Origin of the sequence: Halomonas sp. TP35 (assembly GCF_052375975.1) — a bacterium.
In the GTDB taxonomy this organism is placed as follows: Bacteria; Pseudomonadota; Gammaproteobacteria; order Pseudomonadales; family Halomonadaceae; genus Vreelandella; species Vreelandella citrativorans.
Map to the genome: position 1 here is coordinate 114,506 of NZ_JBQSUZ010000003.1, position 57,079 is coordinate 171,584.

Below are 57,079 nucleotides of genomic sequence, written 5' to 3' on the forward strand. Positions count from 1 at the left end.
GCGCCACCAGAGCGATCATGTCGTCCAGCGAGTCCGGTAGCAGGCGCTTGATCAACTCCTTCATGCCGCGGGACTCAAGCTGGAAAACGGCGGTAGTTTCAGCACGCTTGAGCATCTCAAACGTTTTGCCATCATCCAGCGGAATCGCATCAATGTTCAGCGGTTCCTGGCCATTCACACCGCGAACCTTATCGACCATCTCAAGCGCCCAGTCGATAATGGTCAGCGTACGCAGACCCAAAAAGTCGAACTTGACCAGCCCGGCGTCTTCGATATCGTTTTTATCGAACTGAACTACCAGCCCATTGCCGTTTTCATCGCATAACAAAGGCGAAAAATCGGTCAGCTTGGTAGGAGCAATCACCACGCCGCCCGCGTGCTTGCCGGTACCGCGCGTCGTGCCCTCAAGCTTGAGGGCCATTTCCCAGATCTCTTCAGCTTCTTCGTCGTTAGCAATGAACTCTTTAAGCGCGGGCTCCTGCTCGATCGCCTTGCCAAGCGTCATGCCCACTTCAAACGGGATCAGCTTGGAGAGCTTGTCACCCAGTGAGTACGGTCGGCCCTGAGCACGTGCCACGTCGCGCACCACAGCTTTGGCCGCCATGGTGCCGAAGGTAACAATCTGCGATACCGCGTCGCGCCCGTAGCGCTCGGCCACGTACTCAATCACCTTGTCGCGTTTTTCCATGCAGAAATCGACGTCAAAGTCGGGCATGGAGACACGTTCAGGGTTCAAAAAGCGCTCGAAAAGGAGGTCGTAGCCGATGGGGTCAAGATCGGTAATCTTTTGCGCGTAGGCGACCAAGGAGCCCGCACCGGAACCCCGTCCCGGCCCGACCGGCACGTTGTTGTCCTTGGCCCACTGAATGAAGTCCATTACGATCAGAAAGTAGCCAGGGAAGCCCATCTGAATAATAACGTTAAGTTCAAACTCAAGCCGGTCGCGGTAACGCTGGTCAATTTCCTTGTATTCGTCACTTTCGCGCGGGTAGCGCTCGACAGGAAACAGGAAGTTCAGACGATCCGTCAGGCCGTCGTGGGAGACCTTGCGGAAAAACTCATCCTGGGTCATTCCCTCGGGGATTTCGAACTCAGGCAAAAATATCTCACCCAGGCGTACATCCACGCTGCAGCGCTCAGCAATCATCACGCTGTTTTCCAGCGCCTCGGGGATATCCGAGAACAGTGCGGCCATCTCGTCCGGGCTTTTTAAATACTGCTCTTCGGTGTAGCGGCGTTCACGGCGGGGGTCATCCAGCGCCTTGCCTTCACCAATGGCGACGCGCGTTTCATGCGCCCAGAAATCCTCCCGCTCAAGAAAGCGTACGTCATTGGTAGCCACCACTGGCGTGCCGGTATCGATGGCAAGCTTGACGCTGGCATGCACGCACGCCTCTTCAAGCGGACGCCCGGTACGAATCAGCTCCAGATAGAAACGATCCGGAAAGGCAACCTGCCACTCTTCAAGCAGCTGACGCGCTTCACGCTCATGATCGGAGAGCAGATGGCGGCCAATCTCGCCCTCCCGCGCCCCGGAAAGCGCAATCAGGCCTTCACTTTGTTCAAGCACCCAGCGCTTATCTAAAATGGCCCGCCCCTGACGCTGGCCGTGGGTCCAGCCCTTGGAGATCAGCTCGGTCAGGTTGCGATAGCCGACATCGTTCATCGCCAGCAGCGTTATACGGTAAGGATGTGACTCATCGTGGGGATTAAAGAGCCATAAGTCGCTGCCAATAATGGGCTTGAGTGCGGCCCCTTGAGCGGCTTTGTAAAACTTCACCAGGCCGAACAGATTTGTTTCGTCGGTTAGCGCCAATGCCGGCATGCCGCGATCAAAGGTAGTGCTGACCAACGACTTAAGTTTTACCAAGCCGTCGACCAGGGAGTATTCACTGTGCAAACGTAGATGAACAAACGGTACCGTCATGACACTCTCGGTAGAATCTCGGTAAAAAGAAATGAACTAACGTTAATTAACGCAGCGACAGCACTTAAATGAGTGCTAGTTGACGCTGGACGGGGGCGAAGCTTCGGCGGTGCTCCTCAAGCGGCCCGTGAGCGGATAGCGCCTCAAGATGCTCTTTCGTTGGGTAGCCTTTGTGGCGTGCAAAGCCGTACTCAGGATAGCGCATATCCAGCGCAACCATCTGGGCATCGCGCGCGACCTTGGCAAGAATCGACGCCGCAGCAATGGCGGGATGGCGCGCATCGCCTTTGACCACTGCTTGCCCCGGCAAACTATGTCCCGGCAAACGGTTACCGTCCACCAGCAAGTACTCAGCCGCAGGGGCTAAACCGTCAATCGCACGGCGCATTGCCAAGTGCGTGGCGTGGTAAATATTGAACTGATCGACTTCGGCAGCGCTTGCCTCAGCGACCACAAAGGCTAACGCCTGCTCGCGTATCAACACATCTAACGCTTCACGCTTACGGGCGGTGAGCTTTTTAGAGTCAGTCAGACCGTCAATGGGGCGTGCTGGGTCCAGAATCACCGCCGCGGCCACGACGCTACCGATTAACGGCCCACGCCCAACCTCGTCGACCCCCGCCAAGCGCTCGCCCACATAGGCGATCTCAAGCGGCGGAAAATCGCCTGGTTTAGCGGGCATTGTAGCGCTCCAGTGGCTGGCCTAATGCGATAGCCGTGATTGCCTCAGCGGCGCGTCGACTGGCGTTGCGCTGCAAGTCGGCGTGCATCGCCGCAAAGCGTGCCTCTAACGCCAATCGTGCTTCGTGATCGCTAAGCAACTCGTGAAGCTGGTCTGCGATAGCTTCAGGTGTCGCCGCGTCCTGAATAAGCTCAGGCACCACGCTTTGCTGCGCGATCAGATTGGGTAGCGATACCCACTGGGTTTTCACCATACGCTTGGCGAGCCAATGCGTGGCCGGCGCCATCTTGTACGCAACCAGCATCGCCCGGTGACACAGCATGGCTTCAAGCGCGGCGGTCCCTGACGCCAGGAGCACGGCATCACTGGCAACCATTGCCTCTCGCGCTTGGCCATTTAACAGCTGTACACGCTCGGCAAGCGTTGGATAGTGAGACAAGAGCGCCTGAATTTCGTCATGACGCAGCGCTGAGGCAGCCGGAATCAAAACCTTTAGCGTGGCATGGCGCTGGCACAGCAGCTCAGCGGCGGCTAAAAACGTATGACCCAGAAAACGTATTTCGTTGCTGCGCGAGCCTGGCAATAAAGCAAGCACCAGCGCATCTGCATCAAGACCTAGTGCCTGGCGCGTTGCGATGCGGTCATTTTCAAGCGGCAGCTCGTCAGCAAGCGGGTGGCCCACAAACACGACAGGAACGTTATGGCGCAGGTAAAAATCCGCTTCAAAGGGTAGCAGGGTGAGCATGCCATCAACGGATTTGGCAATGCCTTTCACGCGACCCTGTCGCCACGCCCAAACTGAAGGACTGACGTAGTGGGCCGTTTTGATTCCGGCATTACGCAGCTGCTTTTCCAAGCCGAGCGTAAAATCAGGCGCGTCAATACCCACCATGATATCCGGCTGCCAGGCGAGCGCTTCGTGACGTAGCGTGCGGCGCACACTTACCAACTCAGGCAGGTGTTTGATGACCTCAACCAGCCCCATCACAGAAAGCGTTTCCAACGGAAAGCGGCTTTGCATCCCTTCAGCGATCATGCGTGGCCCACCAATCCCACGAAACTCAACCTCTGGATGGCGCGCCTTAAGCGCACGCATCAGGCCTGCTCCAAGGATATCCCCCGAAAGCTCGCCAGCCACCAGATAAACGCGCTGCAAAGTCATAAGCGAATGGACATGGTTAGCGCGTAATGCCGCGGGTCGAACGCTCGATAGAGTCAGCGAACTCAGTCACTTCCTCAATATCAAAGCTCGCACGCATCTCTTCAAGCGCTTGCTCGACGGTAAGCCCCTGGCGATAGACCATCTTATAGGCAGCGCTCAGCGCATTAATCGCCTCACGGCTAAAGCCGCGGCGTTTTAAGCCGACGAGGTTCAGGCCTCGCGCTTCTGCCGGGTTGCCGTTAATCATGACGTAGGCAGGCGTGTCTTTAGTGATAATAGAGCCACCGCCCGCCATGGCATGTTCACCAAAGTGACAAAATTGGTGCACGGCAGATAGGCCACCCAGGATAGCGTAATCACCCAGCGTTACGTGCCCGGCGAGCGTTACCTGGTTGGCGAGGATACAGTCATTGCCGATGACACAGTCATGGCCCACGTGTACGTAGGCCATAAACAGATTGCGGGAACCAATCGTCGTTTCACCACGGTCTTGTACCGTACCGCGGTGAAGCGTCACGCCTTCACGGATAACGTTATCGTCTCCCATGACAAGACGAGTAGGTTCACCAGCGTACTTTTTGTCCTGACAATCCTCACCTACCGAGGCGAACTGAAAAATACGCGTGCGCTTCCCCAACACAGTGGGTCCTTTGACCACTACGTGCGGGCCGATTATGGAGCCTTCGCCGATCGTGACGTTAGCCCCAATAACACTAAAAGGGCCAACCTCAACGTCATCTGCGAGCGTTGCTGTTGGGTCAACCAGTGCAGTAGGATGTATCAAGCAACCTTCCTCTCAGCACAAATAATTTCTGCTTCACAGGCCAGCTCTCCGTCAACCGTGGCGCGACACGCAAATTTCCAAATGCCCCGCTTGCCACGAATTACATTAGCCTCCAGTTGAAGCTGGTCACCTGGCATAACCGGGCGCTTGAAACGCACATTGTCGCTACCCACCAGGTAGTACACGTAGCCATCCGCTGGCAGCTTGTTAACTGTTTTAAAGCCTAAAATACCGCAAACCTGGGCCAGTGCTTCGACTACCAGCACACCCGGCATAATAGGATGATGTGGGAAGTGGCCGTTGAAAAAAGGCTCGTTAATACTAACGTTTTTGAACGCAACGATGGATTCGCCCACAGTTAATGCTGTTACTCGATCCACCAATAAAAACGGATAGCGGTGGGGCAAGTATTCGCGAATTTCGTTAATATCCATAACCATCGTAACGACCTCAAAATGAAAAACGCCTGATAGGCATCAGGCAAATACCAGCACTTTGTCTGGTTAAAGGGCAAGGAATTATACCCTGCCGCCCTCTCGTCTCAAGCTACTTACTTAGTAAACAATATGGCTTTTAGGCGTCACGCGTCGTTTTTTCCAGCCGAGACAACCGCTTGGCTATATCATCCAACTGCTTAAACCGCACCGCATTTTTACGCCACTGCGAATTACTCATTGCCCCCGTACCTGACGAGTAGACGCCGGGAGTATGAATCGAGTTGGTCACAAGACTCATCCCGGTGACCTGAACACCATCACAAATCGTTAGGTGGCCTGATAATCCAACGCCCCCTCCCAACATGCAGTGCTTGCCTACTTTGGTGGACCCTGCAATACCGACACAGCCTGCCAAAGCACTATGGGCACCAATAGTGACGTTATGAGCGATTTGTACCTGACTATCGATTTTAACGTCATCGCCAATCAGGGTATCGCCTAGCGCACCACGGTCAATGCTGGAGCAACTGCCCACTTCGACATTATCACCCAGCACAACGCCACCTAACTGGGCAATTTTGTGCCAACCTTCACCGTCGTGGGCAAATCCAAAACCGTCTCCACCAATCACACAACCACTTTGTAAAATGACCCGTTTGCCAATAATCACGCCATGACACACGGTCACATTGGCATGCAGCCGAGTATTTTCGCCTATAACGCTATCAGCGCCGACGACACTACCAGCACCCACCACAACGTGGTCACCCAGTGTTACGCCCGCTTCTACTACGGCGTGGGCCTGGATCGAGACGCCTTCACCCAACGTTACGCTGTCGGCAACGACCGCGGTGGGATGAATTCCCGCCTTATCACGTGCAGGCAGTGGGTCAAATAACTGAGAGAGTTTGGCATACCCCAGATAGGGGTTTTCCATCTCAAGCTTTGGCACCGGGCAGCTCTTGCCATGCTCAGGGTGAAGCAGCACGGCTGCCGCCTGAGTGGTGGCCAAATCCTTGAGGTAAGCGCGATTTGTTAAAAAGGCCACTTGATCAGATGTGGCCTCTTTAAGTGTTGCTAAACCACGAATGGGTAGCGCGGCATCACCTTCAAAGGTGACCCCTAAATGGCGAGCAATGTCCGCAAGTGTAAGATGGTGAGATGCGTGCGTCATGGGAGCCCAATAAAGCAATAGTGCAGCACAGCTACACCGACAGTCATTAAAAATTAATTACATCGAATCAAATATTTGCGTAACTTCATCAGTCACATTAGGCAAATCAACCGAGGAATGAAGCACTCCTTGAGGCTCAACCAATACATCAATATTGTGACGGTTCAGCACTTGCTCCACCGCTTGCTCAAGCTTGAGTTCCGCACCTTCCAGAAACTGCTGTTCTGAACGCTGCTGAGCCTCCATAACATCACGACGTAACTGCTCAAAACGCGAACCTTTCTGCTGCAGCTCAGCGATCAGTGTTTCACGCTGCGACTGAGACATCGTTTCGCCTTCGCGCTGCAAGCGTTCTTGCAACTGCTGTAACTCATTTCCCAGGCTTTGGGCTTCACTCTGCTGACTGCCAATCTGGTTTTCCAGCTGATTTAGCGAGGTTTGAGCCGACTGGGTATTCATCAGCGCAGCTCGCCAATCCAGCACGGCAACCTCTGCAGCTTCTGCTGCATGAACCGGTAAAACAATCGCACCAAATAAGCACACGGCCGCTGTCAGTTTACGCATCGAGTCACTTCCTTATCATCAAGCGGGGGCGCTACCAAGGGCGCGCCCCTTTAGCAAAGTTAGAATGTTTGTCCCAGCGAGAACTGGAAGAACTGTGTGTCATCACCGCTTTTGTCTTTAAGCGGCTCCGCGATGCTAAAGGTCAGCGGGCCAACCGGTGTTAACCAGGAAAGGCCAACGCCCACACTATAGCGCAAATCGCCCAGGTCGACGCCAGAACTACACCGCTGACGATCCGCATCAGCTTCTAATACCTTGTAGCAGGAGCTCAAGAACGTATTACCGGCATCCAGGAACAGCGAAGGCTGCACAGAACGCTGGTTCTCTACAAAAGGCATGGGGAAGATAACTTCGGCACTACCTTCCACCAACACATTACCGCCCATTGTGCGATCACGCCCCCCTTCAACACCCGGCGTGGTAGCTTGCCCCAATGTATTGGATGTAAAGCCACGTACCGAACCTAAACCACCTGCGTAAAAATTCTCATAGAAGGGAAAAGGATCGTTTGAATCAAACGTATTGGCATAGCCAAGGTTACCGCTAAACTTAAGTGCCCAACTCTCGTCGTTATTGAGCGGGTATAGCTGCTGAGCCCGAGCGCGCAGCTTATAATACTCTGCATCGCTGCCCGGCACGCCGGTTTCAAGCGACAGGCGCTGATAGTTACCGGCTGTCGGCATCACGCCTCGGTTAAGGTTGTTACGCGTCCAGCTCGCCGTGAGTTTAAAGCTTTGAGCGCGCTCCCCCTCGTCATCCACATAGCGACGAATTTCTGACGCCGTATCGTTGTAGGTTTTGATTTTAAGCTCTTCAATGCTCGCCCCGAAGTTGAGGCGAGACAGCTCACTTACCGGATAGCCGAAGTTAATACCCGCACCATACGCATCGGTCGAGTAGGTAGAGATATCCGAGTCGGCGTAGTCCGTTTCACGGTAAAATACGTTGTAGCCGCGAGAAATACCGTCAAGTGTCCAGTAAGGATCCGTGAAGGCAAAGTTAACGCTGGTGAATGTGTCGCTGCGCTGCGCGCCAATATTGACCCGGTTACCCGTGCCCAGGAAGTTGTTTTGTGCCAGTCCAACCCCATAGATTACCCCAGCACTTTGCGAAAAGCCCACGCTGGCAGACACCGAGCCTGAGGGCTGCTCCTCCACGCGATAGGTGACATCCAACTGATCAGGCTGACCTGGTACCGGCTGGGTATCCACTTCGACCTGGCTAAAGAAGCCAAGCCGTTCAAGGCGCTGGCGCGACTGAGTAATTGAGTCGGTCGACGCGGGAGCGCCTTCCATTTGAATCATTTCCCGACGAAGCACTTCATCCTGGGTGGTGGTATTACCATAAAACTCAATACGTCGAACATAAGTGCGCTGACCAGGTTCAACCGCGATGACCAGGTCAACCGTTTCACCGTTATCCGCCATTTCAGGAATACCCTGAATATCGGCGAATGCAAAACCTTCAGCGCCCAAACGCTGGCGTAGCGCTTCGGTAGATGCGTTCACCTGACCACGAGAGAAAATGTCTCCGCTATGGATCTCCATTAGTTGGCGTGCTTCGCTTTCGCTGATTTGCATATCACCAACAAAGCGGACATCACCTACTCGATACTGGTTACCCTCATCAACATTAAGCGTAACAAATATTTCGGACTTTTCAGGCCCAATGGAAACTTGCGTGGAGGTAACATCAAAATTTACATAGCCACGATCAAGATAGAAGGTGCGAAGGCGCTCGATATCGCCCGATAAAGCTTCACGAGAGTACTCATCGCTTGAAAACCAGCCAAAGAAGCGCCCCGGCTTGTCGTTCAGCTCAAAAACATTGCGCAGCGTTTCATCGTCAAAATCCTGATTACCGACAATATTGATTTGACGAATCTTGGCTACTTCGCCTTCATTAATATTGATATTGACCTGTACACGCCCTTCATCAACCTGTTCAACCTCGGTCGTAATTCGAGCACTGTAGCGTCCCTGGCTCTGGTAAACACCTTCAAGCTCACGCTGAATCTCTTCAAGGGTCGAGAGTTGCAGCACTTGGCCTTCCGACAACCCTGACTGGCGTAAGCCGTTACGCAGGTCCTCTTCTGAAATCTGCTTATTGCCAGCGAGGTTCAAGCGCGCGATGGTCGATCGTTCAACGACCTGAATAACCAATACATCGCCTTCGCGAGCTAGTGAAACATCTTCAAATAAACCAGTGGCAAACAAATCGCGTGCGGCTGACGCTAGCTGCTGCTCGCTAACCCGATCATTAGTACTGACAGGAAACGCATTAAAGACCGATGCAGCGGATACCCGCTGCAGTCCTTCCACTCGAATGTCCGAAACATCAAAGGATTGTGCCTGGGCGCCGCTAGCGCCTACCAGCAAGAGTGCTGCCATTCCAAGGGTCTTGATTTTCATGCTGTCAGTTCGCTCGCGTTGGTCTGCCTATCACGTTAGATAAGCACCATATACATTTGTGCAGGCAGATGACAAGGCATCCTGCGCGCTACACGCGTCATTACCAAAGGCGCATCAGATCAAAATACAGAGCCATCACCATCAGGCCGCCAACCATGGCAAGCCCAATGCGCAATCCAATGGCTTGGGTTTGTTCAGAGACCGGCCGCCCACGTACGATTTCCAAGAAATAGTAAAGCAAGTGTCCACCATCGAGCACCGGAATAGGCAATAAATTAAGCACGCCAAGGCTGATGGACAAATACGCTAAAAAGCCTACAAATGCTTCCATTCCAGCACGGGCCGAATCACCCGAAATTTGCGCAATCGTAATAGGACCGGAAAGATTGGAAGGTGAAATCAAACCTACCAACATTTTACGAATCGCATCAACGGTTAATAAAATCATATCGCCGGTACGCGATAGCGCTTGTCCAACCGCTTCGATAGGCCCATAACGAATTTCGCGCTGTAGCGACTCAGGCCACGTTACCGACTCAACGCCTGCACCAATGTACCCAACCTCACCGCCACTCTCCAGCAGATTGCTGCCCGGCGTTAGTGTTAGTGTGCCCTGCTCGCCATTTCGCTCATAGGCTACGCTAAGCGTTTCACCCGCACTACGTCGGATCATAGTGACAAACTGCATCCAATCTTCCACAGGCATGTCGTCAATCGCAATAATATGATCGCCTGCTTGTAACCCCGCGTTTGCGGCAGCTTCGCCATCTACCACCTGGCCTAATACTGCTGGAAATTCTGGCTGCCAAGGCGTCATACCCAAGGATTGCAGTGGCTGGGGCGGGTCTTGGCGGGTCAGGTAGTTATCGACCTCCAGCGCGTAAGCTCGTTCACTGCTACTGCCCTCAGGCAACACATTGATGGCTAGCGAGCCGCTAAAACCAATCATAGAGATAAGCTTTAGATTGACCTCCTCCCAGGAGCGTACGGCATCATTTTGAATAGCGATAATTTCGTCGCCGTGGGCAAGGCCTGCTTCAGCTGCCGGCGAATCAGGCAGCACATCGCCCACCATGGGAGCGACCACGGTCGTCCCGGATACAAAGAGCGCCCAGTAGGCAACAATAGCCAACAGGAAATTTGCCAAAGGTCCAGCGGCAACAATGGCGATACGCTGCCATACCGTTTTGCGATTAAAGGCCTGGTCAAGCTGATCTTCCGGTACCGGCGCTTCACGCTCGTCCAGCATTTTGACATAGCCGCCCAGCGGAATGGCCGCTATCGCGTACTCCGTCCCCTGGCGGTCCACAGTGGACCATAGCGGTTTGCCAAAGCCCACCGAAAAACGCAACACCTTGACGCCACAGCGACGTGCCACCCAAAAGTGGCCAAACTCGTGAAAGGTAATCAACAAACCCAGCACGACGATGATCGCTAAAATGTTTTGTAACAGGCCCACAATAAACTCCCTGGCACCCTGCACATCAGCCGATGCTTAAGTGACCTACTTGCTTCTCAATATTCGGTACGGCACTGCCTAGCCTGCTTGTAACATGACCCTTTGTGCTGCCTGCTGACGCGCCCAGTGGTCTGCAGCCAAGATATTTTCAATCGTATCGGCGTTGCCTGCATAAGGCTGCGACACGACCTCTTCAACCACGTTGGCTATTTCACCAAAGCTGAGCCTTTCCGCCAGGAACGCCTCAACGGCGACTTCATTGGCTGCATTGAGAATAGCCGGCGCTGCACCGCCCTTCTGCATGGCTTCACGGGCCAAGCGTAGGCAAGGAAAGCGCGCTTCATCTGGTGCTTCAAAATCCAGCTGCGCGATCTGAAAAAGATCCAGGGTTTCTACACCGGCCTCAACGCGCTCGGGCCATGCCAGCCCATAGGCAATGGGTATACGCATATCCGGGTTGCCCAGTTGGGCGATGACAGAGCCATCAATGTACGCCGCCATGGAGTGAATCACACTCTGCGGATGCACTACCACCTGAATTTGCTCGGGCGTTGCATCAAACAGCCAGCACGCTTCAATTAATTCAAGGCCTTTGTTCATCATGGTGGCGCTATCAACCGAAATCTTGCGCCCCATCGACCAGTTAGGATGGGCACAGGCCTGGTCGGGCGTCGCATTGGCAACCTTGTCCGCACTCCAGGTGCGAAAAGGCCCGCCAGATGCTGTTAGCAGCAGCTGTCGAACGCCGTGACGCTCAAGCCCGCCGCGATGTTTTACCGGCAGGCACTGATAGATGGCATTATGCTCAGAATCGATGGGCAACAGCGTGGCGCCAGAGCGCTCAACCGCCTGCATGAACAGGGCACCGCTCATCACCAGCGCTTCTTTATTAGCAAGTAGCACGCGCTTGCCCGCTTCTGCAGCAGCCAGCGCAGGCAGCAGCCCCGCTGCCCCAACGATGGCGGCCATAACGGCATCCACACACGCCTCACGGGCAACCTGGCAGAGTGCTTCACGACCCGCCAGCACGACGGTCGGTTGGTCAGCTTCATCAAGTGCTTGGCGAAGCCATTGCGCATCGTCACTATGATCGAGTACCGCGATACGGGGACGATGAACCAGGCACTGATTCAGAAGCACTTCCCTGGAGGTATGGGCCGTCAACGCATACACCCGATAACGCTCGGGATGACGGGCGATGACATCCAAGGTGCTCACCCCGATAGAGCCGGTTGAGCCCAGCACGGTAATCCACTGGCAGGACGATTGACTCATAAGACAGTCACCTGCCCTTGAAGAACGGGCAAATAGAGCAGCGCAAAGAGCGGAATCGCCGCCGTCAAGCTATCAATCCGGTCCAGCACGCCGCCATGGCCCGGTAGCAGCTGGCTTGAGTCCTTGATGTCTCGGTAGCGTTTGAGCATGCTTTCCAGCAGATCACCCAGCACTGAAATAAGCGTGACAATAACGGTGACTACCACCAAGCCAACAGCTACACCCGGGGTTAACGACTGCCAAAAGGCGAAGACAAGCGCCAGTAGCGTGGTGGCAACAAGCCCACCAATAACGCCTTCCCAGGACTTACCGGGGCTGACCCTTGGGGCGAGCTTGCGCTTACCAAAACGACGCCCGGCAAAATAGGCGCCGATATCCGCCGCCCACACCAGCAATAATACAAACAACAGCCATACGCCGCCGCTATCGCGCAGAATATTAAAGCCGACCCAGCAGGGCAGCAGCACCCATAGCCCCATCGCCAAGCGGCGTGGCGTTGACTGCCACTGCTGTCCTTTTTCCGGGTAATGGGTCACCCAGTAAAGATTAACCAGCCAGCCAAGGGCGGCGCACCATAAAGGCCATACTGCAAACGCGGCACCGGTGAGCCACATCAGTAGCATCACCACCGCAAGCCCGGCGACCAGCTGAACACGCTGACGCTGCCGGATAACGCCTGCCAGGTTCGTCCACTCCCAGGCCCCAAGTAACACCATCAAAGCGGTAAAAAGCGCAAACGCGCCACCTTGCAATCCAAACAGACCAACCAGCACCAAGGGCGCCAGCCAGGCTACGGTTATAATCCGCTGTCTAAGCACCTTGCGCCTCTATTTGTTCGTCGGTCATGCCAAAACGCCGACGCCGCTGACAAAAGTCGTACAGCGCACTGTCCAGCGCATCGGCACCGAAGTCGGGCCAGAGTAAGGGCGAGAAATGCAGTTCAGCATACGCTAACTGCCACAGCATAAAATTCGACAATCGCTGTTCGCCACTTGTTCGGATACACAGGTCAACAGGAGGCACGTGGTCTGCTTCCATTGCCCTGTCAAAGCAGGCTTCATCGATATCGGCAGGCTGTAACTCACCGGCGGATACCTGCTCAGCCAAATGTCGCGCTGCGCGTGCAATGTCCCACTGCCCGCCGTAATTGGCAGCGATCACTAGGTGCATGCCGGTATTACCTTCGGTCAGCGCTTCTGCACGCTGTATATACTTCTGAATGGCGTGAGAGAAGCCACGCCGTTCACCAATAATCGTTAGCCGAATATTGCGCTCATTAAGCTTTTTAACTTCGCGCTTGAGCGCCATCAAAAAGAGCTCCATCAACGCATTCACTTCAGCAGCCGGACGTTTCCAGTTCTCGCTTGAAAAGGCAAACAGGCTCAGCGTACTTACCTGGCGTTCGGCTGCGCGCTGAATTACCGCTCTGACGGCTTCGACGCCTGCACGATGACCACGTACGCCAGAGAGGCCGCGGGCCTTTGCCCAGCGGTTATTGCCGTCCATTATGATCGCGACATGCGACGGCAGTGCTTCGCCCAGGCACTTGGGTGGCGTGCTTGCGTCGTCCGGCTGTTCTTGAGGAAACTGCGGTGACGTCATGAGGTCTCGCACAAAAGCTCAGTCATAGTAAAGCCATAGGCCTAGCGGGCAGCCTGGCTACCCGCAGCTAAATAAAAGGCAGGTGCTTATACCTGCATCAAGTCCTGCTCTTTCGCGGCAAGCGCTTTATCGACTTCGGCAATATATTTGTCGGTCAGCTTTTGGATTTCATCTTCACCCTGACGCTGATCGTCTTCGGTAATCTCTTTATCCTTTAGCAAGGATTTGAAATCACCGTTGGCATCGCGACGCACGTTACGCACAGCCACGCGAGCATTTTCAGCTTCACTACGTGCCTGTTTGATATATCCCTTGCGTGTCTCTTCGGTCAACATGGGCATCGGTACACGGATCACATTACCCGCGCTTGAAGGGTTCAAGCCCAGATCAGAGGTCATGATAGCCTTTTCGATTTTCGGCACCATACCCTGCTCCCAGGGAGCCACCGCAAGCGTACGCGCATCTTCAACGTTAACCGATGCCACCTGGCTAAGCGGCACCTGGCTACCGTAATAATCGACGGTAACGGCATCCAGAATACTGGGGTGTGCACGCCCGGTACGGATTTTGTTGAAGTTACTGTTCAGCGCTTCAACGCTTTTTTTCATGCGAGATTCAGCATCTTTCTTAATATCATTAATCACGTTCTTACCCTCTATCTATTAGCGTGCCTTCCTTGCCCCCTACTACCAGGTTCAGCAGGGCACCAGGCTTATTCATATCAAATACCCGCACCGGCATATTATGGTCACGTACCAGGCAGATAGCGGTCAAATCCATAACGCCTAGCTTTTGGTCCAGAGCGTCATCGTAGGAGAGCTGATCATATTTTACGGCATCGGCATGTTTTAGGGGGTCCTTGTTATACACCCCGTCCACTTTGGTCGCTTTAATGACCACATCCACATCCACTTCAATACCGCGTAAGCAAGCGGCCGAGTCGGTTGTGAAAAATGGATTACCGGTTCCTGCCGAAAACAGTACCACGTCTCCTGACGTTAAATAACGGATGGCAGTGCGGCGGTCATAATGCTCTACCACACCACTCATGGGAATCGCCGACATTACCCGCGAACGAATATTTGAACGCTCCAGTGCATCGCGCATGGCCAACGCGTTCATGACCGTTGCCAGCATTCCCATGTGGTCGCCTGTGACCCGATCCATTCCGGCTTCGCTGAGCGCCGCACCTCGAAACAGGTTGCCGCCTCCAATCACAATCCCGACCTGCACACCAATACCCACCAGTTGGCCGATTTCCAGCGCCATACGGTCTAACACTTTAGGATCAATACCAAAATCGTGCTCTCCCATTAGCGCCTCGCCTGAAAGCTTCAGCAAAATACGCTTGTATTTTGACTTCGACTTTTCAAGTTTATGGGGCACAACAAGCGGGGTAGGCTCTTGAACATCTCGTGACATGGCATCTCTCCTGAAGCAGACTTGGACACAGGTGGGCGAAGCAACCCCCTATTTAGCAGGGGCCGGATACACGAAGGCGTGCGCTTACGCGCACGCCATCTTCTGACTAGAACGTCTGACCTTAACGACGGCCAGCCTGTTCCATAACTTCTTTAGCGAAGTCGACTTCTTCTTTCTCGATACCTTCACCCACTTCAAAGCGCGTGAAGCTAACCACTTCGCCACCGGCTGATTTAACAAACTCAGCAACGGATTGGTTCGGGTCTTTAACAAACGGCTGCTCGGTCAGGCTGTTCTCTGCCAGGTATTTCTTCAGACGGCCTTGAACCATTTTCTCAGCAATCTGCTCAGGCTTGCCTGCCATATCCGGCTGCGCCAGGATAATGGCTTTCTCTTGATCAAGCTCTGCTTGCGGCATATCAGCCGGGAGAGCAACAGACGGATTGATCGCAGCAACGTGCATCGCTACGTCTTTCGCTGCTTCAGCGGTGCCGCCCTTGAGCACGGTCAGAACGCCGATACGGCCGCCGTGAACGTATTCGCCCACTACGCCACCTTCAACCGCGTTAACAACAACGGCACGACGCACGCCGATGTTTTCACCGATTTTCTGCACCAGTTGCTCGCGAACAGACTCAAGTTCGCCCGCCATTACAGCAGCAACGTCTTCGCTTTTCGCAGCGAAAAATGCATCAACGATTTGGTTCGTGAAGCCGATGAAGTTGTCATCACGGGCAACGAAGTCAGTCTCGGAGTTGATTTCAACCATTACACCGTAGCTGCCGTCTTCAGCAACGCGGGTAACGACCGCGCCTTCAGCAGCGGTACGTCCGGCTTTCTTCGCGGCTTTTAGGCCCGAGCTTTTACGTAGGTTTTCAATCGCGACGTCGATATCACCGTCGGCTTCGGTGAGTGCTTTTTTACACTCCATCATGCCGAGACCGGTACGTTCGCGCAGTTCCTTGACCTGAGAGGCGCTGATAGCTGCCATGAGAATTCACCTCGGAAATGGTTCTATGAGAGTTAAACGCCCTACAGAGTGTAGCCATGATAAATGACTATCATATATCACTTTGAAGGTCGCTTGCCGGCGCATGATGGCCCGGCGTAATCGGCCCACCCGGATGTTCATCCAAAGCGGGAAAAAGGGGGCATAGGCCCCCTCTTCAACACGATGCGGCTTAACTGCCCGCCGCAACCGCTACTACCTTACTCAGCAGCGGCGTCAGTGTCGGCTGAAGCCGATTCTTCGGTCACTTCAACGAACTCGTCCGGACGACCTTCCTTCGCACGACCACACGCGTCAGCAATCGCTTTCACGTAGATCTGAATAGCGCGAATGGAGTCATCGTTACCCGGGATAACGTAATCAACGCCATCAGGGTTAGAGTTGGTATCAACCACGCCAATAACCGGGATACCCAGTTTGTTGGCTTCGTTGATCGCGATGCGCTCGTGGTCAACGTCGATAACGAACAGTGCGTCCGGCAGGCCGCCCATGTTCTTGATACCACCGATAGAACGCTCAAGCTTATCTTGCTCACGCGTTGCCATCAGGACTTCTTTCTTGGTCAGCTTGTCGAACGTGCCGTCTTCGCGCATGGTTTCAAGTTCGCGCAGACGCTTGATAGACTGACGAATAGTCTTGAAGTTAGTCAGCATACCGCCCAACCAGCGATGGTTGACGAACGGTTGATTAACGCGATTCGCTTCTTCTTTGATGATCTTGCTAGCGCTACGCTTGGTGCCAACAAACAAAATTTTGTTGTTGGATGCCGACATCTTCTCAACCACGTCAACGGCTTCGTTCAGCGCCGGAAGAGTGTGCTCAAGGTTGATGATGTGAATCTTGTTGCGTGCGCCGAAGATGAATTTGTTCATCTTCGGATTCCAGTACTTAGTCTGGTGACCGAAGTGAGCACCTGCTTTGAGCAGGTCACGCATATTAACGTGAGACATGGTAAAACTCCTGAAACTCGGGTTAGGCCTCCACGCACCCCATGGATCCGACCATTGACCACGTATAAAACGTTGTCAGCGGCACCCGGGACCATGTGTCGGTGCATGTGTGTTTTCAAGGCTTGCTATTAAGCAGCGTCTTCAAAGTGAACCCGCTGCGGGTTGTTCGCCTTGCCATGATCGCCTACTCACCATAAAGAAGCGAGCGAGCGATTGCAGGAAAGCGCGCGGCTTTATACCATAGATCATTACCAAGATGAAGTCACAGCCCGTGTTACGATCTTTATTTGTCACTTAATACTGTCGCTTTAACGCTGTCACTTACTACCTCAGCCTGAACCCATATCGAGAATTCATGAACGTTCCTATCAAGACACCTTCAGAAATCGAGAAAATGCGCGAAGCCGGGCGCCAAGCCGCCAGCGTGCTGGAAATGATTGCTCCTTACATACAAGAAGGCGTAAGCACCGGCGACATTGATAAGCGTTGTCACGACTATATTGTTAACGAATTGGGCTCGGTTCCCGCTCCGCTCAACTATCACGGTTATACCCACGCCACGTGCATCTCGCTCAACCATGTGGTGTGTCATGGCTTTCCGGATTTTAGTAAAAAACTCAAGAAAGGCGACATTCTGAACCTGGACATTACCGTCAAAACCCCCGACGGCTATCACGGTGACTCCAGCGCCATGTTTATTATCGGCGAAACCATACAGGGCGAGCGTTTGTGCCGGATTACCCAGGAGTGCTTGTATAAAAGCATTGCGCTGGTAAAACCCGGCGTACGCCTTTCAGAGCTTGCGCGAGTGATTCAAAAGCACGCCGAAGGCCATGGCTACTCGGTCGTTCGTGATTTCTGCGGCCACGGTATTGGGGCAGGCTTCCATGAAGACCCCCAGTTCCTGCATTACGATGGTTACGCGCCAGACGCCGATATCGCTCTGGAGGCCGGCATGTGCTTTACCATCGAACCTATGATCAACGTGGGTGGCTACAAAACCAAAGTTCTGCGCGATGGCTGGACCGCCGTTACCAAGGACAAGAGCCTCTCAGCGCAATGGGAGCATACCTTGCTGGTCACCGAGACCGGGGTTGAAGTACTGACCGCGCGTAGCGATGAAGACTTTAGTTTTTTAGATAACTAATGCTCCTCCACCACCACCGGTTCGAGCCGGATACGTCGCTTTACGACCTTGATGCTTTTCGTACAGAGCTATCCGGCTCGCGCTCACCCATAGCGCCGTTTAAAACGGCGCTTCGTGAGCTCCAGGCCAAGCTGGATGACCGGTTTCGTGCGGGCGCCGATATACGCGATCTGGTGCGAGGGCGTGCCTGGTATTTGGATCAACTGCTCGCCATTGCCTGGGCGCAGCACGCCTGGCCAGATGAAGGCATCGCACTGATTGCCGTTGGCGGCTATGGCCGAGGGGAGCTGCATCCCCATTCGGACATCGACCTTCAACTACTGCTTGAAGATGACGACGACACCGCTTACCGCGAACCGCTCACTGCCTTTATCACCTTTTTATGGGATATCGGCCTGGAAATCGGCCACAGCGTACGTTCATTAAACGACTGCGAACGTGAAGCCAAAGCGGACGTCACCGTCATCACCAACCTGCTTGAATCCCGACTGATTGCAGGCCCTGCATCACTGCGCGAAAAAATGCGCGAGCGCTTAAGCGCCGAGCACATTTGGCCGGCCGACCGTTTTTTTGAAGCCAAATGGCAAGAGCAGATTGCTCGCCACTACCGTTACAACAATTCCGAATACCACCTTGAGCCTAACCTGAAGAGCTCGCCTGGCGGCCTACGCGATATTCAGATGATTGGCTGGGTCGCTAAGCGCCACTTCGGTACGGAACAGTACACCGACATTGTCGCCAATGGCTTTATGAACGATGCCGAGCTGCGTATCTTAAGCCAGGGCCAAGCGTTTTTGTGGCAAGTGCGTTATGCGCTGCATATGTTGACCGACCGCGCCGAAGACCGCCTGCTGTTTGATCACCAGCGCACGATTGCTGAGCTGTTTGGCTTTAAAGATACGCCCGAGCGGTTAGCCGTTGAGCAGTTCATGAAGCGCTACTATCGCCACGTAACGGCGCTGGCCGGGCTTAACGACATGCTGCTTCAGCACTTCGACGAAGTGATTTTGCGCGGCAAAGAGGCGCTGGAAACCATCCAGCTCAACGAGCGCTTTGAAACCAAGGGCGGCTATATTCAAGCACGCTCGCGCACGCTGTTTCGCGAGCAGCCAGAGGCCATGCTGGAGCTATTTCTGCTCATGGCCAGGCACCCGGAAATCGAAGGCGTACGGGCGGACACCATTCGCTTGATTCGCGACCACCGCCATCAGATTGATGATCACTACCGCGATGACCCTCACCATCAGCGGCTGTTTATGGAAATACTGCGCGCCCCCGGCAACGTACCGCGCCAGCTCCGGCGTATGAACCGCTACGGCATATTGGGCAAGTACCTGCCCGAATTTGGCCGAGCCGTAGGATTGATGCAGCATGATCTGTTCCACATCTACACCGTGGATGCGCATACGCTGCGTCTGCTGAAGTTTTTACACGGCTTTCGCAAACCCGATGCCAAAGATGACTTCCCCGTGGCGGCTGCGCTCATCCACCAGCTTCCCAGGCTGGACATTTTGTGGATAGCGGGCCTGTTTCACGATATCGGCAAGGGTCGCGGGGGCGACCACTCTGAAATCGGCGCCAAAGACGTTACGCATTTTTGTCAGCACCACCATGTTTCAGCCCACGATACAAAGCTTGCCAGCTGGCTGGTCGAGCACCATTTGCTCATGTCGATGACCGCTCAGAAGCGCGACATTAGCGACCCTGACGTCATTCGCGACTTTGCACTGATCGTGCGTAACGAAATGCGCCTGGATTATCTTTACGTACTCACCGTGGCCGATATTAACGCCACCAACCCCACGCTTTGGAACGGTTGGCGGGCATCGCTTTTACGCCAGCTATATGCTGAAACCAAGCGCGCCTTACGCCGCGGGTTAAAAAATCCGCCGGACCGTGATGACTGGGTGCGGGAAACGCGCTCTGAAGCGCGTTCGCTACTTCAAATCATGGGGCTTGGGCGCACGCAGATTGATGCACTGTGGGAACCGCTTGGGGAGGACTATTTCCTCCAGTACGCGCCCAGCGAAATTGTCTGGCAAACCCAAGGCATCCTCGCGCATAACGCCTCTCCCTTGCCGCTGGTATTAATCAGCGCACCGACGCTTGATATGGCAGAGGGCGGCACTAAAGTGTTTATCCACACACGCTCGGTGGATGACCTGTTTGCCGCCACCGCCGCCGCCATGGAGCAGCTCGGGCTTTCCATTCATGATGCCCGCATTGCTACCTCGCGCAATAACTGGACGCTAAACACCTTTATTGTGCTGGATAGCCACGGTCAACCGATTCGCGACACGGCGCGTATCGAAGAGATGCGCCAACACTTAATCGAAGAGCTGGATGACCCAGACGACTACCCAGAAATTGTGACCCGCCATACGCCGCGTCAGTTAAAACACTTCAAGGTACCCACCGAAGTGCTGATTGAGCAGGACCCGGCTAACGAGCGCACACTCCTTGAGCTAACGGCCCCTGACCGACCTGGGCTGCTGGCCCGCGTAGGGCGTATTTTTATGGAGCAGGGTATCGCCCTTTCGGCGGCCAAAATCGCCACGCTGGGCGAGCGTGTTGAGGACGTTTTCTTTATCACCACGAAAGCAGGCGAACCCTTAACCGATCCGATACGCCAGCAAGAGCTGCGCGAGCGATTAATTGAGGTGCTAGGCGTGTAAACACTTAAAGACGCCGCGCCCCGTGGTTAAATTTGAGCCAACCCCGAGGCTTGCTTATAATCGGCGCTTAGCCTGCCGTTTAATACGCCTGCAGGGCATGCTCTCAATAGAACGCTCTCAACGGATACGCCATGAATTCTGATCTCGCCGCCCTACACCCTTATCCGTTTGAGAAACTGGCCGGCCTCAAAGCTGACCTTACGCCGCCTGCCCATTTGGCGCATATTCCCTTAACCATCGGCGAGCCGCAGCACGCGCCCTACCCAGCAGCGCTTGATGCGCTGGTGAAGCATCAGCTTGATATGGCACGTTATCCGGCCACCAACGGCCTGCCAAGCTTACGTGAGGCACTCGCTGAATGGGCGACCATGCGCTTTAAGCTTGCGGGTCTTGATGCCGAGCGCCAGGTACTGCCGGTTAATGGCACGCGTGAAGCCATTTTTGCGTTTGTACAGGCCGCACTGGACCGTACTCGGCCTGCCAAGGTGATAGTGCCCAACCCGTTTTACCAGATTTATGAAGGTGCGACGCTGTTGGCTGGCGGTCAACCGATGTATTTAAACTGCACGGCCGAGAATGGCTTTCGGCCAGATTTTGCCAGTGTCAGCCCCGACACCTGGCGTGATGTGCAAATCGTATTTATCTGCTCACCAGGCAACCCGACCGGCGCGGTTACGTCAATGGATGAGTTTAAACAACTGATTGCGCTGGCCGACGAGCACGATTTCATCATTGCTTCTGATGAGTGCTATTCCGAGCTTTACCTGAATGAAAACGCGCCACCGCCGGGGCTATTACAGGCTTGCGCTGAGCTTGGTCGTAACGATTACCGGCGCTGCGTCGTCTTCCACTCGCTCTCCAAGCGCTCCAATCTGCCGGGCTTGCGCTCTGGCTTTGTGGCGGGCGATGCGGACATTCTTACGCCGTTCAAGCGCTACCGTACCTATCATGGCTGCGCCATGTCGCTGCCGGTTCAATATGCCTCAATAGCAGCCTGGCAGGATGAAGCGCACGTACGCACCAATCGCGATGCGTACCGTGAAAAGTTCAGCGCCGTGGTAGAGGTACTGGCCCCGGTGATGGACTTCCCAACGCCAGAGGCAAGCTTTTACCTGTGGCCCGCTGTACCAGGTGGGGATGATATCGGTTTCACCCAGCGACTTTACACCGAGCAACACGTTAGCGTGCTGCCCGGCAGCTTGATGGGCCGTCCTGATGCTCAGGGCATTAATCCAGGCACGGGGCGGCTACGCCTAGCCCTGGTGGCGGAGCTTGCGCCCACTCTGGAAGCAGCGCAGCGTATCCGCCAGCTTATTGAGCGCGGTTAATTCACCTTTTACGGCACGAACAGCTCGAAAGGAGATACCATGTTTACACTCTATGTCATTGATACCTGTGATACGTGTCGTAAGGCGCGCAAAGCGCTGGAAGCGAACGGCGTGCCTTTTAAAACCCATGATTTGCGTAAAGATGGTCTTTCGGCGAGCCTGCTTGAGCATCTTTTGGAGCGGGCACCACTGCTGGAAGTCGTCAACAAGCGCAGCAAGACCTGGCGCGACCTTCCCCAGGAAGACAAAGACAGCCTGGATGCTAACTCTGCGCGCCAGCTGTTGCTCCAACACCCAACACTGCTTAAACGACCACTGCTGGATACCGGCAGTGGCGCCTTAAAAGTAGGTTATCGCGACGGCGATTACGATAAAATCAGTGGCTGATCCAACGCTACTATTTTGCTTATTTTTGAATCAACACTTTGTTATACCGCCGCTTTTACGTTAGCTAATGACCCGGTTAACAACGTTATCAACAACAGGATGAACTTTTATGCTGAGCTTTGCGCTTGGAATTGGCACGCAAAACACTCAAGGCGATTGGCTGGAAATTTACTACCCGGCACCGCTCTTCAGCCCGCAGGAAAGCCTGATAAATGCGGCCAAACAAGCGCTTGATGCGCCGCATGGCAATGTCGCCGTTAGCTTTTTGCCAGAAGATTGCACCCGCTTAGCCAAGGCGCTTGAGGCAGCCGGGCACCCTGAACAGGCTGAGCTTGCTGAGTCGCTGGCCGCCAGCCAACGCCCATTGGTAGCCATGTTCCTGGAAACGGATCAGGCTCCGCAAACAGCGCCAGAGGTATACCTTAAGCTGCACCTGCTTTCGCATCGTCTGGTCAAACCGCATGGTCTTGACCTGACCGGCATGTTTGGCCTGCTGCGCAATATTGCCTGGACCAACGAAGGCGCCATCGATATCGAAGAGCTGCCAGCGCGGCGCCTAAAAGCCCGCCTCGCCGGTCGTGCGCTGTCCGTCGACTGTGTCGATAAATTCCCCAAAATGACCGATTACGTTGTGCCGACCGGTGTACGCATTGCCGACACGGCGCGGGTACGCTTGGGCGCTCATTTGGGTGAAGGCACCACGGTAATGCATGAAGGTTTTGTTAACTTCAATGCAGGCACCGAAGGCCCCGGCATGATTGAAGGCCGTATTTCAGCGGGCGTGATGGTCGGCAAAGGGTCTGACCTGGGCGGTGGCTGCTCCACCATGGGTACGTTATCAGGTGGTGGCAATATTGTTATCAAGGTCGGCGAAGGCTGCTTGATCGGTGCCAATGCCGGTATCGGCATTCCGCTGGGCGACCGCTGCACGGTGGAGTCTGGTTTGTATATCACCGCAGGCACCAAAGTGGCCTTGCTGGACGATCAGGGCAACGAAGTGAAAACGCTGGCGGCACGTGAACTGGCGGGCCAAAACGACCTGCTGCTACGCCGCAACTCTAAAAATGGCCGCGTCGAGTGCCTGACCAATAAAAGCGCCATCGCGCTAAATGAGGCGCTGCATGCCCATAACTGAGCCTGACACGCTGTCGCCCACGCTACAGCTTGCCTTTGATCTGCTCAGCCGCCCGTCAGTGACGCCGGATGATGAAGGCTGCCAGGACGTAATGATCGAGCGCTTAACAGCGCTCGGTTTTCATATTGAGCGTATGCCGTTTGGCGATGTACAGAACTTCTGGGCAGTACGTGGCCATCACGGCCCGGTGATTGCCCTTGCGGGTCATACCGATGTCGTGCCCAGCGGGCCACCGAACGGCTGGGAATTCCCGCCGTTTTCTCCCTGTATTGACGATCACGGTATGCTTTGTGCCCGTGGCGCCGCCGATATGAAGGGCAGCCTGGCCGCTATGCTAACCGCCGTGGAGCGTTTTGTGGCTCGCTACCCCGACCACGATGGGCGTATTGCGTTTTTAATCACCTCCGATGAGGAAGGCCCTGCGGTGGATGGCACTCGCGCCGTGGTCGAGCAGCTGCGCGAACGCAATGAGCGGCTTGATTACTGTATCGTCGGCGAACCCTCCTCTACCGAGCACCTTGGCGACGTGATCAAGAATGGCCGCCGCGGCTCGCTGGGCGGCGTTTTACGTATTCAGGGGATTCAGGGGCACGTGGCCTACCCGCACCTGGCGCGCAATCCCATTCATCAGGCGATGCCCGCGCTGGATGCTCTCGTCAATGAGCACTGGGATGGGGGCAATGATTTTTTCCCGGCCACCAGCTTTCAGATTTCCAACCTGCGAGCGGGCACTGGGGCGACTAACGTCATTCCCGGCGAAGTAGAAGTGGTATTCAACTTCCGCTTCTCTACCGAAGTCACGCATGAGCAGCTAAAGGCACGTACAGAGGCGATTCTTGACCAGTACGGTCTGGCATATCAGCTGGACTGGACGCTGAACGGCGAGCCGTTCCTAACCGCAGAAGGCGAGCTGGTCAACGCGGCCGTACGCGGTGTAGAAGCCGTTACCGGCAAGCGCCCGACACTATCCACCAGCGGCGGCACGTCTGATGGGCGTTTTATTGCCACATTGGGTGCTCAAGTGGTGGAACTTGGCCCGCTTAACGACACTATTCACAAAGTGAATGAGCGCGTACGCGCTAGCGACCTGGATGATTTGAGCCGAATCTATGAGGCAACGCTTCAGGCCCTACTCACGCTTGATGAGGTCAACGTATGATGGAGCGCTACCCGGACATTGAAGTGTATGTCGCCAGCATTTCACTGGAAGCGCTTAACGCATGGCTTGCCAGTGCGCTTGCTGCACCGCCATTAAGCCCTGCCGGCAAAGGCAAGTGGAAAACCCATGGCCAACACCAGGGGAAAGAGGTGCCCATACTGTTGGTCGAAAAAGCAGCTGACCGCTTTGCAAGCTTATGGTTTGACAGTAGCCATACGCCCTGGATGACCGACCAGGAGTGCGCGCAACACGCCGCAGAGGCGCTGCAAACGGAAGTGCGCTGCTCGCTTGGCGGCTGGCATCCAGGCGATGACCCTGACCGCTTCTGGCAGGTGCTACCCGGCGGAAAAGAAGGCGCTATTGAGTGGCCCGATTCAGGCCGCTAACGCTGCCTGAAAAAAGACGGCATAAAGACGGCTTTTTGAAGTACTGTTCTTAAAATGCAATCGACCCCGCCGGGGCGGGGTCGATTATGTTCACATTGATACTACGCTTATGGACATGCTACTCAATAATGCTCACATCATCGGCCTGTAAACCACGGTCATTCTTCATGACGTGGTAACGCACAATTTGGCCTTCTGCCAACATACGCGGGCCACGCCCCCGGATAGCACGAAAGTGAACAAATACATCTTCGCCATTATCACGAGTAATAAAGCCATAGCCTTTATTGGTATTAAACCACTTTACTTCACCCTCTTCCCGACCGTCGTTGGGATCGATGACGTCTTCCTCTTCATCGTCCCTTTCGTCGGCAGGCTGGGGCTGACGCGGCGCAGCTTTAACACGCGTGTCGCCTGAGCTTTCTACTTTCGGTTTAACGACTAGCGGCGGAGCTAGAGCAGCCGACGCTAACGTACCTATAAATAAAACGATGAAGCTGCCCAAGGCAACGGCAATGTAAACACCACTGATGCCGCTAATGGCTAGCTCTGCCTGCCATAAATCGGCCAGAGGCGCGTTGGTTAAATGAACAATCCCCGCCAGCAAAAGCGGCGTGGGGGCGGCTAGTAATACACTGATTAAGAAACAGCGAAACACAACTTTTGGATTCATAGATGATAAAAGCTCTCTTGTTGTATGGGTAACGAACGAAAGACAATACCCGAACTACCAGGCCCATTCCTAACAGTACCGGACATATTACACAAGGTTGCCATGTTACCATGACACAAGACTTTTCTCCTGCTGAGCTAAATCAACTTTTCGAAAATCTCGAAAGCCGCCTGGCCTACCAGGAACACTGGTTGGACACGCTTGACCAAGCGGTTGTCCAACAGGAAAAGCGGCTTGCCAAGCTAGAACAGCTTAGCGCATTAATGCGTGAACGCCTGCGTGAACAGCATCAAGCGTTCCAGGCGGGCGACCATCAGGGGGAAAGCCGCCCTGAAGATGAGGTGCCACCTCACTATTAACGATGACAAACATTAAAACCCACTGTCGAGTCCTGAGGGTTAGCGCCTCTGATCGGAAATGCGTACTTATCGTGTTGCCGCGCTTGCTGGGGCGATACACGCCAAACCAAAGGCATCAGCAACGGCCTGGTAGGTCACTTGGCCAGCATGGACATTGAGCCCTGGCAGAAAGTGGGGATCATCGCTTAGCGCCTGCTGCCAGCCTTTATTGGCCAGCGCCAACACGAAGGGCAGCGTGGCATTGGTGAGACCGAGGGTTGATGTGCGTGACACGCCGCCCGGCATATTGGCCACACAGTAATGAACAATTCCATCCACGATATACGTGGGCTCAGCGTGGGTGGTGGGCTTGCTGGTTTCAAAGCAGCCGCCCTGGTCGATCGCTACATCCACCAGCACGCTGCCTGGCTTCATATCGCTAAGCATAGCGCGGGTAATCAACTTGGGCGCCGCCGCACCAGGTATTAACACGGCGCCAACAATCATATCGGACTCGCGCACGGCGTTATCCAGCGCATCAGCGGTGGAATAAACCGTTTTGATACGCCCCTGGTAGCGGCGATCCAGAACATCTAGCCGCGCCAGTGACGTATCCAAAATAGTGACATCCGCGCCCAGCCCCAGTGCCATTCTCGCGGCGTTTTCACCTACGACGCCGCCACCTATTACGGTGACGGTTGCCGGTGCAACCCCCGGCACGCCGGGCAACAGAACGCCAGCGCCCCCTTGGGCTTTTTCCAGGCTATGCGCCCCTGCTTGAACAGCCATACGCCCGGCCACAGTACTCATTGGCGCAAGCAGCGGCAGCCCACCATTGGCATCCGTAATCGTCTCATAAGCGATACAGGTAGCCCCGCTCTCCATTAAGCCCCGCGTCAGGGCTTCTTCCGCTGCAAGGTGCAAATAGGTAAACAGCGTATGCTGGGAAGTGAGACGCGCAACCTCTTCCACCTGGGGCTCTTTTACTTTAAGAATCAGCTCGGCATTTTTCCACAAGGCGCCGACATCACTTTCGGTCTGCGCACCCGCAGCCTCATAGTCGCTATCGCTAAAACCTGCGCCCTCGCCTGCGCTTGCCTGCACACTAACGGTGTGGCCACGCTGGGCAAGCTCACGCACGCCGGTGGGCGTTAGGGCGACACGGTACTCGTGGTTTTTGATCTCTTTGGGGACGGCAATCTGCATAGCGATCTCTCTTTTTGTGCGTAAGGTTAAACGGCTGTCTTAGCATTACAGCACAGCTCAAGCGACCCACCACCTCCTTAAGCACAAAACAAAAAAACGCCGGTTAAGGCGTTTTACAGAAGTAAAAATCCAGCGTTTGAGGGTTTTATACCGAAAATTTAACGTCACTCTGTTATTAAGGCCCCGCCGTAGATTCTCTGATACTCCTCTGGCAGGCGCTTGGGGCGCCCGCTTGAAAGCGCAATACACGCAAACCGGGTGCGCGCCTGGAAGAGCGTTTTGGCATCTCGCACCCGCTTAAGCTCGAAACGTCGGGTAAGGCTAAAGCGCCCATCACACGCGACGACCCACGTCGCTAATTGAAGCTCATCACCCGCAAAGGCAGGAGCAAGATAGTCCAGCTCATGGCGATGTACGGCCAGGGCGCGGTCCAGCTCGCGGTAGCGCTCAATGGAAAGCCCCAAGGCTTCGGAGTGGGCCCAGCTAACCTGCTCAACCCAGCGCAGGTATTCGCTGTTATTCACGTGCTGATAGTCATCTATCGCCGCTTCGCTAACATGAATATCGATCACAAAGGGATCGGGTAACGCCCACTCCATTGCTCTGCTCCTTGTGTCACTATCTTGCTAATCCAGCTTGCCCACCCAGCCTAATGGCTCAATGGGTTAATCGCGAAACACGCGTACGCCCAGCGCTTTAAGATAAGCGGTTTCTGGAATAGCCGGGTGAACGGGGTGATCTGGCCCTTGATGGCCCTGGAAGATCACCTGCCCATGACGATCCTGATGGCGTACCGCGCCTCGAACGACATCTACCAAGCGATCTGCCCCCAAATGCATGGAGCACGACGCTGAAAGCAGCAGGCCATCGCGGCCCAGCAAACGCATCGCTTCGCGGTTCAATCGCGCATAGGCCCGCTCGCCATTAGGAATATCCTTACGCTTCTTGATAAACGCAGGCGGATCCAGAATCACCACGTCGAACTGTTCGCCGTCGGCTTTCAGCGCTGCCAAAGCTTCAAAGGCATCGCCTTCGCCAATGGCGACCTGCTCTTGCACACCGTTTAGCTCAGCATTTCGCGCCACTTGCTCAAGCGCGGGGCCTGAAGCATCGATACACAGCACCTCAGAGGCGCCACTGGCCGCCGCTTGGACACCCCAGCCACCCACATAGCTAAAGACATCCAGCACGCGCTTGCCAGCCACCTGGTGGTTCAGCCAGGCGCGGTTCTCGCGGTGATCAAAGAACCAACCGGTTTTCTGACCGTTAAGCACCGGCACGGCAAAGCGTATGCCGTTCTCTTCGATCAATACTTCGTCGGGCAGTGTGCCTTTCACTACATCGACGTGAGCTTCCAGCCCTTCCTGACGACGCCCGCCGGTATCGTTACGGAACACGATGACGTCAGGCTTAACCACTTTCTCAAGCGCATCGACAATCTCATCGGCCAGCGCCTGCATGCCGGCGGTATTTAGCTGAACAACCAATACATCACCAAAACGGTCAATCACCAGACCTGGCAACAGGTCACCCTCACCGTGAACCAAGCGGTAAAAAGGCTTGGCATATAAACGCTCACGCAGTGACAGCGCTTGATTGAAACGGTGTACAAACAGCGAACGATCCAGACGCATGTCCGGATCACGGGACATCACGCGGCCCGCAATCAGCGAGTGCGGATTAATATACGCCACGCCCAGGACTTTACCGTTAGAGGCCTCGACCAACGCGGTTTCGCCAGCAGTGAAATTCTTAAGCGGCGTTTCTTTAATATCCACTTCGTTGGAGTAGATCCACAGATGGCCTGCTTTTAAGCGGCGATCGGCGTTTTTATTTAAGCGCAGGCGTTGAGTCACAACAGTCTCCAAAAGCGTAGACAACAGATAACAAAAGGGTGATCAGCTATCAATGCTGACAGCCAGGGCAAAACACACTGGCGCGCTGGCCAAGCGTAATACGCCGAAGCTCCATACCGCAGCGTAAGCAGGGCTGGCCCTGGCGCCCATAGACATTTAACCGCTGAGCAAAATAACCAGGCTCACCCTGGCCGCTCACAAAATCGCGCAGCGTGGTACCACCTTGAGTGATAGCCGCCGCCAATACTTCTTTCACAGCCGCCGCTAACTGCTCATAGCGGGCAAGAGAAATACGCCCAGCTGCGCGGCGTGGGTCAATACCGGCCATGAACAGCGCTTCAGTGGCGTAAATATTTCCCGCGCCTACCACAACCCGGTTATCCATTAAAAAAGGTTTTACCGCCACGCGCTTGTTACGCGAAAGCGTATATAGCCACTGGCCATTAAAGGCCTCATCAAACGGCTCAGGCCCAAGGTGGACAAGGCGCCGGTCTGCCGTCCCATCGCCTAACTGCCAATCCACAAAACCAAAGCGGCGTGGGTCATGATAGCGCAGCACATAGCCGTCTGCGGTGACCACATCGACATGATCATGCTTTTTGGGTATATCACCCACTTGGGCAATGCGCAAACTGCCCGACATTCCCAGGTGCCACAGCAACGTTGCATCGTTTGGCGACTGCTTCACGGGGATTTGCAGGTATTTGGCACGCCGAGTCAGGGTGCCGATACGCGCACCTACCAAACGCTCAGCCAAATCGTCAGGCACCGGAACACGCAAGCGCGGCTGACGAACACGCACCTCGGTAATTTCCTGGCCTTCCAGATAGGGAGCAATACCACGCTTGGTAGTTTCGACTTCGGGCAGTTCGGGCATGAAGAGAACCTGATTAACGATAGAGATATCGACAGGATAGGTACTTACAAGGCAGGCAATGCGAAGCCACTATAAGTCGCCTGCATCTACAAACCCCATGTATGCAAAAACCCGGCACGGGCCGGGTTTTTCAACAGGCGCTCGCCTGCAGTGGAAGCCGATCATCATCGCTTACGCGATTACTTGATCTTGGCTTCCTTGTAGATAACGTGCTTACGGACAACCGGGTCGTATTTCTTGAATTCGAACTTATCCGGCGTGTTCCGCTTGTTCTTATCAGTGGTGTAGAAGTGGCCTGTACCGGCACTGGACACCAGCTTGATCTTATCGCGCATGGTTTTACTCTCCCAAAAATGCTGTCTTAGATGGCGTCGCCGCGCTTACGAATATCAGCCAGAACCGTCTCGATACCTTTCTTGTCGATGATGCGCATGCCCTTAGAGGAAACGCGCAGCTTGACGAAGCGGTTTTCGGCTTCAACCCAAAAACGATGGGTGTGCAGGTTCGGCAAGAAACGACGACGTGTCTTACGCTGGGAGTGTGAAACGTTATTACCAGTTACCGGACGCTTGCCGGTAACCTGACATACTTTGGACATGAGAGCCTCCAACCGCTTGGCCAGGGTATAAGCCTGAGTGTTCAAAACTGTCGGGCAAACCGGAAGAGAGGGAGTCGACGCCGTTAACCGCCTAGCTGTACCCAAATCCGTTATTCAACCCAAGTTTAAAGGTGGCACTTTATACCAGAGCACTCGACCACCAGCAAGCAAAACCGTCTAAAAAGGCGTAAAAAAGCCACTTTTTAGGTATTTTACCTAGACAGCTGACATTAAATGCCTGCTCTCTATCTACTGCCTATAGCCAGCCGCGCTCAGCAAAAGAGACCACGTCTCCATCTCCCACCACGAAATGATCCAATACGCGTACGTCAAAGAGGCCAAGGGCCTCTTTTAAGCGTTCTGTAATACGACGATCAGCATCGCTTGGCTCAGCCACACCGGAGGGGTGATTGTGGGCCAGGATAACGGCGCCAGCGCTAAGTTCTAATGCGCGCTTGGCAACTTCGCGGGGATAAACGGATGCGCTGTCTAGGGTACCGCGAAACAGGGATTCATAGCGAATAATTCGGTGCTGCGTGTCTAAAAAAATTACCGCGAATTCCTCATGCCCCAAATGACGCAGCTGAGAGCTCAGGTAATGACGCACCAGTTCAGGTGATGTCAGCGCGTTGCCACGTGCCAATTGGCTGGCTAAATGGCGCTTCGAAATTTCAAGCGTGGCCTGCAGTTGGGCAAACTTGGCACTCCCCAAACCGTGTGCCGCGCAAAAGCTTGTTTGGTCTGCTTCCAACAGCGGACGTAGGCCGCCAAATGCTGTGAGCAGATCACGCGCCAAATCAACCGCCGAGCGCCCCTGCACGCCCACTCGCAAGAAAATCGCCAGCAACTCTGCATCAGAAAGCGTCTGCGCGCCCATGGTTAATAGCTTTTCACGTGGCCGTTCACCCTCCGGCCAATGATTTATCCCCATCACCCTACCTCCCCACCCCAAAGACATGTACGCAAAAAGCTCAGTAAACCTAGCTTACGCATTATTTGTAGTAACATGCCAAATTAGCAAGACGAATGGTATGGTAAGCCTCTTTAAGAACGCGCATGTGGGCCCTTTACCATGGTTTCTATTTCTGCCTCTGTTACTCCAACGACGCTCTCAACGCTTGCAGGTAAACGCATTCTGTTGGGCATTAGTGCAGGCATAGCGGCTTACAAAAGCGCGCTGATCGTGCGGCTGCTTAAACAAGCCGGTTGTGAAGTGCGTGTGGTAATGACCAGTGGCGCTCAGGCGTTTATTACGCCACTGACACTGCAGGCGTTATCCGGCGAGCCGGTGCGCACATCTCTGCTTGACCCGGAAGCGGAAGCCGGGATGGGGCATATTGAGCTCGCCCGCTGGGCGGATATTATCCTGATTGCCCCCGCAACGGCGGACCTGATGGCTCGACTGGTCCACGGCATGGCGGATGATTTACTCACCACGCTGTGCCTGGCCAGTGAAGCCCCCAGGCTGATCGCCCCGGCCATGAACCAGGCAATGTGGCGCCACCCGGCGACGCAACGCAATGTAACGCAACTGCACGCTGATGGCTGGCAACTTATCGGCCCCGCTGCAGGCGACCAGGCATGTGGCGATGTAGGTCCAGGGCGTATGAGCGAGCCTGATGCTATCTTTGAGGTTGTTGCACGCCTCTTTTCAGGTGCCCCCCAAGCAGGCAACGCCCCTCATGTGGTCATTACCGCAGGCCCTACCCGTGAAGCGCTTGATCCCGTGCGTTACCTATCCAATCACAGCTCGGGTAAAATGGGTTACGCCCTGGCGGCGGCTGCGGTGGCGCAGGGTGCTACGGTTACTCTGATTAGCGGGCCTGTGGCCTTACCAACGCCCAACGGCGTCACGCGCATTGACGTTGAATCGGCCGAGCAAATGCATCAAGAAGCCATGCGCTGGGCGCCCGAGGCGGCGTTATTTATTGGCTGCGCGGCAGTGGCTGATTATCGCTCGGCATCGCCTGCCGAACATAAGCTTAAAAAGCAGGAAGATAGCGATACGTTCACGCTTACACTGATCAAAAATCCTGACATCATTGCCGATGTGGCCGCGCTGCCTACCGAACAACGCCCCTTGGTCGTAGGGTTTGCCGCAGAGACGCAGCAACTGGAGCATTACGCCCACGATAAGCTTAAGCGCAAGGGGCTTGATATGATTGTCGCCAATGACGTTTCTCAAGCGGGCTTGGGCTTTGGCAGTAATGAGAATGCCGCGCTGCTACTCTGGCGTACAGCGCAAGGCACCGAGCAGCGTTTGGAATCCCCTCAGCCAAAAACTCAGCTTGCGCAGGTCATTGTTCGTCAGGCGCTATCACTAATCTAGTCTTTAGCACCTGATTTTAAAGCTATTTTCAATATCCTTTTTACTATCGTTTTTTAAATGTTGGAGTTCTACATGACCACCCGCCCCCGCCTGCAGTGCAAAGTGCTTGATGAGCGCTTACACGACCACATGCCGCACTACGCCACTGATGGCTCTGCGGGCATGGATCTGCGGGCGCTGCTCGATGAGCCGCTAACACTCAATCCTGGCGAATGCCAACTCGTACGAACGGGGCTTGCCATCTATATTGAAGACCCAAGCCTTGCTGGCATGATTCTTCCCCGCTCGGGCCTGGGCCATAAACACGGCATTGTATTGGGCAATCTGGTAGGCCTGATTGATTCGGACTACCAGGGTGAGCTGATGATTTCGGTGTGGAACCGTGGCCAAAGCGCTTTTACACTGTCGCCTTTTGAGCGGCTAGCCCAGTATGTTCTCGTGCCGGTGGTGCAAGCAGAACTCTCTATTGTTGATGCCTTTACCGACTCCACCCGAGGCGGCGGCGGATTTGGCAGCACTGGCCGTCATTAATACGGGTCGGCATTAACACTGTCCGTCATTAACAAGGCTCGGGCGAACGTTACGCACTGACAGGAGTAGCCAATGGATGTACCTGCTTCGATTTTTCGTGCCTATGATATCCGCGGCATTGTCGATAACACGCTGAGCGAATCCACCGCAGAGTGGATTGGCCGTGCGATTGGTTCAGAAGCGGCCGCCCGGGGTGAGCAGTGTGTCATCGTTGCCAGAGACGGCCGCTTATCCGGCGAGCGTCTGCAAGCCGCCCTGATTCGAGGCTTAACAGCCGCTGGGCGCGACGTTATTGATATCGGCATGGTGCCCACTCCTGCTCTCTACTTTGCCACCCACGTGATGCCTGAGAGCTGCTCTGGCGTCATGGTGACCGGCAGCCATAACCCACCCGACTACAATGGTTTCAAAATTGTTCTGGCAGGTGAAACATTATCAGGCGACGCTATTACCGCGCTGTATGAACGCATTCACACCAATGAACTCACCAGCGGCCAAGGCAGCGTTCATCAATACGACATCCGGCACGCATACCTTACCCGTATTTTGGAAGATGTTAGCGTCAAGCACCCTATCAAAGCCGTTGTAGACTGCGGTAATGGCGTAGCCGGTGAGCTAGGCCCCGAGCTAATCAAGCAGCTGGGGGTTGAAACAACGGTCTTGTTTGGTGAGATTGACGGCCATTTTCCTAACCACCATCCTGACCCCGGCAAACCTGAAAACCTGCAAGACCTGATCAAGAGTGTTCAGACAACCGGCGCGGATATCGGGCTTGCCTTTGACGGTGATGGCGACCGAGTTGCCGTTGTTACACCGCGCGGCCGCATCATCTACGCTGACCACCTCCTGATGGCCTTTGCGACCGATATGCTTTCGCGTAACCCAGGCGCCAAGGTGATCTATGATATTAAATGTACAGGTAACCTTGCCCGGGTCATTAGCGAAGCGGGCGGCGAGCCAGAAATGTGGCGTACCGGCCATTCGCTGATTAAAGCGCGCATGAAGGAAACCAACGCTCTGCTGGGCGGGGAAATGAGCGGCCATATTTTCTTCAAAGAACGCTGGTATGGTTTTGATGACGGCCTTTATTCCGCCGCGCGCCTGCTGGAAATTCTGGCGCTTTATAACGAAGATGCAGACGACTTTTTTGACCGCTTTCCTCAAGATCCAAGCACGCCAGAAATTAATATAATCGTTAGTGATGACGAAAAATTTGGCCTGATCGAAGCACTTGCCCGTGAAGGTGACTTCGGCGAAGGTATTAAAACCACGTTGGATGGCATTCGCGTTGATTACCCCGATGGCTGGGGCCTATGTCGCGCATCCAACACGACACCTGCCTTGGTGATGCGCTTTGAAGGGAAAAGTGCCGTGGCACTAATGCGTATACGGGAACGCTTTGTCAACGCGTTAGCTCGTGTGGCACCGGCGCTCAAAATTCCCGAAATGCCGGCTTAACCGCGCACTCGTTATATGCAGCACGATAACAATACTTATTAGCCACGTATCATCTGGATAAAAGAAAACAGCAAGCAAGGGACAACACGATGAATTCAGCCAGTCGCGACCCGCAGGTCGTTGTGGAGGTGCTTTCCGAAGCACTCCCCTATATTCAGCAGTTCTCCGGCAAAACCGTTGTGGTCAAGTACGGCGGCAATGCGATGACTGAAGACACGCTTATCAACTCTTTCGCACGTGATATCGTGCTAATGAAAGAAGTTGGCATTAATCCCGTGGTGGTTCATGGCGGCGGCCCACAAATTGGCAGCCTGCTTGAAAAGCTTAATATCGAATCGCGCTTTGTGAACGGGATGCGCGTGACCGACTCCCAGACCATGGACGTGGTTGAAATGGTGCTGGGCGGACTGGTGAACAAAAGCATCGTCAACCTGATTAACCAAAGCGGTGGCAAGGCAATAGGCCTAACGGGGAAGGATGGCGCACAAATTCGTGCTCGTCAGCTCAAGGTCGAGCACCAAAGTCCCGAAATGACCGCTCCGGAAATTATCGATATTGGGCATGTGGGAGAAGTCGAGTCCATTTCAACAGACCTGATCGAAATGCTCGCTGCCCGCGACTTCATTCCAGTGATCGCGCCCATCGGCGTTGACGATGAAGGCCATAGCTACAACATTAACGCCGACTTGGTGGCGGGTAAATTAGCCGAGGCGTTAAACGCTGAAAAGCTAATGCTACTGACCAACGTCGCCGGGCTCATGAATGCTGAAGGCGAGGTGTTAACCGGGCTAAGCACGCTTCAAGTGGACACCCTGATTGCCGACGGCACCATTTATGGCGGCATGCTGCCCAAAATACGCTGTGCGCTTGATGCCGTTAAAAATGGCGTTAACAGTGCGCATATTATCGACGGTCGTGTTCCTCATGCAGTGTTGTTGGAGATTTTCACCAACGCTGGCGTAGGTACGCTTATTACTGACGCGAGCTAACTGCAACGGAGGGCTAACGTCATGAGTGACGACCGTAAACCTCGCCGTCGCGAGCAGATTCTTCAAGCACTCGCGTTAATGCTGGAAGAAGATAGTGGAAAGCGTATTACCACGGCCGCCCTTGCACGCCAGGTCGGCGTTTCCGAGGCGGCGCTGTACCGCCACTTTCCCAGCAAAGCGCGAATGTTTGAGGGCTTAATCGATTTTATTGAAGAGAGCATTTTTGCGCGCATAACACGTATTTTAGAAGAGGTACCCGACGCCATCCCCCGCTGCGGCACTATTCTGGCGCTACTACTGGGCTTTGCCGAAAAGAACCCAGGGCTTGCCCGCGTGATGGGCGGCGACGTGCTGACCGGCGAAACAGCCCGCCTGCGCCAGCGAGTTCATCAGCTATTTGAGCGTTTGGAACTACAGCTCAAGCAGATTATCCGTGAGGCCGAACTGCGCGAAGGACGCCGCGCCAGCATTCCGGCCTCAGCGGCCGCTAACCTGCTCGCCGCCCAAGCGGAAGGGCGCATTTCTCAATACGTGCGCAGCGACTTTAAACGCCTGCCCACTGAGTACTGGGAAGATCAGTGGACGCTTCTTTCAAGACAGCTACTACTCGAAGCGCCCCAACCCGCTTAACAGCATCAAGCTGGTCAACAGGGACGTTGACTCCCCCTCACCAACATGCTTACCCCAACCATCCCGCCAAAGGAAGGCGCTTTTGAATATTACCCATCTTGAGCACACTATTATCGCGCTGACCTTTCAAGGCTTGCTATGGCCATTTGTTGGCCGCTGGGTGGCGGGTTCTTTGATAGTGGCCGTCTTTTTAGGCCGCGAGATGGCCCAGCATGAATATGCGGGTGGCGGGCCCAACGAGGTGTGGTACCTCTATGGTTTATTCAATCACTGGACGCTGGACTCGTTTTTGGACGTTGCAGCGCCAGCAGCAGCCTGCTGCTTTATCGCGTTAATAATGCCTGGTGGCGGGCTGTGGAAATATTTCAGAGCACGGCGTTAAAAATCACTCCATACGCATAAAACAGCCATAAAAAAACCGGCACTCTAATTGATAGAGGCCGGTTTTTGGCTATGAACAGCTAACTACGTAGACTTACGCCGCGATAGCATCGCCCATTTTTTGGCGCAGCTTTTTCATCGCGTTTTTCTCAAGCTGGCGAATGCGTTCAGCGCTAACGCCGTACACATCGGCCAAATCATGCAGAGTCGCTTTGTTATCGGTCAGCCAGCGGCGCTGCAAAATGTCCCGCGAACGCTCATCCAGACCTTTTAAAGCAAGCTGCAGACGGCGCGTTGAGTCTTCCTCAAAATCACTGTCTTCAAGCTTAGTCGCCGGGTCAGCAGAGGCGTCATCCAAAAAGTAAGCGGGCGCCTGATACGTGCTTTCTTCGTCATCGCTCGGTGAGGCATCATAGCCTGCATCATAAGCGGAAAGGCGGCCTTCCATATCCCGCACAACTTCCGGCTTAACGTCGAGGTCTTTAGCGATGGCATCCACTTCATCGTTGTTCAACCAGGCAAGGCGTTTCTTGGCGCTGCGCAGGTTAAAAAACAGCTTACGCTGGGCTTTCGTCGTGGCGATTTTAACAATCCGCCAGTTACGCAGTACAAATTCGTGTATCTCAGCCTTGATCCAATGAACCGCAAACGATACCAGGCGTACACCCTGGTTAGGATCAAAACGCTTTACGGCTTTCATCAAGCCGACGTTACCTTCCTGAATCAAGTCTGCCTGGGGCAACCCATAGCCTGAATAACTGCGAGCAATATGCACAACAAAGCGCAAGTGTGAGAGAACCAAGCGGCGCGCAGCTTCTAAATCAGCTTCATCATAAAGACGAAAAGCAAGTTCGCGCTCTTCCTCAACACTCAGCACCGAAATGCCGTTAACCGCTCGAATGTAGCCGCCCAAGTCGTGACCTGGAGAAAGCTGTCCCACCGGTAGAAGACTAGTGCTCATGTGCAGGTGGTCTCCCTTATCATCTATCGTGATTGACGTACGTCTTTGAAATTACGTCCGTACGCCTCAATTAACAATTAAGACCTTGCCTAAGCGGCAAAGTTCACTTGTTTCTGCTGCCTGTTTTGCCGAAATGTGCCATCGATTTACTTCATCAACCAGCGCTACTCAACCGCCAGATTGCGTTGGTGCTAACGACTTGCGATGGCACTAGCCAGAGTAATAAAACATTATTACCGTTCGCAGACAGCGCCATGCACGCTTAGCGGGGGCGGATACTGGAAAGATGACGGGTCACTGCCAGCCAAGCGCCCAACCAACCTAATAGTGTACTGCAGGATAGCAAAATTGTAGAGCCTGTGATATCCAGCTGCGGCAATGAGAAGCTTGCACCATAGCTAGCCGCTAATGCGGCGACCGGCAGCGACAGCCAGTGATTTCCCAAGCCCAGCAAACCCAGCGACAATATACCGCCCCCAAGACCATACCACGCCCCGCTGTATAAAAACGGGCGACGTACAAAAGCGTGCGTGGCACCAATCAGCATGACCACCTCGATTTCGCGGCGTCGGCTTTCAACGGCCAAACGAATCGTATTACCGACCACCAAGAGCACCCCTAATCCAAACAGCAGACCTAGCGCTAACGCAACGCGTCGGCCAAGCGCAGCCAAATGGCGTAAGCGCTCCACCCAGGCCAAATCCACCCGAACCTCATCAACGCCTGTCAGAGATGCTAACGTAACAGACAGTTGCTCCATTGATGCCAGCTCCACACTTTGTGGACGCACCACAATACTAGCGGGAAGCGGATTAGCATCAAGTCCCGCCAGCGCATCGTCCAGCCCCAGCGACTCCTGAAACTCGACCATGCCCTGCTCGGCACTGATCAAGCGCGTCTCTAGCACCGCCTGCTCAGCGCTTACCGCTTCATCAATTCGCGCCGCTTGAGCCGGGTCAACGGTTGTTTCTAAATACACCGTGAGGGTCGCGCTCTCATCCAGCTCGGCATCCAGCAATCGAGCACTATCCAGCGTCAGCCATAGCGCAGCCGGAAGCACAAGGGCAATGGCAATCGCAAGCATTGTCAGCAGACTGCCGACGGGGTGGCGCAACAGCCGATAAAAGCTGTCCCAACTCATCGCCCGATGGTGGCGCCCCCAGGCACGTAAACGGCTTGAAAAACGCGTTTGCTGCGAATTGGCTCCGCGCCGCTTGGGAGGTGGAGCTTCCTGACGCTGGGTAGATACTTTGCGCCCCGCTTTCGGTGCAGCGCCTTTTGCGCGACGCGGTGTTGCCGATGGTTTCATACTGCGCCCTCATCAGCCACTAAGCGCCCATCACGCAAGCGCAAAATACGGTGGCGCAAGCGAGCAATCAACGCGAGGTCGTGACTTGCGATCATTACCGTGGTGCCGATGCGATTGAAGTCTTCAAAAAGCGCCATGATATCGGCGGAAAGCTGGGGATCCAGGTTACCGGTTGGCTCGTCGGCAAGGAGAAGCGCGGGCTTATTAACCACCGCTCGGGCAATGCCGACACGCTGCTGCTCTCCACCGGAAAGCTCAACGGGCAGGGCCTTCTCACGGTGTAAAAGCCCCACTTTATCGAGCGCGGCGCGCACACGGCGCGCCGACTCCCGCGGCTCAATGCCTTGAATATCCAGCGGCAACGAGACGTTATGAAACACGCTTCTATCAAACAGCAGTTGGTGATCCTGAAACACCACCCCAATCTGGCGCCGATAAAAAGGCACTTGGCTTGCATGAAGCTGGGCAATATCGTGCCCCGCCACGATCACACGCCCACGGCTAGGCTTTTCAAGTCGCATAATCAGGCGCAGCAAAGAGCTTTTACCCGCGCCCGAGTGACCGGTCAAAAACACCATTTCACCGCGGGCCACACGAAAGTCCAGATGCGCCAGGGCTTCAAAGCGCCCTCCATAGCGCTTGCCGACATGCTCAAAAGCGATCATGCGCTGGCATCGTCCTCTTGGCGGTCAAACAGTGCGCTAACGAAGTCGTCTGCCTCGAAGGGGCGTAAATCGTCCAGCCCTTCGCCTACGCCGATAAAACGAATGGGCGTCTCAAGCTGTTTGGCCAAGGCAAAAATAATTCCCCCTTTGGCCGTACCGTCCAGCTTGGTTAGCGTAATCCCCGTGATGGGCACAGCTTCGTGGAATGTGCTCGCCTGCGCAATCGCGTTTTGCCCCGTACCTGCATCCAGCACCAGCATCACTTCATGCGGCGCTGTGGTATCGAGCTTTTGCATCACACGATGGACTTTCTTTAACTCTTCCATCAGATGGCTTTTGTTGTGCAAGCGACCTGCCGTATCGGCAATAAGGATATCCACGCCGCGCGCTTTGGCGGCGGCGACAGCATCATAAATGACCGAAGCGCTATCGGCGCCAGTATGTTGAGCGATGACCGGTACGCTATTGCGCTCTCCCCACACCTTAAGCTGCTCAACCGCCGCCGCCCGGAAGGTATCCCCTGCGGCCAGCATGACGCTTTTTCCCTCGCGCTGAAAACGCTGGGTCAGCTTGCCGATCGTCGTGGTTTTACCGACGCCGTTCACTCCTACTACCAAAATCACAAAGGGGCCGTCCGTTTGCTTACTCAAATCAAGCGGCGTTGCCACCTGCCCAAGCATGGCAGCCAGCTCTTCCTGAAGCGCACGATAAAGCGCCTCAGGGTTATTCAACTCTTTACGCGAGACGCGTGCTTCTAGGCGTCCAATAATCTCGCTGGTCGCTTCAATCCCCACATCCGCCATCAGCAGCTGGGTTTCCAGATCCTCTAAAAGCTCATCATCAATCTGCTTTTTTCCCAAAAACAGATCGGCGATGCCGTCGGTTAAGTTAGCGCGCGTTTTGCCCAGCCCTGATTTAATTCGCGCAAACCAGCCCTTCTTCTCGCCAGGCTTTTCTTGAAGTGCAGGCTTCTGCTCGGGCTGGATCTCAGGCTGAACGTCAGGCTCAGCCGGTTCCGGGTCAACTTCAGGCTCAGGAACCGGGCTAGTGTCGGGCTCACGCGCTGGCTTAATTTCGGGTTCAGGCGGTTCCGGCTTAACCTCGGGAGGCACAGGCGCTGGCTCAACTTCAGGCTCAGGCGGTTCCGGCTTAACCTCAGATGGAGCAGGTGCGGGCTCAACCTCAACTTCAGGCTCAGGCGGTTCTGGCTTAATTTCAGGAGGCGCAGGGGCTGGCTCAACTTCAGGTTCAGGCTCTGTCACCGGCGCGACATTTTCAACGTCGGCTAGCGGTTCCTGCGGCGGCTCGTCGAGCTGCGCATCATCATTGAGCTCCTGCGGGCGTTGCTCTTGCGGCTCCTGTTGGGAGTCGTGCTTTTTCTTACGTTTGAAAAAACCAAACATGGGAGTCATCCGACTTAAAAGGTGAACATTGTGACCATCCTACCACCGCCAACCAAGACTTTGGATAAGTAGCCCGCTACAATCCCCGATATGACACGACAACGCTCCTCTCGCCCATCCGCTTCCAAAGGCACGCCCACCCGGCAGCCTGGCAAGCTTCGTATTATCGGTGGTGACTTTCGCCGCCGCCAGCTACCTGTGCTTGACCGGCCCGGCTTACGGCCAACGCCAGACAGAGTACGTGAAACGCTGTTTAACTGGCTGGGGCAGCAGCTCTATGGCCAACATGTGCTGGACCTGTTCGCGGGCACCGGCGCACTGGGTATTGAAGCGCTTTCGCGCGGTGCCGCTCACGTTGACTTTATCGAGCGTGACAACAGCATAGCCGCCTATATTACCCAAAACCTGGCCACGCTTGGCGCAACCCGAGGCCAAGTCACTGCGTGCGATGCAAACACGTTCTTGAGCCAGCCGCCTCGCCCTTATCACCTGGTATTTCTTGACCCACCCTTTCACCAGGGGCTTGCTACGAGCTGCTGCAACGCACTGGAGACCCTTGGCTGGCTCGCGCCCGACGCCATGATTTACCTGGAAACCGAACGCTCACTAGACCCAATGCCTCCCACTAACTGGCAGTTGCACCGCGAAACCCAAGCGGGTGAAAGTACTGCCCGACTTTATCAACGCCAGACCCCGTAAACAGCGCTTGCCGATGACGCCTACGAGCGTTACGCTCGCCTGATTCAACCTGTTGGCACGCCTGTTGTTTGTTTTTATAACCTGGAGGTTTACATGAGCCTGGAACTGTTCAATCAGCTTGAGCAAAAAGTCACCGATACGGTGGAAGCGTTGGAAATGATGAAGCTGGAAAATGAAGAGCTGCGCGACGAAAACACCAAACTCAAGCAAGAGCGCGAAGAGTGGGAACGCCGCTTGAACAGCTTACTCAGCAAGTTTGAAGGGATCGCTAGCTAAACGTACGCGACATTAGCAGTGCGTCTTCACGCCCGGCGGCACCCTGTACTGCCGGGTAGTAGCCTTTACGCTGCCCATCCACCTTGAAATCAAAACGCTGATAAAGGCTAATCGCGGCCTTATTGCTCGCCCGCACCTCCAGTAGTAAACGCTCACTTTTCCACTCAGCCGCTTTTAACATCACTGCCTGCATTAACGCATGCCCCAGCCCCAAATGGCGGTGAGCAGGGTCTACACCAATGGCTTGAAGCTCAGCATCAAAGGGTAAGCGCGCTACTAGCGCATAGCCTACCAGGGCATTTTCTTGAAAATAACCCACTACGCAGGCATCTGTATCGGCTAATGCCGCATTAAGTTGGCGCTCACTCACTCCACTTTGGGCCTGAGCCTCAAGAGTTGCTAACCGTAGGCCGTCACTTGCCTGAAGCTCAGCGATCATTTTCGGGGGCTTTGAACGTTTTCCACTGTTGGCCTAATGCGGACAGCTGGGGCCAAAGGTTACGCTTGGCAGCGCCATTTTTAGCAAGATGTTCAAGTGCTACGCCCTGCCATACCGGCAGTTCCAGTGTATCGCTACGCGCTTGCTGAATATTCAAGACGCTCATGATATCAGCAGCGCCATCGTCTTCGGGTTGCTCCCCCCACCAGAGTACGCGCTCAAGCGCCCAGCCCTGCCGACTAGCGCAGCCTGACATAAACGCAGAGAGCCCTTCTCTGGCTTCTTCAAGAGGGTCTTCTGCAAAGGTATTGGCCATTAACGGCCACTTAAACAGCGTGACGCTGGACAACGCATCCGGCGCGATTCCGACGGCCTGCCAGATATTGGCAAGCAAACGCTGCGCCTGGGGCGTTATCTCACCAGGGTGCAAGCTCAACCATCGCTGCCCTATACACACGCAGGAAAGCGAAAACTGCAACGGTTTAGCCGGTGCCGCGGGCATCGAGCCAGGTACGGATTCAACGGGTACGGATTCAACGGGCAATGGTTCAGTAGGCGCCTTATCCGCTGGCGCTTGGCCGAGTAAAGCACGCACTGAAGAGGGCGCTGACGCAGGCGAGTTAACGCTCGGTGCTTTGGGCTCGCTACGCGGGGTTGGCGCGTCATCAAGCAACGCCTGGAGACGCTCACGCGGGGGCGTTTTTTCTGGCGGCGTTTCATCCCACTCGCAGGCTTCGGTCGGCAGCGCATTGGGCAGTTGATAGCGTGATGCCCAGGCGGTAATGCCCATGGCATCCAGGTAGTGGCGCCGGGTAACCTCTGGCGTCACTGGCCGCCGCCACGACAGTTGGGTGAATCAGGACGCTCGCCGCCCCTCGCCTGCCATTCAACCGGCGTATAAAGGTGCAACGCTAGCGCATGCACCGGGCCAGAAAGTTCACCGGCCAGCAGTGCATAAATCTTCTGGTGACGCTTCACCGGCATCAGGCCATCGAAAATGTCGCTAACCAGCGTTACCTTGAAGTGGGTTTCGGAGTTGGCGGGCACGTTATGCATGTGGCTTTCGTTCTCCACGCGCACGACTTCCGGCGCTAGCGCCGCTAACTTCTGTTCGATCTGTGCTTGCACCGTCATTACTGCTCTCCTCAATATTCAACATTTTTATTGTACGCGCTTACTAGCCACCAGACGATGCCCGGCGTTCAACCAGCGCACGCCGGGCAAGCGACACTCTTGAAAGGCTTGCCAGAAGCGCCAGAAACGATGTAACCGCTCCCAACCAGAGAGTTATCTGAACCTCAAACCCAAGCGCTAGTGCTGCCCCTACTATCGCCACCCCAAACGACTGACCTACCGTGCGAATCGTGCTCATCACGCCCGACACACTGGCACTGCGCTCCGGCGGAAGGCTCCCCATCATTTCGCGGTTATTGGGCGGCTGGAACAGGCCAAAACCGATACCGCATAGTGCCGTACGCCATAGGCTTTCCATGACACCCATGGTTTCATCCACCAGCGCCAGCGCGACCAGGCCGGTAACGATCAGCCCCAGGCCGGTGCTTGAAAGCACACTGGGATTGATACGGTCCGCCAGGCGACCCGCCAACGGCCCTACCAGCATGATCCCAAGCGGCCATGGGGTAAACAACCAAGCGGTCTCCAGGGGCGAAAGCCCCATTTGCTCCTGATAATAGAACGACAGCGCCACAAAGGTCAGACCCTGACCAATAAACGCAAGGCCGGAGGCGGATACCGCAAGCGTGAAGCGCTTTTCAGCAAAAATACTCAGCGGCAGCAACGGATACAGTGCTCGACGTTGGCGCATGATAAACCCCACTGCACTTGCTACGGTAAGCAGTACCCAGGCACCCACCAGGCCAAACGATGCCGCGTGCCCCACCGCGTCCATGGCCAGGAAGAAACTCGCCAGCATCAGCATGGACAACAGCGCCCCCAGAAAATCAAAACTTCCCTGGCGGGGTTTATCCCGAGGCAGTGCGCGCTTGGCAAACCATAAAGAGCACAGCCCAAGGGGCAGATTAAGTGCAAACAGCCACGGCCAGTCCGCAAAGGATAAAATAACGCCGCTCAGCGTTGGCCCTGCGGCATAACCACCCGCGACAACGAGCGCACTTAACCCTAACGCACTACCCAATAGGCGTGAGGGAAATATCGCCCGGTAAAGCGAAGGGCCAATAGAGAGCGTGGCGGCAGCGCCTAGCCCCTGCAAGGCACGAAACACCAGCAGCATTTCTAAATTACGTGACAGTGCCGCCCCCAATGCGCCCACCATAAACGTGCCTAGCCCAAACAGATAAATACGCCGTCGCGTTACCAGTTCGCTGATCCCGGCAAACACCAGCAAGAAGGCGGCACATACCACCTGAAACATGTTGGTGATCCACACCGAGCGTGCGGCAGAGGCGTTTAAGTCTGCTGCAATGGTCGGCAGCGCCAAATTAATCATGGTGGTGTCCATCACCGCCATTAGCGTGCCGGTAATCAGGGCCAATACCGCCAAGGCACGTTCCGGCCCGGGCAGGCCGTCGTCTCCAGGACGGGTTTGAAACAGTCGCATCGGTGGGGTATTCCTAAAGCGAAACGGCTAACACGTTAAAACCGGCCTAAGCCGGTTTTAACGTGCATGAGCGCAACTGCTTGAGAACAAGATGTGCGTCATGAGTTACGTCATGATGAGATAGCGCCTAACTAGTGCCGAACGTTAATCCTGGTCGCTGTCGAGCAACAACGCATCATCAACGTCTGAAATCTCAAGCGCTGTCTCATCATCCAAATCGATGGCGAGATAGCTGTGCTCAACGCTAAGAAATGTCTTGAACAGCGCCCAATCAAGCGGCTCTGGCCATTGGCGTTCATCCTCTTCCCAAGCGCGCAACTCGGTTTCGAGGATTTCTACATAGCGGTCGTGCACGAAGGTTTCGAGCGCTTCCGGGGTATCCATTTCAGGAATCAGGTAAATGGTACTTTCACGTTCGACGTCGTCCAGTGTCAGGTCGTCGTCTCCCATGGTGGGTTCCAGCGCATTGATCCAGTCCACAAAGGGCTGGGTCGGCCTGACGCTCAGAGCGGAGCGGTTTAGCAGTTTCATGGGATTCTCCTCGCCGTCGAAACGTTGACCATTATGGGCGCTAAATCGCGCCCTTACCAACTTTTAGTCTACCTCATTCAATCCAGCGTGCTACTCAGCCTCAGGGCGCATTGCCGGGAACAGCAATACATCACGTATGGACGCGCTGTCGGTAAACAGCATGACCAAACGGTCAATCCCGATGCCCTCACCGGCGGTAGGCGGCATGCCGTACTCCAGTGCACGCACGTAGTCAGCATCGTAGTACATGGCTTCCAGGTCGCCTGCATCTTTCTCGGCGGCCTGTGCGCGGAAGCGCTCGGCCTGGTCCTCGGCGTCATTCAGCTCCGAGAAGCCGTTGGCAATTTCACGCCCACCCACAAAGAACTCGAAGCGGTCGGTGACAAACGGGTTAGCATCGTTGCGGCGCGCCAGCGGGCTGACTTCAGCCGGGTATTCGGTAATAAACGTCGGCTGGTCGAGCTTGTGCTCGGCCACTTCTTCGAAAATTTCCGTTTGGACTTTCCCCAGGCCCCAGCTGTCTTTGACCTTGATACCCAGTTCCTGAGCCGTTATGCGCGCCGCTTCAAGGCTATCCAGGTCTGCATCGGTAATGCCGTCACCGTGATCCAGAATCGACTGCTTGAGCGTCAGACGCTTGAACGGCTGGCCGAAGTCGTAGCTTGCACCCTGGTACTCAAGCGTGGTGGTGCCCAGCACTTCTTCGGCTGCAGTGCGCAGCATCGCTTCGGTCATATCCATCAGGTCGTTGTAGTCGGCATACGCCCAGTAGAACTCGACCATGGTGAATTCAGGATTGTGCCGCGTCGAAAGACCTTCATTACGGAAGTTGCGGTTGATTTCGAAGACTTTCTCGAAACCACCCACCACCAAACGCTTAAGATAAAGCTCAGGCGCGATGCGCAGATACATATCCATATCCAGCGCGTTGTGGTGAGTCACAAACGGGCGCGCCGTCGCACCGCCAGGAATTGCCTGGAGCATCGGCGTTTCCACTTCCATAAAGCCACGCGTTTCAAAGAAACGGCGCATGGAGCTGATCACCGCCGCCCGCGTTTCAAACGCTTTGCGCGACTGCGGGTTCATGATCAGATCCACATAGCGCTGGCGATAGCGCGCTTCCTGATCCGTCAGGCCGTGGAATTTATCCGGCAGCGGACGCAGGCTCTTGGTCAGAAGCTGGGCATCGACCATCATCACGTACAGGTCGCCCTTGCCGGATTTATGCACCGGGCCGCGCGCCGCCACGATATCACCAATATCCCAGCCCTTGATGTCTTCAAGCACATCCGCCGGCAGGCCTTTTTTATCCACGTAAAGCTGGATCTGCCCCGCCACGTCCTGAATCACGATAAACGGGCCGCGCTGGCGCATGATACGCCCCGCCACGGATGCGTGATGATCAAGCGTTTCCAGCTCGGCTTTTTCCTTCTCGCCCAGCAGTTCCTGCAGCTCAACGGTCAGGCTATCGCGGCGAAAGTCATTCGGGAACGCACTCTTCCCTTGCTCTGCGGCCAGTTCACGACGCGCGGTGAGCTTGGCGCGGCGTTCGGCAATAAGATGATTTTCGTTTTCAGGAGAAGACGCGTCTTGGTTAGCCATGGGGCACCCTATTCATGTTCGAACGCTAAAAAGATTACAAACCCTGCTTGAGACTGGCGACGATAAACTGGTCCAGGTCGCCGTCGAGCACCTTGTCACAGTTGCTGGACTGCACGCCGGTGCGCAAATCCTTGATACGCTGGTCATCAAGCACGTAAGAGCGAATCTGGCTGCCCCAGCCGATATCGGCCTTGGAGTCTTCCGCTTCCTGCTTGGCGGCATTACGCTTTTGCATTTCATGCTCCCAGAGCCTCGCCTTTAACTGCTTCATGGCGAAGTCACGGTTGGCATGCTGGCTACGCTGGTTCTGGCAAGCCACCACAATACCGGTAGGTTCGTGGGTAATCCGCACCGCTGAGTCGGTGGTGTTAACGTGCTGACCGCCCGCACCGCTGGAGCGATACGTATCAACGCGCAGGTCCGAAGGGTTAATATCAACCTCGAAACTGTCATCAACTTCCGGGGACATGAATACCGACGCAAACGACGTATGACGACGGCCGCCGGAGTCGAACGGGCTTTTACGCACCAGCCGGTGAACACCGGTTTCAGTACGCAGCCAACCGAACGCATAGTCGCCCTGAACATGCAGCGAGGCCGACTTGATACCTGCGACTTCGCCTGCGGAAATTTCGGTTATTTCAGCCTTGAACCCGTGGCTTTCTGCCCAGCGCAGATACATGCGCAGCAGAATATTGGCCCAGTCCTGCGCTTCCGTACCGCCCGAGCCGGATTGAATATCCAGGTAGGCGTTATTTTCATCCATTTCGCCGGAGAACATGCGACGAAATTCGAGCTTTTCAAGCGCGACCTGAAGGCCATCAAGCTCTTGGCGCACTTCTTCAACCGTGTCCTCATCCTCTTCCATCTCGGCGAGTTCCAGAAGGTCGCGGCTGTCGCCAAGGCCTTGGTCCAGTTCGTCGATGGTTGCCACAATGGCTTCCAGGGAAGAGCGCTCTTTACCCAGTTTTTGTGCGTAGTCCGGGTCGTTCCAGACATTCGGGTCTTCGAGCTCGCGAGAGACTTCTTCTAGCCGATCTTTACGCTCGGCATAGTCAAAGATACCCCCTAAGAACGTCTGTCCGCTCAGACAGGTCCTTGATCTGGTTATGTATCGGGTTGGTTTCCAACATGGATCGCCCTGGCCTTGGTCAATATGACATGGTTCAAAAGAAAGACGCGCCGCTGTGGCGTCTTGGCTTGATGATTCCAAGCCAGCACCACAGCGGCGAAATTCTGAAAACCCATTGTAACGAAACCTGGCGTTTCTCGCATCCACTCGCCATGACGACGAATGCCTGAACCCGGCGAGTGCCGGGTTCAGGAGTAGAGCGACCGATTTAACACGTGCGAAACGTATTTCATTAAGATACCTGAAGCATGGGCTTAAAAACGATAGGTCAACTGAGCACCAAAGCCGTGGGCTTCGTTTTTATAGTCGGCGGAGTAAGTGGATGTAATGGGCGGCGTCTTCCTGCCTGCCACAGTGAAGCTATCCGTCTTTGTTTGGTCCACTTGGGTTGAACGCTCGGTCAGGTAGGAGTAGGCAAAATCAAGCGTTAAATCAGGCGTGGGACTCCAACCAGCGCCAAGTGAGAAAATGCGTCGATCATCGGAAGGAATACGTACGCTGCGTGTCGCATCCTGCGTGGGCGTAAAGTCCAGCGCCAATCCTGCTCGCAACGCCAGCTCAGGCGTTAACTGATACTCACCGCCAGTGGCGAATGCCCATGCATTGGAATAATTTTGCTGCTCGTCAGTAAGCTTTCCACGTTCAGCGCCATTAACCAGGATTTGATCAAAGCGGCTCCAGCGCGCCCAGGAAGCGCCAAACATGAGTTTGAGATTGTCACTCATTTGCTGGGTTACTGAAAAATTGACCGTTTCAGGCGTGGTCAAATCCAACGCAGCAGTATCCGTTATGGTCCCTAGGCCTATCTGATCAAGTTCAGGTGAACTTGCGGAGAAACTACCCTCCAAATTGAAGTCCACTTTTGAACGATACGTTAACCCAAACGTGGTTTCGGGCACTGGCTGATAAATCACCCCCAGGTTATATCCCCATGCGTCGTCGTCGCCCTCAACGCGTGAATCCAACTCAGTGGTTATCAACTCTCCGCTGGGCGCCTGTCCAACAACGGTGGGCACCTGACGGTGCAGTTCGCCATCAACGCGGTTATAGGTAATGCCCAAGCCCACACCCCACTGCTCGTTAAAACGATAGGAGACCGTGGGTTGAGCCGTCATCACTTTGACTTCGGTATAGTTACCCTGATTACGCCCTTGGAAACCATCTTCGTACTCAGTTTTTGAGCCAAAAGGTGCATATAAACCAAAACCAAAGGCTAACTGGTCATTGACTGGCTGGGCGTAAAAGGCAAAAGGCACTAGCGTACCGGGTACCATATCACCGTCATTGGATCCTGATATCTCCGTCGAGCCACCTGCCCCAGCAACGCTTTGAGAGGCACTAACGTTACTAATATCTGTATTCGCATTAAGGTAAGTGCCCCCCACCGTGAACTGCGCACGGTCCAGAAACGACATACCTGCCGGGTTACCGTACACAATGGTGGCATCGTGTACGTTAGAGCTGCGCCCTGCATGGCTGTAGCCTTGGCCACTAACGCTTTGCTCGTTAATTTGATAACCGCCAGCGTGTGCCTGGCTTGCGAAGACAGCTGCCGAAACCGCAGCTGCTAGAGTGAGCTTATTAAATTTATTATACATGGTTGGCCTCTTGTCCCGATGATCCTGTGGATGGCGACATCCGCTGGTACTGTTTTTATAGCGTAGGCATACACTTCAGTTTTCGCCCAATGTGGCCTTTGGTTCAAGGGCAAACGAGCGTTTTATTTTGTTTTTCGCTCATACATTAGTCGTACGACCGTTTTAAATCATTGTTTTGTTCGTTTTAAGCCCTTTTTAGCGAATTATAGAACAGCCCTTCTTGACCTGCGTGTTACCCATAGGTTTTACACTACGTGTATTCCCACCGTTTACTAACAGCGGACAAAAACGTAAGGAGTGCGCGATGAAAGTCGGCGAGCTTGCCAAACAGGGCGGTGTAACGGCAGAGACAGTGCGCCACTACACCCGCGAAGGCTTACTTCTCCCGAGCCGCCATCCCGATAACGGCTATCAGCTTTTCTCAAGCACCGACCTTGAGCGGCTGCACTTTATTCAGCGAGCACGCAAACTGGGGTTTAGCGTAGCGGAGATACGCGACATTCTCCTGCATGCCGACCAGGGAGACTCACCCTGCCCGCTGGTGCGCGACCTGCTGGCCAGCCGCCTGCCGCAGATCCGTACACGGATTGCCGAACTTGAAGCGCTGGCCCAGCGCATGGAGCAGGCGCTGGGAAGCTGGGAGCATATGCCTGACGGCACACCCGATGGGCATAGCGTGTGCCGCCTTATTGAAAGCTTTCCCGACGACCCCTCTTCCAGGGAGGCCTTATGAACGACACAACCTCTTCACGTCATACGGTTTTCCGTACGGTAGGTGGCATGAGCTGCCAGGGCTGCGTTAAGCGGATGCGCGAGGCGATTCAGGCAGAAGACCCAGCGGCTGAGGTAGTGGGCACCCCGGCTGAAAAACGCCTTGAAGTGACCACCTGTTTGGACGATCGCCGCCTGAACGCCACATTGGAGAAAGCCGGCTATCCGGCCAGCAGCGAACCCGCCTCGCCGGTAGCGCTTGAATCCCCCCCAGAAACAGTTGATATACCGGCCACGGCTGGACCCAACATACGCTTGGCAATTAGCGGCATGACCTGCGCCAGTTGCGTTAAAAGCGTTCAGGATGCGCTGAAAAATACACAAGGGGTGGATGCCGCCAGCGTTAACTTCGCGACCCACACCGCCCAAGTGATGGGCAGCGCCGATACGCAAGCCCTTATCAACGCGGTCGCCTCAGCGGGCTACACGGCAGAGCCGATTGTGGACATGCGTGAAGCCGAGCGCGTTCGCGCCGAGCAGGACGCCACTCTGTACCGCCAGCGGCTGCGGGGCAGTGCCATCGCGCTGGCATTGGCCATTCCACTGATGCTGAGCATGTTTATCTATCATCCCCACGTTATGGGCCTGGGCCGCATTTATTGGCTGGTGATTGGTGTCTTAACCCTGGGTGTGCTCGCGTTTCCAGGGCGCCACTTCTTTGTAAATGCGTGGAAGAACCTCAAACGCCATCAGGCCAATATGGATACGCTGGTAGCGATGGGTACGGGCACCGCTTGGCTCTACTCCATGGCGGTGGTGCTGTTTGCACCCTGGTTGCCTGAAATAGCCCAGGGAATCTACTTTGAAGCCTCGGCGATGGTGGTTGGGCTTATCCTGCTGGGTAACGCCATGGAGCTTCGCGCCCGTGGGCGTACCAGCAACGCGCTAAAGCGCCTGCTTGATTTGCAAAGCCGCACGGCGCGCGTCATTCGCGACGGCCAGGAACAGGAAATAGACGTGGATGAGGTTCGTGAAGGCGACCAACTCCGCGTGCGCCCCGGCGAGCGCTTACCCGTTGATGGCGAAGTCACCGAAGGCCAGAGCCATATTGATGAGTCTATGCTTACCGGTGAGCCGTTGGCTGTCAGTAAGCAATCCGGGGATGACGTCAGTGCAGGCACGGTCAATGGCCAGGGCGGGCTGGTGTATCGCGCAACTCGTGTGGGCCGTGATACCCGGCTTGGGCAAATCACCGAGCAGGTTGCCAGCGCCCAGAATTCGCGCCCGCCAATTGGTGAGCTGGCGGATAAAGTATCGAGCATCTTCGTGCCGTCCGTCATCATTATTGCCGTACTGGCCGCACTTGCTTGGTTTAACGTCGGCCCTGAGCCACGCGTGATTCATATGCTGGTGGCAGCCACGACCGTGCTGATTATTGCCTGCCCCTGCGCACTGGGCCTTGCTACCCCCATTTCCACCATGATTGGCGTGGGCAAGGCCGCCGAACAGGGCGTGCTGGTAAGAAGCGGCGAAGCGCTACAAACCGCCAGCAAATTGACCACGCTGGTGGTCGATAAAACCGGCACGCTCACCGAAGGCAAACCCAGTGTCACCGATGCACAGCTGTTTGGCATGGATAAAACCACTGTGCTGGGCTTGGTTTATGGCCTGGAGCGCGGTTCTGAGCATCCGCTGGCAACAGCCCTTATCGCTTACGCGGATGCGCAGGGCGCCGCGCCTACTGAGATTCAAGGATTTGAAAGTGTTACGGGTGGTGGCGTAAAAGCCGAAACCCACGATGGAAAAGCGCTGCTGTTGGGCAATGCGCGCCTGCTTGAGGCTGCCGGAGTTGATCTTTCATCTGCCCAGCAAGCGGTTAACACGCTACAACACAAGGCGCGTACGCTGGTATATCTGGCAGTGGATAATCAGCTAGCGGCGCTCTTCGGGATTAGCGACCCACTACGTCACGATGCCGTCGCGGCCGTTAAGCGCTTGCAGCAGGATGGACTGAACGTGGTCATGCTGACCGGCGATAACCAGCATAGCGCCGCGGCGATTGCCCGCGAAGTAGGCATTACAACGTTCAAAGCGGGCCTGACACCCGAGGACAAGCACGCTGAGATTGAGCGCTTACAGCAGGCAGGCGAAATCGTCGGCATGGTGGGCGACGGTATTAACGATGCCCCGGCGCTGGCGCGCGCTAACGTCGGCTTTGCGATTGGCCAGGGGACGGATATCGCCATGGAAAGCGCGGGGATCACCCTCATGCGTGGATCACTTCACGGCGTGGCTTCAGCGATTGAAATCAGCCGCACCACGCTTGCCAACATCAAGCAGAACCTGGTGGGCGCCTTTGGCTATAACGTGCTGTGCATCCCGATTGCGGCAGGCTTGCTCTACCCGGTAACCGGCATGCTGCTTTCACCGATTATCGCCGGGGTCGCCATGTCGCTCTCCTCCATCACCGTGGTGAGTAACGCCAATCGCCTACGATTCTGGAAGCCCGCTCAACAGGAGGTCTCATGAGCTTTTTGGTTAACGCGGCAGGCCTGGGGCTCATTGCCCTGGTCGTCTGGTGGTTCTGGCTTAGCTAGACGCTAACTCACGCCGATGTATCGCCCGGGCTTATGGTTAAGGGCGATAATCAAGTTCAACGTCAACGCTCCCAGCACCGAGTAGCCAACGCGGTCTAACGGTAGCTGGGTAAGCGCTACCAGCAAAATCATCCCATCAATGCCTAGCTGCACATAGCCCGCCCGCAGGCCGTGGCGGTCCTGCAGGTAGAGCGCCAGAATATTGATGCCGCCCAGGCTCGTGCGGTGGCGAAACAGCATCAGCATGCCAATGCCCATCAATGCCCCGCCCATGAGTGCGGCGTAGAGGGAAGGCACGCTTTCAAACTGCACCCAGCCCTGGGTTAGTTCAGAAAACAGCGATACCAGGCCAATGGCTATAAACGTACGCAGCGTAAAGCTCCACCCCATACGCTTGATCGCCAAGTAGTAAAACGGCAGATTGATGGCAAAAAACCACAGCCCAAACCCCCACTGCGTCACGTAATTAAGCAGCAGCGCCAAGCCCGCAGTGCTGCCAGTTAGCAGCACCGCTTGGGTATAAAAGGTAACGCCCAAGGCAACGAAGAACGTGCCCAGCAGCATCGCCATTACATCCTCATAGAGGCGGTGCGGGTCCTTGGGTAAATCGTCCACGCGCATTTTTAAACGCCCTTATGAAGTGTGCTGGGGTGATGAACAGGGTTAATGAACCGGGTTGATGAAAGCGTTTTAAACTGCGCTTGCGTGCTCAACCATCAACTGCAACGACTCCCGCCCCCGCCAGCGGTTACGATTAAGCTTGTAAGCGCAGTGCAGCGTGTCGCCGATGGCGAACGCGGGCAGCTCACCTGGTGTTAAGGCACGAAACCAGATTGCTTTACAGGTGATGGCGCCCATGGAGAGCTCAAGCATCAAGTGCGCGCCATCGGCACCCACCGGGCGCAGCGCTTCGACGATAAAACGCCCTTCAAAAAGCGGTGCGTCAAATTCACGCCCATAGGGGCCCAGCGCGTCGATCTCCTCAAGTGTCGCCAGCGAAAGCTGCGCAGTAGAAAGCTCGCCGTCCGTCCATAGCCTGGGATAGAGCGAACGCCCCTCCAACTGTTCCGCCACGGCTTTGAGAAACGCCTGTTTAAACACGTCCAACTGCTCGCGGGGAACGCCCACTCCTGCGGCACCGCTGTGCCCACCAAAGCGTGGCAGCGCTTCTGGGGCCAGCTCAAAGGTACGCTGCAGTGCATCGCGCAGGTGCAAACCATCGATTGAGCGCCCTGAACCAGTAAGCATATTGGGTGCCGCCGCCTGCGTCAGCACCAGCGCAGGGCGCCCGTAAGACTGCACCAGCCGGGAGGCCACGATGCCTTGAACGCCGGGGTGGCCATCCTCCAGGAACACCACCACGGCGGGTTCATCGGCTAACAGTGCACTGGCGGCCAGCGCCCGTGCCTCTTCGGCCATATCAGCTTCAATCGCCTTACGCGACTGGTTATCCTGGTCCAGCACTTCCAACTGACGGTTAGCGACGGCGTCACTCTCGGCCAGCATGAAATGTAGTGCGGCGTAAGGGTCATCCAGCCGCGAGCGCGCGTTAATCCGCGGGCCCATCTGAAAGGCCAGCGTTTCGGCATTGAACGGCACGCTGTCCGCACCCAGGCGTGCCGCCATGGCGCGCCAGCAGGCGGCGTCCATGCGGTTGATCAGGGTCAAGCCGTAGCTCACCACGGCGCGGTTGGCGGGGCTTCCGCCCAGCGACACGCAGTCCGCCACGGTGCCCAGTGCCACATAGGAGAGCCACGGCGAAAGCTTGGGCGTGGCCTCAGGCAATGCCCCCCACTCCACCAATACGCCACGTGCCAACGACATCAACAGCCACGCCACCATGCACCCGGCGATGGTTTTATCCGGATAAGTGCAATCGTCACGGGTGGGATTTACGCAGGCGTAGGCCGAAGTGGGCGGGCCTTCCAACGGCAGCGCGTGGTGATCACTGACCACCACGTCAATGCCTGCCGCTTTGAGTCGCGCAATACGCGGCTCGTCGCTACTTCCGCAGTCGGCAGTAATCACCAGGGTCGGGAATGGCTTAAGCGCCAGCGTGCGCTCAACCAACGGCAAGCTGATCCCGTAGCCATCGTGGATACGGTGGCCAATCAAGCTATGCAGCTTGTGCTCGGGCACACCAAACAGCTCAACCAGCGTGCGGCGAATAACCACGTGGGAGGTAATCCCATCCACATCGTAATCGGTCAGAATCCCGATGGATTCACCCTCCGCAACCGCCTGAGCAATACGTTCGGCGGCACGGCGCCCATCGGCGAGCTTTTCCGGGTGAGCCAGATAGCGCAGGCTAGGCGTTACCAGCGGGGCAAGCTCGCCCTGATAGCCGGGCAGCCGTGAGGCGAGAAGGCGCGCCTGAAGCTCGCTCAAGCCTTGTGCCTGGGCACGGGCGTAGACAGCCTCGTCCAGCGGACGAGGCTCCAACATTAGCTGCGTGGTGTGCTGAGGTGTAACAGGCGGATTGGCATCTGGCAAAGCAGTCATCATGTGTTAACGACGGTTATCCGCCACAAACTGCTGCACGGCGCTCAGCTCTGCAGGCAATACCGTGTAGCGCTCTTCACGCTCCAGCAAATCATCCATATGCGTGGGCAGCGGTACGCCCTGGAAACCTGCTTTCACTACGGCTTCAGCAAACTTGGCCGGGTGCGCGGTGGCAAGCGTTATCATCGGTGTTGATTGATCGGCGCGCACACGCTCAGCGGCGCGGTAGCCCGTAGCGGTGTGCGGGTCGAGCATTTCACCAGTACGGTGATGCGCTTCGCGAATGACGTCCAGAATGGTCGCATCGTCCACACTAAAACTTGAGAACTTCTCACGCAGCTTGGCAAGCGGCGCATCGGCAAGTGCGGTGGGCTCTTGCTGAAAGCGCTCCAGCAGTGCCGCCACGGCGGCGCCATCACGCTCATAAGCATCAAACAGAAGACGCTCGAAGTTAGACGACACCACGATATCCATGGAAGGCGCGAGCGTTGCCTCAAGCTCCTTCTTGGAGAAGTCGTTGGCGGCCAGCGTACGGTGCAGAATGTCGTTGGAGTTGGTGGCAATGATGAACTGCTTGACCGGCAGCCCCATTTTGTACGCCATGTAGCCCGCAAACACGTTGCCAAAATTGGCCGACGGCACGCAGAAGCTGACCTCGCGATGCGGAGCACCCAGCGCCACACTCGCCGCTACGTAGTAAACGATCTGAGCCATGATGCGCGCCCAGTTGATCGAATTGACCGCCACCAGGCGCGTGCCGTTCAGAAAGTCCTGATTGGCAAAGCTTGCCTTGACCATGGCTTGAGCATCATCAAAGTTGCCTTCGATAGCAATATTGAAGACGTTATCGGCCAGCACCGAGGTCATCTGGCGGCGCTGCACTTCGGACACCCGCTGGTGCGGGTGCAGAATAAAGATATCCAGGTTGTCGCAGTGGCGGCAGCCTTCAATCGCCGCCGACCCGGTATCGCCCGAGGTGGCACCCATGATCACCGCACGTTCGCCGCGCTTTTTCAAAAAGTGATCCAACAGGCGGCCAAGCAGCTGTAGCGCGACGTCTTTAAATGCCAGCGTCGGGCCATGGAACTGCTCAAGCAGGAAGTGATTGGCGTCGAGCTGCTTTAACGGCACCACC

The 57,079-nt window shown here is 55.4% G+C and carries 58 protein-coding genes (2 of these 58 cut by a window edge); 19 read left to right on the plus strand and 39 right to left on the minus strand.

The window, feature by feature from the left end; translation table 11 throughout:
- The 16 genes from dnaE to rpsB form a co-directional block, all read right to left on the minus strand.
- Positions 1-1,927, minus strand: partial view of a DNA polymerase III subunit alpha gene (dnaE, locus tag ACT3RU_RS05820; RefSeq protein ID WP_192527188.1) — the 5' portion only. 1,580 nt of this gene lie to the left of the window's left edge; 1,927 of the gene's 3,507 nt are visible here — the first part of the coding sequence; the start codon lies at positions 1,925-1,927; its stop codon lies off the left edge, out of view.
- Between the two features lie 64 nt (positions 1,928-1,991).
- Positions 1,992-2,609, minus strand: a complete 618-nt coding sequence (rnhB, locus tag ACT3RU_RS05825) for a ribonuclease HII (RefSeq protein ID WP_192527189.1) — start codon at positions 2,607-2,609, stop codon at positions 1,992-1,994.
- The gene (lpxB, locus tag ACT3RU_RS05830; protein ID WP_192527190.1) at positions 2,599-3,771 is read right to left on the minus strand and encodes a lipid-A-disaccharide synthase; all 1,173 of its coding nucleotides are present in this window, start codon (positions 3,769-3,771) and stop codon (positions 2,599-2,601) included. The genes rnhB and lpxB overlap by 11 nt, the downstream gene beginning before the upstream one ends.
- A 16-nt stretch (positions 3,772-3,787) precedes the next feature.
- Entirely contained in the window at positions 3,788-4,555 is a 768-nt protein-coding gene (gene lpxA, locus ACT3RU_RS05835) for an acyl-ACP--UDP-N-acetylglucosamine O-acyltransferase (protein ID WP_087109980.1), read from the minus strand.
- Positions 4,552-4,995, minus strand: a complete 444-nt coding sequence (gene fabZ, locus ACT3RU_RS05840) for a 3-hydroxyacyl-ACP dehydratase FabZ (RefSeq protein WP_087109982.1) — start codon at positions 4,993-4,995, stop codon at positions 4,552-4,554. The genes lpxA and fabZ overlap by 4 nt, the downstream gene beginning before the upstream one ends.
- Positions 4,996-5,128: 133 nt before the next feature.
- Entirely contained in the window at positions 5,129-6,166 is a 1,038-nt protein-coding gene (lpxD, locus tag ACT3RU_RS05845) for a UDP-3-O-(3-hydroxymyristoyl)glucosamine N-acyltransferase (RefSeq protein ID WP_087109984.1), read from the minus strand.
- Positions 6,167-6,223: 57 nt separating this feature from the next.
- Complete coding sequence (locus ACT3RU_RS05850; protein ID WP_087109986.1) at positions 6,224-6,730, minus strand: OmpH/Skp family outer membrane protein; 507 nt, start codon at positions 6,728-6,730, stop codon at positions 6,224-6,226.
- Positions 6,731-6,789: 59 nt separating this feature from the next.
- Positions 6,790-9,141: an outer membrane protein assembly factor BamA gene (gene bamA / locus ACT3RU_RS05855; RefSeq protein ID WP_412767832.1), complete on the minus strand. Its 2,352-nt coding sequence runs from the start codon at positions 9,139-9,141 to the stop codon at positions 6,790-6,792.
- A 100-nt stretch (positions 9,142-9,241) separates the two neighbouring features.
- On the minus strand, positions 9,242-10,600 hold the full coding sequence (gene rseP / locus ACT3RU_RS05860) for an RIP metalloprotease RseP (RefSeq protein WP_087109989.1): 1,359 nt from the start codon (positions 10,598-10,600) through the stop codon (positions 9,242-9,244).
- A 78-nt stretch (positions 10,601-10,678) separates the two neighbouring features.
- The gene (ispC, locus tag ACT3RU_RS05865; RefSeq protein ID WP_192527191.1) at positions 10,679-11,875 is read right to left on the minus strand and encodes a 1-deoxy-D-xylulose-5-phosphate reductoisomerase; all 1,197 of its coding nucleotides are present in this window, start codon (positions 11,873-11,875) and stop codon (positions 10,679-10,681) included.
- A complete protein-coding gene (locus tag ACT3RU_RS05870) occupies positions 11,872-12,693 on the minus strand; it encodes a phosphatidate cytidylyltransferase (RefSeq protein ID WP_192527192.1) in 822 nt (273 codons plus the stop codon). Before ACT3RU_RS05870 ends, ispC begins: the two co-directional genes overlap by 4 nt.
- Positions 12,686-13,477, minus strand: a complete 792-nt coding sequence (gene uppS / locus ACT3RU_RS05875) for a polyprenyl diphosphate synthase (protein ID WP_087109996.1) — start codon at positions 13,475-13,477, stop codon at positions 12,686-12,688. The genes ACT3RU_RS05870 and uppS overlap by 8 nt, the downstream gene beginning before the upstream one ends.
- Before the next feature lie 86 nt (positions 13,478-13,563).
- Complete coding sequence (frr, locus tag ACT3RU_RS05880; protein WP_087109998.1) at positions 13,564-14,121, minus strand: ribosome recycling factor; 558 nt, start codon at positions 14,119-14,121, stop codon at positions 13,564-13,566.
- A gap of 4 nt (positions 14,122-14,125) precedes the next feature.
- Positions 14,126-14,899, minus strand: coding sequence for a UMP kinase (gene pyrH / locus ACT3RU_RS05885; protein ID WP_087110000.1), 774 nt, complete (start codon positions 14,897-14,899; stop codon positions 14,126-14,128).
- A gap of 121 nt (positions 14,900-15,020) precedes the next feature.
- Positions 15,021-15,890: a translation elongation factor Ts gene (gene tsf / locus ACT3RU_RS05890; protein ID WP_087110002.1), complete on the minus strand. Its 870-nt coding sequence runs from the start codon at positions 15,888-15,890 to the stop codon at positions 15,021-15,023.
- 218 nt (positions 15,891-16,108) lie between these two features.
- Positions 16,109-16,858, minus strand: a complete 750-nt coding sequence (gene rpsB / locus ACT3RU_RS05895) for a 30S ribosomal protein S2 (RefSeq protein WP_087110004.1) — start codon at positions 16,856-16,858, stop codon at positions 16,109-16,111.
- Positions 16,859-17,213: 355 nt separating this feature from the next.
- Here rpsB and map point away from each other — a divergent pair, with 355 nt between their 5' ends.
- From map to ACT3RU_RS05930, 7 genes are all read left to right on the plus strand, one after another.
- Complete coding sequence (gene map, locus ACT3RU_RS05900) at positions 17,214-18,005, plus strand: type I methionyl aminopeptidase (protein ID WP_087110006.1); 792 nt, start codon at positions 17,214-17,216, stop codon at positions 18,003-18,005.
- Positions 18,005-20,680, plus strand: a complete 2,676-nt coding sequence (locus ACT3RU_RS05905; protein ID WP_087110008.1) for a [protein-PII] uridylyltransferase — start codon at positions 18,005-18,007, stop codon at positions 20,678-20,680. Before map ends, ACT3RU_RS05905 begins: the two co-directional genes overlap by 1 nt.
- A gap of 131 nt (positions 20,681-20,811) precedes the next feature.
- The gene (gene dapC / locus ACT3RU_RS05910) at positions 20,812-22,008 is read left to right on the plus strand and encodes a succinyldiaminopimelate transaminase (protein ID WP_192527193.1); all 1,197 of its coding nucleotides are present in this window, start codon (positions 20,812-20,814) and stop codon (positions 22,006-22,008) included.
- 39 nt (positions 22,009-22,047) lie between these two features.
- The gene (locus tag ACT3RU_RS05915) at positions 22,048-22,395 is read left to right on the plus strand and encodes a Spx/MgsR family RNA polymerase-binding regulatory protein (RefSeq protein WP_192527194.1); all 348 of its coding nucleotides are present in this window, start codon (positions 22,048-22,050) and stop codon (positions 22,393-22,395) included.
- Between the two features lie 109 nt (positions 22,396-22,504).
- Complete coding sequence (gene dapD / locus ACT3RU_RS05920; RefSeq protein ID WP_192527195.1) at positions 22,505-23,530, plus strand: 2,3,4,5-tetrahydropyridine-2,6-dicarboxylate N-succinyltransferase; 1,026 nt, start codon at positions 22,505-22,507, stop codon at positions 23,528-23,530.
- Positions 23,517-24,689, plus strand: a complete 1,173-nt coding sequence (gene dapE, locus ACT3RU_RS05925) for a succinyl-diaminopimelate desuccinylase (protein WP_192527196.1) — start codon at positions 23,517-23,519, stop codon at positions 24,687-24,689. The genes dapD and dapE overlap by 14 nt, the downstream gene beginning before the upstream one ends.
- On the plus strand, positions 24,686-25,075 hold the full coding sequence (locus ACT3RU_RS05930; RefSeq protein WP_087110018.1) for a hypothetical protein: 390 nt from the start codon (positions 24,686-24,688) through the stop codon (positions 25,073-25,075). Before dapE ends, ACT3RU_RS05930 begins: the two co-directional genes overlap by 4 nt.
- A gap of 118 nt (positions 25,076-25,193) precedes the next feature.
- On the opposite strand, the gene ACT3RU_RS05935 is transcribed toward ACT3RU_RS05930, so the two are convergent.
- Positions 25,194-25,748 carry a cold-shock protein gene (locus ACT3RU_RS05935; RefSeq protein WP_087110020.1) on the minus strand — a complete coding sequence of 185 codons (555 nt, stop codon included), beginning with the start codon at positions 25,746-25,748 and terminating at the stop codon, positions 25,194-25,196.
- A 110-nt stretch (positions 25,749-25,858) separates the two neighbouring features.
- Here ACT3RU_RS05935 and ACT3RU_RS05940 point away from each other — a divergent pair, with 110 nt between their 5' ends.
- Positions 25,859-26,107 (plus strand): SlyX family protein, encoded by a 249-nt coding sequence (locus ACT3RU_RS05940; protein ID WP_087110022.1) that lies wholly within the window; start codon positions 25,859-25,861, stop codon positions 26,105-26,107.
- Between the two features lie 66 nt (positions 26,108-26,173).
- Here the strand turns inward: ACT3RU_RS05940 and ald are convergent, their stop codons facing one another.
- The 7 genes from ald to radC form a co-directional block, all read right to left on the minus strand.
- Entirely contained in the window at positions 26,174-27,292 is a 1,119-nt protein-coding gene (ald, locus tag ACT3RU_RS05945) for an alanine dehydrogenase (RefSeq protein WP_192527197.1), read from the minus strand.
- A 164-nt stretch (positions 27,293-27,456) separates the two neighbouring features.
- The gene (locus ACT3RU_RS05950) at positions 27,457-27,891 is read right to left on the minus strand and encodes an acyl-CoA thioesterase (RefSeq protein ID WP_192527198.1); all 435 of its coding nucleotides are present in this window, start codon (positions 27,889-27,891) and stop codon (positions 27,457-27,459) included.
- 66 nt (positions 27,892-27,957) lie between these two features.
- Complete coding sequence (locus tag ACT3RU_RS05955) at positions 27,958-29,148, minus strand: class I SAM-dependent rRNA methyltransferase (protein ID WP_192527199.1); 1,191 nt, start codon at positions 29,146-29,148, stop codon at positions 27,958-27,960.
- 49 nt (positions 29,149-29,197) lie between these two features.
- Positions 29,198-30,025, minus strand: coding sequence for a bifunctional DNA-formamidopyrimidine glycosylase/DNA-(apurinic or apyrimidinic site) lyase (gene mutM, locus ACT3RU_RS05960; RefSeq protein WP_192527200.1), 828 nt, complete (start codon positions 30,023-30,025; stop codon positions 29,198-29,200).
- 179 nt (positions 30,026-30,204) lie between these two features.
- Positions 30,205-30,360, minus strand: coding sequence for a 50S ribosomal protein L33 (gene rpmG / locus ACT3RU_RS05965; protein WP_009098622.1), 156 nt, complete (start codon positions 30,358-30,360; stop codon positions 30,205-30,207).
- Positions 30,361-30,386: 26 nt separating this feature from the next.
- Complete coding sequence (gene rpmB / locus ACT3RU_RS05970) at positions 30,387-30,623, minus strand: 50S ribosomal protein L28 (protein WP_009724126.1); 237 nt, start codon at positions 30,621-30,623, stop codon at positions 30,387-30,389.
- Between the two features lie 256 nt (positions 30,624-30,879).
- The gene (gene radC / locus ACT3RU_RS05975) at positions 30,880-31,554 is read right to left on the minus strand and encodes a RadC family protein (RefSeq protein ID WP_087110033.1); all 675 of its coding nucleotides are present in this window, start codon (positions 31,552-31,554) and stop codon (positions 30,880-30,882) included.
- Positions 31,555-31,695: 141 nt separating this feature from the next.
- On the opposite strand from radC, the gene coaBC reads away from it, so the two are divergent.
- From coaBC to ACT3RU_RS06005, 6 genes are all read left to right on the plus strand, one after another.
- Complete coding sequence (gene coaBC / locus ACT3RU_RS05980; RefSeq protein WP_192527201.1) at positions 31,696-32,952, plus strand: bifunctional phosphopantothenoylcysteine decarboxylase/phosphopantothenate--cysteine ligase CoaBC; 1,257 nt, start codon at positions 31,696-31,698, stop codon at positions 32,950-32,952.
- 72 nt (positions 32,953-33,024) lie between these two features.
- Complete coding sequence (dut, locus tag ACT3RU_RS05985) at positions 33,025-33,483, plus strand: dUTP diphosphatase (RefSeq protein WP_087110037.1); 459 nt, start codon at positions 33,025-33,027, stop codon at positions 33,481-33,483.
- 72 nt (positions 33,484-33,555) lie between these two features.
- Positions 33,556-34,941: a phosphomannomutase/phosphoglucomutase gene (locus ACT3RU_RS05990; protein WP_192527202.1), complete on the plus strand. Its 1,386-nt coding sequence runs from the start codon at positions 33,556-33,558 to the stop codon at positions 34,939-34,941.
- Between the two features lie 89 nt (positions 34,942-35,030).
- Positions 35,031-35,930 carry an acetylglutamate kinase gene (gene argB, locus ACT3RU_RS05995; protein ID WP_087110041.1) on the plus strand — a complete coding sequence of 300 codons (900 nt, stop codon included), beginning with the start codon at positions 35,031-35,033 and terminating at the stop codon, positions 35,928-35,930.
- 21 nt (positions 35,931-35,951) lie between these two features.
- Complete coding sequence (slmA, locus tag ACT3RU_RS06000) at positions 35,952-36,560, plus strand: nucleoid occlusion factor SlmA (protein ID WP_087110043.1); 609 nt, start codon at positions 35,952-35,954, stop codon at positions 36,558-36,560.
- A gap of 82 nt (positions 36,561-36,642) precedes the next feature.
- Positions 36,643-36,942, plus strand: a complete 300-nt coding sequence (locus ACT3RU_RS06005; RefSeq protein WP_192527203.1) for a hypothetical protein — start codon at positions 36,643-36,645, stop codon at positions 36,940-36,942.
- A gap of 93 nt (positions 36,943-37,035) precedes the next feature.
- Here ACT3RU_RS06005 and rpoH read toward each other — a convergent pair whose 3' ends face one another.
- From rpoH to ftsY, 4 genes are all read right to left on the minus strand, one after another.
- A complete protein-coding gene (gene rpoH, locus ACT3RU_RS06010) occupies positions 37,036-37,902 on the minus strand; it encodes an RNA polymerase sigma factor RpoH (RefSeq protein WP_087110047.1) in 867 nt (288 codons plus the stop codon).
- A gap of 262 nt (positions 37,903-38,164) precedes the next feature.
- On the minus strand, positions 38,165-39,211 hold the full coding sequence (gene ftsX, locus ACT3RU_RS06015; RefSeq protein WP_192527204.1) for a permease-like cell division protein FtsX: 1,047 nt from the start codon (positions 39,209-39,211) through the stop codon (positions 38,165-38,167).
- Positions 39,208-39,876, minus strand: coding sequence for a cell division ATP-binding protein FtsE (ftsE, locus tag ACT3RU_RS06020; protein WP_087110053.1), 669 nt, complete (start codon positions 39,874-39,876; stop codon positions 39,208-39,210). Before ftsE ends, ftsX begins: the two co-directional genes overlap by 4 nt.
- Positions 39,873-41,279, minus strand: a complete 1,407-nt coding sequence (ftsY, locus tag ACT3RU_RS06025; protein ID WP_192527205.1) for a signal recognition particle-docking protein FtsY — start codon at positions 41,277-41,279, stop codon at positions 39,873-39,875. The genes ftsE and ftsY overlap by 4 nt, the downstream gene beginning before the upstream one ends.
- 90 nt (positions 41,280-41,369) lie before the next feature.
- Between ftsY and rsmD the strand changes: the two genes are divergently transcribed.
- Both rsmD and zapB read left to right on the plus strand, forming a co-directional pair.
- The gene (gene rsmD / locus ACT3RU_RS06030) at positions 41,370-41,978 is read left to right on the plus strand and encodes a 16S rRNA (guanine(966)-N(2))-methyltransferase RsmD (protein ID WP_192527206.1); all 609 of its coding nucleotides are present in this window, start codon (positions 41,370-41,372) and stop codon (positions 41,976-41,978) included.
- 93 nt (positions 41,979-42,071) lie between these two features.
- Positions 42,072-42,254 (plus strand): cell division protein ZapB, encoded by a 183-nt coding sequence (gene zapB / locus ACT3RU_RS06035; protein WP_087110059.1) that lies wholly within the window; start codon positions 42,072-42,074, stop codon positions 42,252-42,254.
- On the opposite strand, the gene rimI is transcribed toward zapB, so the two are convergent.
- The 7 genes from rimI to prfB form a co-directional block, all read right to left on the minus strand.
- Complete coding sequence (gene rimI / locus ACT3RU_RS06040) at positions 42,247-42,693, minus strand: ribosomal protein S18-alanine N-acetyltransferase (protein WP_192527207.1); 447 nt, start codon at positions 42,691-42,693, stop codon at positions 42,247-42,249. The genes zapB and rimI overlap by 8 nt on opposite strands.
- Positions 42,683-43,522 (minus strand): hypothetical protein, encoded by an 840-nt coding sequence (locus ACT3RU_RS06045; RefSeq protein ID WP_192527208.1) that lies wholly within the window; start codon positions 43,520-43,522, stop codon positions 42,683-42,685. Before ACT3RU_RS06045 ends, rimI begins: the two co-directional genes overlap by 11 nt.
- Positions 43,519-43,827 carry a BolA family protein gene (locus ACT3RU_RS06050; protein ID WP_087110065.1) on the minus strand — a complete coding sequence of 103 codons (309 nt, stop codon included), beginning with the start codon at positions 43,825-43,827 and terminating at the stop codon, positions 43,519-43,521. Before ACT3RU_RS06050 ends, ACT3RU_RS06045 begins: the two co-directional genes overlap by 4 nt.
- A gap of 43 nt (positions 43,828-43,870) precedes the next feature.
- The gene (locus ACT3RU_RS06055; RefSeq protein ID WP_192527209.1) at positions 43,871-45,271 is read right to left on the minus strand and encodes an MFS transporter; all 1,401 of its coding nucleotides are present in this window, start codon (positions 45,269-45,271) and stop codon (positions 43,871-43,873) included.
- A 144-nt stretch (positions 45,272-45,415) separates the two neighbouring features.
- Positions 45,416-45,802 carry a hypothetical protein gene (locus tag ACT3RU_RS06060; protein ID WP_087110069.1) on the minus strand — a complete coding sequence of 129 codons (387 nt, stop codon included), beginning with the start codon at positions 45,800-45,802 and terminating at the stop codon, positions 45,416-45,418.
- A gap of 90 nt (positions 45,803-45,892) precedes the next feature.
- Positions 45,893-47,404 (minus strand): lysine--tRNA ligase, encoded by a 1,512-nt coding sequence (lysS, locus tag ACT3RU_RS06065; RefSeq protein WP_192527210.1) that lies wholly within the window; start codon positions 47,402-47,404, stop codon positions 45,893-45,895.
- A gap of 34 nt (positions 47,405-47,438) precedes the next feature.
- A protein-coding gene (prfB, locus tag ACT3RU_RS06070; RefSeq protein ID WP_172118525.1) for a peptide chain release factor 2 occupies positions 47,439-48,537 on the minus strand; the annotation gives its coding sequence in 2 pieces (ribosomal slippage) (positions 47,439-48,461 and positions 48,463-48,537; 1,098 coding nt in all).
- Between prfB and ACT3RU_RS06075 the strand changes: the two genes are divergently transcribed.
- Complete coding sequence (locus tag ACT3RU_RS06075) at positions 48,536-48,706, plus strand: hypothetical protein (protein WP_192527211.1); 171 nt, start codon at positions 48,536-48,538, stop codon at positions 48,704-48,706. The genes prfB and ACT3RU_RS06075 overlap by 2 nt on opposite strands.
- 84 nt (positions 48,707-48,790) lie before the next feature.
- On the opposite strand, the gene ACT3RU_RS06080 is transcribed toward ACT3RU_RS06075, so the two are convergent.
- Positions 48,791-50,134 (minus strand): OmpP1/FadL family transporter, encoded by a 1,344-nt coding sequence (locus tag ACT3RU_RS06080; RefSeq protein ID WP_192527212.1) that lies wholly within the window; start codon positions 50,132-50,134, stop codon positions 48,791-48,793.
- A 304-nt stretch (positions 50,135-50,438) separates the two neighbouring features.
- Between ACT3RU_RS06080 and ACT3RU_RS06085 the strand changes: the two genes are divergently transcribed.
- Positions 50,439-50,867: a MerR family transcriptional regulator gene (locus ACT3RU_RS06085; RefSeq protein ID WP_192527213.1), complete on the plus strand. Its 429-nt coding sequence runs from the start codon at positions 50,439-50,441 to the stop codon at positions 50,865-50,867.
- A complete protein-coding gene (locus ACT3RU_RS06090; protein WP_192527214.1) occupies positions 50,864-53,374 on the plus strand; it encodes a heavy metal translocating P-type ATPase in 2,511 nt (836 codons plus the stop codon). The genes ACT3RU_RS06085 and ACT3RU_RS06090 overlap by 4 nt, the downstream gene beginning before the upstream one ends.
- A gap of 71 nt (positions 53,375-53,445) precedes the next feature.
- Here the strand turns inward: ACT3RU_RS06090 and ACT3RU_RS06095 are convergent, their stop codons facing one another.
- The 3 genes from ACT3RU_RS06095 to thrC form a co-directional block, all read right to left on the minus strand.
- Positions 53,446-54,063 (minus strand): YitT family protein, encoded by a 618-nt coding sequence (locus ACT3RU_RS06095; protein ID WP_192527215.1) that lies wholly within the window; start codon positions 54,061-54,063, stop codon positions 53,446-53,448.
- Positions 54,064-54,132: 69 nt separating this feature from the next.
- The gene (locus ACT3RU_RS06100) at positions 54,133-55,887 is read right to left on the minus strand and encodes a single-stranded-DNA-specific exonuclease RecJ (protein WP_192527245.1); all 1,755 of its coding nucleotides are present in this window, start codon (positions 55,885-55,887) and stop codon (positions 54,133-54,135) included.
- Between the two features lie 63 nt (positions 55,888-55,950).
- On the minus strand, positions 55,951-57,079 hold the 3' portion of the coding sequence (gene thrC / locus ACT3RU_RS06105; RefSeq protein WP_192527216.1) for a threonine synthase. Its footprint extends 260 nt past the window's final position; the window shows 1,129 of its 1,389 coding nt (coding positions 261-1,389); its start codon lies off the right edge, out of view; the stop codon is at positions 55,951-55,953.

Coding starts and splice junctions, on each gene's coding strand:
- rnhB (WP_192527189.1), bottom strand. CDS start 2,609: ATGCCCGCTAAACCAGGCGATTTTCCGCCGCTTGAGATCGCCTATGTG.
- lpxB (WP_192527190.1), bottom strand. CDS start 3,771: ATGACTTTGCAGCGCGTTTATCTGGTGGCTGGCGAGCTTTCGGGGGAT.
- fabZ (WP_087109982.1), bottom strand. CDS start 4,995: ATGGTTATGGATATTAACGAAATTCGCGAATACTTGCCCCACCGCTAT.
- lpxD (WP_087109984.1), bottom strand. CDS start 6,166: ATGACGCACGCATCTCACCATCTTACACTTGCGGACATTGCTCGCCAT.
- ACT3RU_RS05850 (WP_087109986.1), bottom strand. CDS start 6,730: ATGCGTAAACTGACAGCGGCCGTGTGCTTATTTGGTGCGATTGTTTTA.
- bamA (WP_412767832.1), bottom strand. CDS start 9,141: ATGAAAATCAAGACCCTTGGAATGGCAGCACTCTTGCTGGTAGGCGCT.
- ispC (WP_192527191.1), bottom strand. CDS start 11,875: ATGAGTCAATCGTCCTGCCAGTGGATTACCGTGCTGGGCTCAACCGGC.
- uppS (WP_087109996.1), bottom strand. CDS start 13,477: ATGACGTCACCGCAGTTTCCTCAAGAACAGCCGGACGACGCAAGCACG.
- pyrH (WP_087110000.1), bottom strand. CDS start 14,899: ATGTCACGAGATGTTCAAGAGCCTACCCCGCTTGTTGTGCCCCATAAA.
- tsf (WP_087110002.1), bottom strand. CDS start 15,890: ATGGCAGCTATCAGCGCCTCTCAGGTCAAGGAACTGCGCGAACGTACC.
- rpsB (WP_087110004.1), bottom strand. CDS start 16,858: ATGTCTCACGTTAATATGCGTGACCTGCTCAAAGCAGGTGCTCACTTC.
- map (WP_087110006.1), top strand. CDS start 17,214: ATGAACGTTCCTATCAAGACACCTTCAGAAATCGAGAAAATGCGCGAA.
- ACT3RU_RS05905 (WP_087110008.1), top strand. CDS start 18,005: ATGCTCCTCCACCACCACCGGTTCGAGCCGGATACGTCGCTTTACGAC.
- dapC (WP_192527193.1), top strand. CDS start 20,812: ATGAATTCTGATCTCGCCGCCCTACACCCTTATCCGTTTGAGAAACTG.
- ACT3RU_RS05915 (WP_192527194.1), top strand. CDS start 22,048: ATGTTTACACTCTATGTCATTGATACCTGTGATACGTGTCGTAAGGCG.
- dapD (WP_192527195.1), top strand. CDS start 22,505: ATGCTGAGCTTTGCGCTTGGAATTGGCACGCAAAACACTCAAGGCGAT.
- dapE (WP_192527196.1), top strand. CDS start 23,517: ATGCCCATAACTGAGCCTGACACGCTGTCGCCCACGCTACAGCTTGCC.
- ACT3RU_RS05930 (WP_087110018.1), top strand. CDS start 24,686: ATGATGGAGCGCTACCCGGACATTGAAGTGTATGTCGCCAGCATTTCA.
- ACT3RU_RS05935 (WP_087110020.1), bottom strand. CDS start 25,748: ATGAATCCAAAAGTTGTGTTTCGCTGTTTCTTAATCAGTGTATTACTA.
- ACT3RU_RS05940 (WP_087110022.1), top strand. CDS start 25,859: ATGACACAAGACTTTTCTCCTGCTGAGCTAAATCAACTTTTCGAAAAT.
- ald (WP_192527197.1), bottom strand. CDS start 27,292: ATGCAGATTGCCGTCCCCAAAGAGATCAAAAACCACGAGTACCGTGTC.
- ACT3RU_RS05950 (WP_192527198.1), bottom strand. CDS start 27,891: ATGGAGTGGGCGTTACCCGATCCCTTTGTGATCGATATTCATGTTAGC.
- mutM (WP_192527200.1), bottom strand. CDS start 30,025: ATGCCCGAACTGCCCGAAGTCGAAACTACCAAGCGTGGTATTGCTCCC.
- rpmG (WP_009098622.1), bottom strand. CDS start 30,360: ATGCGCGATAAGATCAAGCTGGTGTCCAGTGCCGGTACAGGCCACTTC.
- rpmB (WP_009724126.1), bottom strand. CDS start 30,623: ATGTCCAAAGTATGTCAGGTTACCGGCAAGCGTCCGGTAACTGGTAAT.
- radC (WP_087110033.1), bottom strand. CDS start 31,554: ATGGGGATAAATCATTGGCCGGAGGGTGAACGGCCACGTGAAAAGCTA.
- coaBC (WP_192527201.1), top strand. CDS start 31,696: ATGGTTTCTATTTCTGCCTCTGTTACTCCAACGACGCTCTCAACGCTT.
- dut (WP_087110037.1), top strand. CDS start 33,025: ATGACCACCCGCCCCCGCCTGCAGTGCAAAGTGCTTGATGAGCGCTTA.
- ACT3RU_RS05990 (WP_192527202.1), top strand. CDS start 33,556: ATGGATGTACCTGCTTCGATTTTTCGTGCCTATGATATCCGCGGCATT.
- argB (WP_087110041.1), top strand. CDS start 35,031: ATGAATTCAGCCAGTCGCGACCCGCAGGTCGTTGTGGAGGTGCTTTCC.
- slmA (WP_087110043.1), top strand. CDS start 35,952: ATGAGTGACGACCGTAAACCTCGCCGTCGCGAGCAGATTCTTCAAGCA.
- rpoH (WP_087110047.1), bottom strand. CDS start 37,902: ATGAGCACTAGTCTTCTACCGGTGGGACAGCTTTCTCCAGGTCACGAC.
- ftsX (WP_192527204.1), bottom strand. CDS start 39,211: ATGAAACCATCGGCAACACCGCGTCGCGCAAAAGGCGCTGCACCGAAA.
- ftsE (WP_087110053.1), bottom strand. CDS start 39,876: ATGATCGCTTTTGAGCATGTCGGCAAGCGCTATGGAGGGCGCTTTGAA.
- ftsY (WP_192527205.1), bottom strand. CDS start 41,279: ATGTTTGGTTTTTTCAAACGTAAGAAAAAGCACGACTCCCAACAGGAG.
- rsmD (WP_192527206.1), top strand. CDS start 41,370: ATGACACGACAACGCTCCTCTCGCCCATCCGCTTCCAAAGGCACGCCC.
- zapB (WP_087110059.1), top strand. CDS start 42,072: ATGAGCCTGGAACTGTTCAATCAGCTTGAGCAAAAAGTCACCGATACG.
- rimI (WP_192527207.1), bottom strand. CDS start 42,693: ATGATCGCTGAGCTTCAGGCAAGTGACGGCCTACGGTTAGCAACTCTT.
- ACT3RU_RS06050 (WP_087110065.1), bottom strand. CDS start 43,827: ATGACGGTGCAAGCACAGATCGAACAGAAGTTAGCGGCGCTAGCGCCG.
- ACT3RU_RS06055 (WP_192527209.1), bottom strand. CDS start 45,271: ATGCGACTGTTTCAAACCCGTCCTGGAGACGACGGCCTGCCCGGGCCG.
- ACT3RU_RS06060 (WP_087110069.1), bottom strand. CDS start 45,802: ATGAAACTGCTAAACCGCTCCGCTCTGAGCGTCAGGCCGACCCAGCCC.
- lysS (WP_192527210.1), bottom strand. CDS start 47,404: ATGGCTAACCAAGACGCGTCTTCTCCTGAAAACGAAAATCATCTTATT.
- ACT3RU_RS06075 (WP_192527211.1), top strand. CDS start 48,536: ATGGATCGCCCTGGCCTTGGTCAATATGACATGGTTCAAAAGAAAGAC.
- ACT3RU_RS06080 (WP_192527212.1), bottom strand. CDS start 50,134: ATGTATAATAAATTTAATAAGCTCACTCTAGCAGCTGCGGTTTCGGCA.
- ACT3RU_RS06085 (WP_192527213.1), top strand. CDS start 50,439: ATGAAAGTCGGCGAGCTTGCCAAACAGGGCGGTGTAACGGCAGAGACA.
- ACT3RU_RS06090 (WP_192527214.1), top strand. CDS start 50,864: ATGAACGACACAACCTCTTCACGTCATACGGTTTTCCGTACGGTAGGT.
- ACT3RU_RS06095 (WP_192527215.1), bottom strand. CDS start 54,063: ATGCGCGTGGACGATTTACCCAAGGACCCGCACCGCCTCTATGAGGAT.
- ACT3RU_RS06100 (WP_192527245.1), bottom strand. CDS start 55,887: ATGTTGGAGCCTCGTCCGCTGGACGAGGCTGTCTACGCCCGTGCCCAG.